This window comes from Kitasatospora sp. NPDC051702, assembly GCF_040681575.1.
In the GTDB taxonomy this organism is placed as follows: domain Bacteria; phylum Actinomycetota; class Actinomycetes; order Streptomycetales; family Streptomycetaceae; genus Kitasatospora.
Genome location: NZ_JBFAZB010000028.1, coordinates 1 through 57671, shown reverse-complemented (window position 1 = coordinate 57671; position 57671 = coordinate 1). Strand labels below are relative to the sequence as shown.

The 57671-nt window shown below is 72.9% G+C and carries 48 protein-coding genes, 1 rRNA gene and 1 riboswitch; of the genes, 28 read left to right on the top strand and 21 right to left on the bottom strand.

From position 1 onward, the window contains the following. Positions 1-234: 234 nt before the first annotated feature. Complete coding sequence (fabG, locus tag AB0N04_RS22945) at positions 235-1002, bottom strand: 3-oxoacyl-ACP reductase FabG (protein WP_360210732.1); 768 nt, start codon at positions 1000-1002, stop codon at positions 235-237. Between the two features lie 404 nt (positions 1003-1406). Between fabG and AB0N04_RS22940 the strand changes: the two genes are divergently transcribed. Beyond that, positions 1407-2273, top strand: a complete 867-nt coding sequence (locus AB0N04_RS22940; RefSeq protein WP_360210734.1) for a MarR family winged helix-turn-helix transcriptional regulator — start codon at positions 1407-1409, stop codon at positions 2271-2273. A gap of 378 nt (positions 2274-2651) precedes the next feature. Here the strand turns inward: AB0N04_RS22940 and AB0N04_RS22935 are convergent, their stop codons facing one another. After that, the gene (locus AB0N04_RS22935; protein WP_360210736.1) at positions 2652-3515 is read right to left on the bottom strand and encodes an aldo/keto reductase; all 864 of its coding nucleotides are present in this window, start codon (positions 3513-3515) and stop codon (positions 2652-2654) included. Between the two features lie 483 nt (positions 3516-3998). On the opposite strand from AB0N04_RS22935, the gene AB0N04_RS22930 reads away from it, so the two are divergent. From AB0N04_RS22930 to AB0N04_RS22880, 11 genes are all read left to right on the top strand, one after another. Next, positions 3999-5888: an ABC transporter ATP-binding protein gene (locus AB0N04_RS22930; protein WP_360210738.1), complete on the top strand. Its 1890-nt coding sequence runs from the start codon at positions 3999-4001 to the stop codon at positions 5886-5888. A 163-nt stretch (positions 5889-6051) separates the two neighbouring features. After that, positions 6052-7824, top strand: coding sequence for an ABC transporter ATP-binding protein (locus AB0N04_RS22925; protein ID WP_360210740.1), 1773 nt, complete (start codon positions 6052-6054; stop codon positions 7822-7824). A 110-nt stretch (positions 7825-7934) separates the two neighbouring features. Beyond that, a complete protein-coding gene (locus AB0N04_RS22920) occupies positions 7935-8177 on the top strand; it encodes a LapA family protein (RefSeq protein WP_360210742.1) in 243 nt (80 codons plus the stop codon). Between the two features lie 47 nt (positions 8178-8224). After that, complete coding sequence (locus AB0N04_RS22915; protein WP_360210788.1) at positions 8225-8953, top strand: amino acid ABC transporter ATP-binding protein; 729 nt, start codon at positions 8225-8227, stop codon at positions 8951-8953. A 9-nt stretch (positions 8954-8962) separates the two neighbouring features. Beyond that, positions 8963-9868 (top strand): glutamate ABC transporter substrate-binding protein, encoded by a 906-nt coding sequence (locus AB0N04_RS22910; protein WP_360210744.1) that lies wholly within the window; start codon positions 8963-8965, stop codon positions 9866-9868. A gap of 12 nt (positions 9869-9880) precedes the next feature. Beyond that, on the top strand, positions 9881-10525 hold the full coding sequence (locus AB0N04_RS22905; protein ID WP_360210746.1) for an amino acid ABC transporter permease: 645 nt from the start codon (positions 9881-9883) through the stop codon (positions 10523-10525). Beyond that, a complete protein-coding gene (locus AB0N04_RS22900; RefSeq protein WP_360210748.1) occupies positions 10522-11391 on the top strand; it encodes an amino acid ABC transporter permease in 870 nt (289 codons plus the stop codon). Before AB0N04_RS22905 ends, AB0N04_RS22900 begins: the two co-directional genes overlap by 4 nt. Before the next feature lie 115 nt (positions 11392-11506). Next, positions 11507-12412: a LysR family transcriptional regulator gene (locus AB0N04_RS22895; protein WP_360210790.1), complete on the top strand. Its 906-nt coding sequence runs from the start codon at positions 11507-11509 to the stop codon at positions 12410-12412. Between the two features lie 87 nt (positions 12413-12499). Next, positions 12500-13081 (top strand): cysteine dioxygenase family protein, encoded by a 582-nt coding sequence (locus AB0N04_RS22890; RefSeq protein WP_360210750.1) that lies wholly within the window; start codon positions 12500-12502, stop codon positions 13079-13081. A 13-nt stretch (positions 13082-13094) separates the two neighbouring features. Continuing rightward, positions 13095-14213: a putative sulfate exporter family transporter gene (locus AB0N04_RS22885; protein WP_360210792.1), complete on the top strand. Its 1119-nt coding sequence runs from the start codon at positions 13095-13097 to the stop codon at positions 14211-14213. 85 nt (positions 14214-14298) lie between these two features. Then, positions 14299-15015, top strand: a complete 717-nt coding sequence (locus AB0N04_RS22880) for a spermidine synthase (RefSeq protein ID WP_360210752.1) — start codon at positions 14299-14301, stop codon at positions 15013-15015. A gap of 24 nt (positions 15016-15039) precedes the next feature. Here the strand turns inward: AB0N04_RS22880 and AB0N04_RS22875 are convergent, their stop codons facing one another. Next, positions 15040-17310: a glycoside hydrolase family 18 chitinase gene (locus tag AB0N04_RS22875; RefSeq protein WP_360210754.1), complete on the bottom strand. Its 2271-nt coding sequence runs from the start codon at positions 17308-17310 to the stop codon at positions 15040-15042. Positions 17311-17657: 347 nt separating this feature from the next. Between AB0N04_RS22875 and AB0N04_RS22870 the strand changes: the two genes are divergently transcribed. Then, the gene (locus AB0N04_RS22870; RefSeq protein ID WP_360210794.1) at positions 17658-18701 is read left to right on the top strand and encodes a TetR/AcrR family transcriptional regulator C-terminal domain-containing protein; all 1044 of its coding nucleotides are present in this window, start codon (positions 17658-17660) and stop codon (positions 18699-18701) included. Positions 18702-18840: 139 nt separating this feature from the next. Here AB0N04_RS22870 and AB0N04_RS22865 read toward each other — a convergent pair whose 3' ends face one another. The 3 genes from AB0N04_RS22865 to AB0N04_RS22855 all read right to left on the bottom strand — a co-directional run bounded on the left by AB0N04_RS22865 (position 18841) and on the right by AB0N04_RS22855 (position 22269). Next, the gene (locus tag AB0N04_RS22865) at positions 18841-20604 is read right to left on the bottom strand and encodes a hypothetical protein (protein WP_360210756.1); all 1764 of its coding nucleotides are present in this window, start codon (positions 20602-20604) and stop codon (positions 18841-18843) included. Positions 20605-20733: 129 nt separating this feature from the next. Further along, the gene (locus AB0N04_RS22860) at positions 20734-21498 is read right to left on the bottom strand and encodes a TetR/AcrR family transcriptional regulator (protein WP_360210796.1); all 765 of its coding nucleotides are present in this window, start codon (positions 21496-21498) and stop codon (positions 20734-20736) included. 252 nt (positions 21499-21750) lie between these two features. Beyond that, on the bottom strand, positions 21751-22269 hold the full coding sequence (locus AB0N04_RS22855; protein ID WP_360210758.1) for an NUDIX domain-containing protein: 519 nt from the start codon (positions 22267-22269) through the stop codon (positions 21751-21753). A 101-nt stretch (positions 22270-22370) separates the two neighbouring features. Between AB0N04_RS22855 and AB0N04_RS22850 the strand changes: the two genes are divergently transcribed. Then, a complete protein-coding gene (locus AB0N04_RS22850; RefSeq protein ID WP_360210760.1) occupies positions 22371-23591 on the top strand; it encodes a serine hydrolase in 1221 nt (406 codons plus the stop codon). Positions 23592-23730: 139 nt separating this feature from the next. Here the strand turns inward: AB0N04_RS22850 and AB0N04_RS22845 are convergent, their stop codons facing one another. The 3 genes from AB0N04_RS22845 to AB0N04_RS22835 form a co-directional block, all read right to left on the bottom strand. After that, complete coding sequence (locus AB0N04_RS22845) at positions 23731-24054, bottom strand: nuclear transport factor 2 family protein (RefSeq protein ID WP_360210762.1); 324 nt, start codon at positions 24052-24054, stop codon at positions 23731-23733. 328 nt (positions 24055-24382) lie between these two features. Next, a complete protein-coding gene (locus AB0N04_RS22840) occupies positions 24383-25906 on the bottom strand; it encodes an aldehyde dehydrogenase family protein (RefSeq protein WP_360210764.1) in 1524 nt (507 codons plus the stop codon). Between the two features lie 381 nt (positions 25907-26287). Beyond that, positions 26288-27235: a terpene cyclase gene (locus tag AB0N04_RS22835; RefSeq protein ID WP_360210766.1), complete on the bottom strand. Its 948-nt coding sequence runs from the start codon at positions 27233-27235 to the stop codon at positions 26288-26290. Between the two features lie 332 nt (positions 27236-27567). Here AB0N04_RS22835 and AB0N04_RS22830 point away from each other — a divergent pair, with 332 nt between their 5' ends. Further along, a complete protein-coding gene (locus AB0N04_RS22830) occupies positions 27568-30603 on the top strand; it encodes an AAA family ATPase (protein WP_360210768.1) in 3036 nt (1011 codons plus the stop codon). 384 nt (positions 30604-30987) lie between these two features. Further along, on the top strand, positions 30988-32052 hold the full coding sequence (locus tag AB0N04_RS22825; RefSeq protein ID WP_360210770.1) for an aldose epimerase family protein: 1065 nt from the start codon (positions 30988-30990) through the stop codon (positions 32050-32052). 67 nt (positions 32053-32119) lie between these two features. On the opposite strand, the gene AB0N04_RS22820 is transcribed toward AB0N04_RS22825, so the two are convergent. Continuing rightward, positions 32120-32638 (bottom strand): GNAT family N-acetyltransferase, encoded by a 519-nt coding sequence (locus tag AB0N04_RS22820; RefSeq protein ID WP_360210772.1) that lies wholly within the window; start codon positions 32636-32638, stop codon positions 32120-32122. A gap of 310 nt (positions 32639-32948) precedes the next feature. Here AB0N04_RS22820 and AB0N04_RS22815 point away from each other — a divergent pair, with 310 nt between their 5' ends. The 5 genes from AB0N04_RS22815 to AB0N04_RS22795 all read left to right on the top strand — a co-directional run bounded on the left by AB0N04_RS22815 (position 32949) and on the right by AB0N04_RS22795 (position 39071). Beyond that, a complete protein-coding gene (locus tag AB0N04_RS22815) occupies positions 32949-34226 on the top strand; it encodes an extracellular solute-binding protein (protein ID WP_360210774.1) in 1278 nt (425 codons plus the stop codon). A 93-nt stretch (positions 34227-34319) separates the two neighbouring features. Next, entirely contained in the window at positions 34320-35324 is a 1005-nt protein-coding gene (locus AB0N04_RS22810; RefSeq protein ID WP_363365159.1) for a sugar ABC transporter permease, read from the top strand. Positions 35325-35364: 40 nt separating this feature from the next. After that, positions 35365-36270, top strand: a complete 906-nt coding sequence (locus AB0N04_RS22805; protein ID WP_360221946.1) for a carbohydrate ABC transporter permease — start codon at positions 35365-35367, stop codon at positions 36268-36270. Between the two features lie 37 nt (positions 36271-36307). After that, entirely contained in the window at positions 36308-38026 is a 1719-nt protein-coding gene (locus AB0N04_RS22800) for a glycoside hydrolase family 13 protein (RefSeq protein ID WP_360221943.1), read from the top strand. Positions 38027-38051: 25 nt separating this feature from the next. Next, positions 38052-39071, top strand: coding sequence for a LacI family DNA-binding transcriptional regulator (locus tag AB0N04_RS22795; RefSeq protein ID WP_360221940.1), 1020 nt, complete (start codon positions 38052-38054; stop codon positions 39069-39071). A 124-nt stretch (positions 39072-39195) separates the two neighbouring features. Here AB0N04_RS22795 and AB0N04_RS22790 read toward each other — a convergent pair whose 3' ends face one another. From AB0N04_RS22790 to AB0N04_RS22780, 3 genes are all read right to left on the bottom strand, one after another. After that, positions 39196-39396: a hypothetical protein gene (locus tag AB0N04_RS22790; RefSeq protein ID WP_360221937.1), complete on the bottom strand. Its 201-nt coding sequence runs from the start codon at positions 39394-39396 to the stop codon at positions 39196-39198. Positions 39397-39678: 282 nt separating this feature from the next. Beyond that, a complete protein-coding gene (locus AB0N04_RS22785) occupies positions 39679-40965 on the bottom strand; it encodes a transglycosylase family protein (RefSeq protein ID WP_360221934.1) in 1287 nt (428 codons plus the stop codon). After that, positions 40952-41153, bottom strand: a riboswitch (cyclic di-AMP (ydaO/yuaA leader). It overlaps the preceding gene by 14 nt. Before the next feature lie 394 nt (positions 41154-41547). Further along, the gene (locus AB0N04_RS22780; protein WP_360221931.1) at positions 41548-42489 is read right to left on the bottom strand and encodes a hypothetical protein; all 942 of its coding nucleotides are present in this window, start codon (positions 42487-42489) and stop codon (positions 41548-41550) included. A 570-nt stretch (positions 42490-43059) separates the two neighbouring features. Here AB0N04_RS22780 and AB0N04_RS22775 point away from each other — a divergent pair. Beyond that, positions 43060-43323, top strand: coding sequence for a DUF397 domain-containing protein (locus AB0N04_RS22775; protein ID WP_280679710.1), 264 nt, complete (start codon positions 43060-43062; stop codon positions 43321-43323). 343 nt (positions 43324-43666) lie between these two features. Here AB0N04_RS22775 and AB0N04_RS22770 read toward each other — a convergent pair whose 3' ends face one another. Beyond that, positions 43667-44188, bottom strand: a complete 522-nt coding sequence (locus AB0N04_RS22770; protein WP_360221927.1) for an ATP-binding protein — start codon at positions 44186-44188, stop codon at positions 43667-43669. A 417-nt stretch (positions 44189-44605) separates the two neighbouring features. Between AB0N04_RS22770 and AB0N04_RS22765 the strand changes: the two genes are divergently transcribed. After that, on the top strand, positions 44606-45472 hold the full coding sequence (locus AB0N04_RS22765; protein WP_360221925.1) for a helix-turn-helix transcriptional regulator: 867 nt from the start codon (positions 44606-44608) through the stop codon (positions 45470-45472). Positions 45473-45587: 115 nt separating this feature from the next. Here AB0N04_RS22765 and AB0N04_RS22760 read toward each other — a convergent pair whose 3' ends face one another. Both AB0N04_RS22760 and AB0N04_RS22755 read right to left on the bottom strand, forming a co-directional pair. Continuing rightward, positions 45588-46193, bottom strand: coding sequence for a TetR/AcrR family transcriptional regulator (locus AB0N04_RS22760; RefSeq protein ID WP_360221922.1), 606 nt, complete (start codon positions 46191-46193; stop codon positions 45588-45590). A gap of 240 nt (positions 46194-46433) precedes the next feature. Further along, positions 46434-47948, bottom strand: a complete 1515-nt coding sequence (locus AB0N04_RS22755; protein WP_360221919.1) for an MFS transporter — start codon at positions 47946-47948, stop codon at positions 46434-46436. Between the two features lie 87 nt (positions 47949-48035). Between AB0N04_RS22755 and AB0N04_RS22750 the strand changes: the two genes are divergently transcribed. Then, positions 48036-48566 carry a MarR family transcriptional regulator gene (locus AB0N04_RS22750; RefSeq protein ID WP_360221916.1) on the top strand — a complete coding sequence of 177 codons (531 nt, stop codon included), beginning with the start codon at positions 48036-48038 and terminating at the stop codon, positions 48564-48566. Positions 48567-48662: 96 nt separating this feature from the next. Here AB0N04_RS22750 and AB0N04_RS22745 read toward each other — a convergent pair whose 3' ends face one another. The 5 genes from AB0N04_RS22745 to AB0N04_RS22725 all read right to left on the bottom strand — a co-directional run bounded on the left by AB0N04_RS22745 (position 48663) and on the right by AB0N04_RS22725 (position 53255). After that, positions 48663-49610 (bottom strand): M56 family metallopeptidase, encoded by a 948-nt coding sequence (locus AB0N04_RS22745; protein ID WP_360221913.1) that lies wholly within the window; start codon positions 49608-49610, stop codon positions 48663-48665. Between the two features lie 256 nt (positions 49611-49866). Beyond that, the gene (locus tag AB0N04_RS22740) at positions 49867-50430 is read right to left on the bottom strand and encodes a DUF5134 domain-containing protein (protein WP_360221910.1); all 564 of its coding nucleotides are present in this window, start codon (positions 50428-50430) and stop codon (positions 49867-49869) included. Positions 50431-50585: 155 nt separating this feature from the next. Further along, positions 50586-51344, bottom strand: coding sequence for an amino acid ABC transporter ATP-binding protein (locus AB0N04_RS22735; protein WP_360221907.1), 759 nt, complete (start codon positions 51342-51344; stop codon positions 50586-50588). 118 nt (positions 51345-51462) lie between these two features. Next, positions 51463-52335: an amino acid ABC transporter permease gene (locus AB0N04_RS22730; protein ID WP_360221949.1), complete on the bottom strand. Its 873-nt coding sequence runs from the start codon at positions 52333-52335 to the stop codon at positions 51463-51465. A 26-nt stretch (positions 52336-52361) separates the two neighbouring features. Further along, positions 52362-53255: an ABC transporter substrate-binding protein gene (locus tag AB0N04_RS22725; protein ID WP_360221904.1), complete on the bottom strand. Its 894-nt coding sequence runs from the start codon at positions 53253-53255 to the stop codon at positions 52362-52364. Between the two features lie 671 nt (positions 53256-53926). On the opposite strand from AB0N04_RS22725, the gene AB0N04_RS22720 reads away from it, so the two are divergent. From AB0N04_RS22720 to AB0N04_RS22705, 4 genes are all read left to right on the top strand, one after another. After that, positions 53927-55327: a DUF6421 family protein gene (locus AB0N04_RS22720; RefSeq protein WP_360221901.1), complete on the top strand. Its 1401-nt coding sequence runs from the start codon at positions 53927-53929 to the stop codon at positions 55325-55327. Further along, positions 55324-56082: an SDR family NAD(P)-dependent oxidoreductase gene (locus AB0N04_RS22715; protein WP_360221898.1), complete on the top strand. Its 759-nt coding sequence runs from the start codon at positions 55324-55326 to the stop codon at positions 56080-56082. Before AB0N04_RS22720 ends, AB0N04_RS22715 begins: the two co-directional genes overlap by 4 nt. Continuing rightward, entirely contained in the window at positions 56079-57155 is a 1077-nt protein-coding gene (locus tag AB0N04_RS22710) for a low specificity L-threonine aldolase (RefSeq protein WP_360221895.1), read from the top strand. Before AB0N04_RS22715 ends, AB0N04_RS22710 begins: the two co-directional genes overlap by 4 nt. A 426-nt stretch (positions 57156-57581) precedes the next feature. Then, positions 57582-57671 (top strand): 16S ribosomal RNA (locus tag AB0N04_RS22705); the annotation flags it as partial.

The window sequence follows — 57671 nt, the reverse complement described above, 5'->3', positions numbered from 1 at the left end:
CGGGGGTGACCTTACCCAGCCGGCCGAGCCCATTCCGGGGGTTATTGTCATTTACCCGAGAAATCGACAATCAGAGGTCCGTGATCGCACCCGGGGAGTGATTTCAATGATTCTCATATCGAATGTCCGTGTGGTGTTCGAATGATTCAGCAAAAGCCCCGGTAAAGAAAAGCGGAGCGGGAGGCCGGTCGGTCCGGCTTCCCACTCCGTGGTAACCCTGTGTAGGTTCAGTGCTCAGTCGAGGGGGCCGCCGGCGACGTAGACGACCTGGCCGGAGACGAAGCCGGCGCCCTCGCTCGCCAGGAACGAGATGGTGTGGGCCACGTCCTCAGGCAGACCGACCCGCTGGACCGGGATCTGCGAGGCCGCGGCCCGCTTGAAGTCCTCGAAGTCCATGCCGACCCGGGCCGCGGTGGCCGCGGTCATGTCAGTGGCGATGAAGCCGGGGGCGACGGCGTTGGCGGTGATGCCGAACTTCCCGAGCTCGATGGCCAAAGTCTTGGTGAAGCCCTGCAGCCCCGCCTTGGCGGCCGAGTAGTTCGCCTGGCCGCGGTTGCCCTGTGCGGAAGAGGAGGACAGGTTGACGATCCGGCCGAAACCGGCGTCCACCATGTGCTTCTGCACCGCGCGGGTCATCAGGAAGGCGCCGCGGAGGTGGACGTTCATGACCGTGTCCCAGTCGGACTCGGACATCTTGAAGAGCAGGTTGTCGCGGAGTACGCCCGCGTTGTTGACCAGGACGACCGGGGCGCCGAGCTCGGCGACCACGCGGTCGACGGCGGCCTGCACCTGCGCGGCGTCCGAGACGTCGGCGCCGACGGCCAGGGCCCGGCCGCCGGCCGCGGTGATCCGGTCGACGGTGTCCTTGCCGGCGGCCTCGTCCAGGTCGAGGACGGCCACGGCGTAGCCGTCGGCGGCCAGGCGCTCGGCGGTGGCGGCGCCCAGGCCGCGCGCGGCGCCGGTGACGACGGCGACCCGGGTGGCGGTGCTCTGCTCGGTCATGCTCGCTCTCGTCTCTCTCGGGAAGGCCTCCGCGGGGAGCGCCCCGGGAGGGTGGCCACACCCTACCGGTGAGTAGGGAGGGCGGCCAGGGCCGGAGAGCCGCAGGTGACGGTCGGTAAGGACCGACCGGTCGGCTTTCTACTGAGAACGGGTTACCGAGAGGGCGTGGCGGGCGCGTAAATATGCCAATGTTGCCGAACCTGCGTCTACTATCCGCCCCTGCCTGCCAGCAAGGGCCCGCCGTTTGTATAGTGTCCGCCAGCAGCCACCGGCTGCACGGCTGGAGCGCCCTCCCTCATAGCTGGACGCCCACTCGCCGTTACTGCCCCACCCGGGTGTCCCACACACACCGGGTGTGACATCGGGACGGATACATGGTGCTGGGGGAGATCCCGACGACCCGCGTGTCCGCGCGACTGCAGCAGTCGCCCGGGCACCTGATTCGCGTTGCACAGCAGGTTCACACCCGGCTGTGGTCGGAGCATGTCGGAGCCGATCTCACGGCTCCGCAGTTCGCGGTCCTGCTGGTCCTGGCCCTCGAGCCGGGCGCCGACCAGCGCACGGTCGGCGAGCGGGCCTCGTTGGACAAGGCCACGATGGCCGAGATGGTCGCGCGGCTGGTCCGCCGCGGCCTGGTGCTGAGGAGGCGAGACCCGGCCGACGGCCGGCGCAAGCTGCTGGCCCTCTCGCAGGGCGGCGCCCAGGCGGTGCGCGAGGCCACCGGTGGTGTGGTCCGCGTGCAGCGCACCCTGTTCGAGCCGCTGACGGCGGAGGAGCAGGTCGAGATCGTGCGGGTGATGGCCAAGATAGCCAGGCTGGAGCCCGCCGCGGTCGCCGTCTTCTCGGACGCGCGGCCGATACTGGACGCCCAGCGGGCGATCGGCTACCTGATCAGGGTGAGCCAGCAGGTGCACACCAAGCTCTGGTCGGAGCACGTCGGAGCGGAGCTGACGGCGCCGCAGTACGCGGTGCTGGACGCGCTGGAGCTGGAGCCGGGCGCCGACCAGCGCACGGTCGGCGAGCTGGCCTCGCTCGACAAGGCCACGATGGCCGAGATGGTGAGCCGACTGGTGCGCCGCGGCCTGGTGCAGCGTCGGCGCGACCCCTCGGACGGCCGCCGCAACCTGCTGTCGCTCTCGCCGGCCGGTCAGGACCTGCTGCACCGTTCGGCGGCCGGCGTCGGCGAGGTGCAGCGACTGCTGCTGGCCCCGCTGGACGAGGGCGAGCACGCGCCGGCCCTGGCGCTCATCGCCAAGGCGGCCAGGCTCTAGCCGTCCTTCTTCGAGCTCCAGCCAAAACGATTCGCCAACGTACTGAGCGGCTCACGTACCGCGGAACGCGGTCGCCGAAGAGCGCGGTCGCCGGAGAACGGTGACCGGGCAGGACGGTGACCGGGGAACGCGGTGACCGCGGAGCACGGGGAAACGAGGGACCCGGATCGCCGGGTGCCGAGTGACCCGCGACCGCACGGCCGATCGCAGGACCACCTGCACGACCGATCGCACGACGGACCGCACGACCGGCCTGCCGAGGGGACCCAGGCGGCCGGATCCGGCGGACCGTGACACGACGAGGACCGCCCGCCCCTGCCGGGGAGGGCGGTCTTTCGACGTGGCGGGCCCGTCGTAGTGGTCGGACGGCGGGTGCCGTCAGTTCCAGTCGAACTCCTGCGGGTCCGGACCGATCCGCTTGCCGGTGGCGACGGCGGCGATCGCGGCGAGGTCGGCGGCGTCCAGCTCGAAGCCGGCCACGTCCAGGTTCTCCCGGATCCGGGAGGGGGTGACCGACTTCGGGATCGCGATCACGCCGCTCTGCAGGTGCCAGCGGAGCACCACCTGGGCGACCGTGCGGCCGTGCTTCCCGGCGATCTCCACCAGCGCCGGCTCGGCGAGCAGCTCCTTGCCCTGGCCCAGCGGGCTCCAGGCCTCGGTGGCGATGCCGTGCTTCGCGTGGAACTCCCGCAGCTCGGTCTGCGGGAAGTACGGGTGCAGCTCGACCTGGTTGAGCACCGGCACGACCGGGCTCTCGTCCAGCAGGCGGGTGAGCTGCTCGGTGCCGAAGTTGGAGACGCCGACCGACCGGACCCGGCCGTCCGCCTTCAGCTGCTCGAGGGCCTTCCAGACGTTGGCGTAGCTGCCGTGCATCGGCCGCGGCCAGTGGATCAGGTAGAGGTCGAGGTAGTCGAGGCCGAGCTTGGCCAGCGAGGCGTCGAACTCGCGCAGGACGGCGTCGCGGCCCTGCTCGCCGGACCAGTCCCGGGTGCCCGAGTTCCAGAGCTTGGTGGTGATGTAGAGGTCCTCGCGGGCGACGCCGCCGGCCAGCGCCTCGGCGATCGCCTTGCCGGTGCCGTCCTCGTTCTCGTAGATGGCGGCGGTGTCGATGGAGCGGTAGCCCGCCTCGATCGCACTGCGGACGGCGGCGGTGGCCTCGCCGTCCGGGACCTGCCACACGCCGAAGCCGAGCTGCGGGATCTGGGCGCCGTCGTTCAGGGTGACGCTGGGGATGTTGCTCACGGGAAGGGGTGCCCTCCTGGTCGTCCGTGTGTTTCCAGAAGGGGGCAACTGGCGTTCGGACGGGATTGTTCCCGCCAATCGGGCGAATCCTGCGCCGGCCCGCGGCCGCCGGGGCCCGGAACCGGGGGCCGACGGGCGGAAAACCTGTTGCGCGGATCACATCGCGGTTGGCACGCTCGCTGACATGGCCTCCTGAGATCCGGGCCCTTCGTGCCCCCACCCCGTCCGTCCGCTCCGCCGGTTCGACCGGTCGGTACGCGTGACCCGTGCTCCCCGCCCGCGGTGCCCGCTCCGGGCGCGGTGACGTCGCCGTCCCCGGCGCCTCCCGGCGGGCCGGTCCGGCTCCCGGTGCTGTGCGTCCCGCGCCCGGTCCGTCGGCCGCGCCCGTCCGCCCGTATCCGTCCGCACCCGCCCTCGCAGGGCGCATCGCCCTGCCCGCGCGCCCTCCCGCACCTCGCTCGCACCCTCCCGCATCGGAGCGTCATGCTGCTCACCCCCCTGCCGCTGGCCGACCCCGGCAGTCCCGACCTCTCCTCACCCCTGGCCTTCCTGCGCTGGCTCCAGCGCGGCCAGCGGCGCGGGCAGGTGCTCTCCACCTGCTGGGCGCTGCTGGAGATGGGCGGCCAGGCCGCGCTGCCGGTGCCGCTCGGGTGGGGCGTGCAGGCCGCCGTCGACGCCGACGCCGCCGGGATCTGGCGGGCCGGCGCGCTCGCCGTGCTGCTCTCCGTCGTCTCCGTGCTCGGCACCGTGCTGCTGCACCGCCAGGCGGTCTGGAACTGGATCCACGCCGCCTGCCAGGTGCGGCAGCTGGTGGCCCGGCAGGCCTCGCACCTCGGGGCCGGGCTGTCCCGCCGGATCGCCACCGGCGAGGTCGTCGCGGTCGGCAGCGGGGACGTCGAGCGGATCGGCTGGTACGTCGAGCTCGTCGCCCGGGTGCGGGCCGCGGTGATCGTCTGGCTGGCCGTCAGCACGGCCGTGCTGGTCGCCGAACCGGTGCTCGGCCTCGGGGTGCTGCTCGGGGTCCCGGTGCTCGCGGCCGCCGTCTGGCCGCTGATCGGCCCCTTCGAGCGGCGGTACGAGCAGCAGCGCACGCTGGGCGGCAAGGCCACCGAGCTGGCCGCCGACACGGTGGCGGGGCTGCGGGTGCTGCGCGGCATCGGCGGCGAGGAACTGTTCCTCGAACGGTACCGGGCGGCCTCCCAGAAGGTCCGGGCCGCGGCCGTCCGCTCGGCCCGGCTGTGGTCGTTGATGCAGGCGCAGCAGGTGCTGCTCCCCGGCCTGTTCGTGGTCGGGGTCACCTGGTACGGCGCCCGGCAGGCGGCCGCCGGCGAACTCGCCGTCGGCACCCTGATCGCGGTGTACGGGGCCACCGCCTTCCTGGCCGCGCCGCTGCGCATCCTGGGCGAGGCCGCGCACGCCTGGAGCGTCGCCCGGGTCTCCGCCGGGAGGGCCGTCCGGGTGCTCTCGCTCAGCCGCACCACCGGCACGGCCGAGGCGGCGTTGGACCGGCCCGGGGACTGCGACCTGTTCGACCCGGAGACCGGTCTGAGCGCGCGGGCCGGTGAGCTGACCGCCGTCGTCTGCGGGGACCCGGACTTCGCCGGGGCGCTCGCAGAACGGCTCGGCGGGCACGTCCCGGTGGCCGAGGGCGAGCCGCAGCCGCCCTCCGTCCGGCTCGGCGGGACGGACCTGGACGCGGTGCCGCTGGCCGAGGCCAGGGCCGCGGTGCTGGTCCACGACAAGGAGCCGGTGCTGCTCTCCGGCACACTGGCCGGGCTGTTCGACATCCCGTCGTCCGGCCGGGTCCCGGTGGCCGAGGCGCTCGCGGCCACCCGCTCGGACGACGTGCTGGACGCCCTGGTGGACGGCTCGCCGGACTGCGCGGGGGACCCGCTGCGGGCCCGGATCACCGAGCGCGGGCGCTCGCTGTCGGGAGGCCAGCGCCAGCGGCTGGCGCTGGCCCGCGCCCTGCTGGCCGACCCGCCGGTCCTCGTCCTGGACGAGCCCACCAGCGCGGTGGACGCCCACACCGAGTCCAGGATCGCCAGCGGACTGCGGGAGACCCGGGCGGGCCGCACCACCGTGGTGTTCGCGACCAGCCCGCTGCTGCTCGACCAGGCGGACCGGGTGGTGCTGGTCCTGGACGGCCGGGCCGTCGCGGCCGGGCGGCACCGCGAACTGATGCGCACCGAGCCGGCCTACCGCGCCGTGGTCACCCGCGACGAGGAACCGGTGCGGGCCCCGGCCGGGGCCGCCGGGGCGGGGCGGGCCGCGGAGGCCGTGCGGGCGGCGGAGGGCACCCGGGGCGGGGAGGGCGGCCGGGCCGCGACGGGCGGCCGGGTCGCGACGGCGGAGCTGGAGGAGCCGGTATGAGCCGCCCGGGCGCCGGGCCGTCCGGCTCTTCGGGGCGGCCCGCCCGTGCCCGCCGTCCTGCCTGCCCTGCCCGTTCCGCCCGTTCCGCCGGCGGGGACCGTGGTCACCGGGCCGACCGTGTCGAGCCGTCCGTTCGATCGGACCAACCGTTGAGGAGCACGTCATGAAGCCCCCCGTCCAGCAGGAGCAGGGGCCGGCCACCACGCTGCCGGTCGGCTCCCCGGCCGCCGTCCGCGAGTACCTGCGGCTGCTCGCCCGGCGCCACCGCCGCGGCTTCTCCGCGGTGGTCGGCCTGCACTCGGTGGCCACCCTGGCCGGGCTGGTCGGGCCCTGGGTGCTCGGCGCCCTGGTCGAGTCGCTGGCCACCGACACCGCCGGGGCCGCCGTCGCCACCGCGGTCGCCTGGTACCTGCTGGCGCTGGTGGTGCAGTCCGCCTTCACCGGCTGGTCCCGGCTGCGCGGCGCGGTCCTCGGCGAGCGGGTGCTGGCCGACCTGCGCGAGGACTTCCTGGTCCGTTCCGTCGCGCTGCCCACCGGCGTGCTGGAGCGGGCCGGCACGGGTGACCTGGTCTCCCGCGGCACCACCGACGTCGACCGGCTGGACAAGTCGGTGCGCGAGGCCGTGCCCGAGCTCGCCGTCGCCGTCGTCTCGCTGCTCCTGGTGCTCGGGGCCCTGCTGGTCACCTCCCCGCTGCTGGCCCTCACCTCCCTGGTCGGGCTGCCGCTGCTGCTGGCCAGCTCCCGCTGGTACTTCCGGCGCGCACCGCAGTCCTACCGCAACGAGTCGGCCGGGTACGCCGCGGTGAACACCGTGCTGGCCGAGACGGTGGACGCCGGGCGGACGGTGGAGGCGCTGCGCCTGGGGGAGCAGCGGATCGCCCTGACGGACCGCAAGCTGCGCGAGTGGCTGGCCTGGGAGCGCTACACGCTGTGGCTGCGGACGCTCTGGTTCCCGACCATCGACGCGGTGTACGCCTCGGCGGTGCTGGCGACCCTGGTGCTCGGCGGCCTGTTCACCCTCCAGGGCTGGATCACCGTCGGCCAGTTGACCACCGGGGTGCTCTACGCGCAGATGCTGACCGGCCCGGTCGACCTGATCCTGCGCTGGTACGACGAGCTGCAGATCGGGCAGGCCTCGCTGGCCCGGCTGGTCGGCGTCCGCGAAGTGCAGCCGCACGAGGGCGACGAGTCGGCCCGTCCGGACGGGCGCCGGGTGGAGGCCCGGGACGTCCGCTTCGGTTACCGCGAGGGCGCCGACGTCCTGCACGGCATCAGCCTGGACGTGGCCCCCGGCAGCCGGGTCGCGCTGGTCGGGCCGTCCGGCGCCGGCAAGTCCACCCTCGGGCGGCTGCTGGCCGGGATCTACGCCCCCGGGCGCGGCAGTGTGACGCTGGGCGGGGCCGCGCTGTCGCGGATGCCCGCCGAGCGGGTCCGGGCGGAGGTCGCCCTGGTGAACCAGGAGCACCACGTCTTCGTCGGCACCCTGCGGGACAACCTGCAGTTGGCCGCGCCGCGGGCGAGGGACACCGAGCTGCGGGCCGCGCTGGACGCGGTGGACGCCGGCGCCTGGGTGGACGCGCTGCCCGAGGGCCTGGACACCGAGGTCGGCTCCGGAGGCACCGCGCTGACCCCGCCGCAGGCGCAGCAGCTGGCCCTGGCCCGGCTGGTGCTGGCCGATCCGCACACCCTGGTGCTGGACGAGGCCACCTCGCTGCTGGACCCGCGGGCCGCCCGGCACCTGGAGCGCTCGCTCGCCCGGGTGCTGGAGGGCCGCACGGTGATCGCCATCGCGCACCGGCTGCACACCGCGCACGACGCGGACGTGATCGCGGTGGTCGAGGGCGGCCGGATCAGCGAGTACGGCAGCCATCCGGAGCTGGTGGCGGCCGGCGGCCCGTACGCGGCGCTGTGGCGCTCCTGGCGGGACGAACGGTAGCGGCGGCGCGGTAAACCCGTACGGGGCGGGATTGCCCCGTACGGGTTACTCGCCGACCCGCAAGGGCGCGTAACCGGGCAAATCGGCACCGGCGCCCGCAGACTGCTCCGGTGACCAAGATTTCGGACGGATCGTCCTCCAAGCGCAGCGAGATCGGTGGGGTCCCCACCCGCTACATCGGGATCGGCGTCATCGTCGTCCTCGCGGTGTGGTTCCTGTTCGCCAACCTCGACCGGGTGCAGATCCAGTTCTGGGTCTTCACCGTCACCGCACCGCTGTGGATCGCGCTCCTGGCCACCCTGGTCGCCGGTGCGGCGCTGGGCTGGCTGCTGAAGGGGCGTCGCGACCGGTGATCACCGGACCCGGTCCGGACCCGGCGGGACCCGCGGGCTTCGCACCGCTGATCGAGGTGCGCGGCGTCAACAAGCACTTCGGGGACCTGCACGTGCTGCAGGACATCGAGCTGACCGTCGGCCGCGGCGAGGTCGTGGTGGTCATCGGGCCGTCCGGCTCCGGCAAGTCCACGCTCTGCCGGGCGATCAACCGCCTGGAGCCGATCGAGGCGGGCACCATCCTGATCGACGGCGAGCCGCTGCCCGAGGAGGGCAAGGGCCTCGCCCGGCTGCGGGCCGAGGTCGGCATGGTGTTCCAGTCCTTCAACCTGTTCGCGCACAAGACGGTGCTGCAGAACGTCTCGCTCGCCCAGGTCAAGGTGCGCGGGCGGTCCAGGACGGAGGCGGACACGAGGTCCCGCGCGCTGTTGGAGCGGGTCGGACTGGAGGCGCAGGCCGCCAAGTACCCGGCCCAGCTGTCCGGCGGCCAGCAGCAGCGGGTGGCGATCGCCCGGGCCCTGGCGATGGACCCGAAGGCGCTGCTCTTCGACGAGCCGACCTCCGCGCTCGACCCCGAGATGATCAACGAGGTGCTGGACGTCATGCGCCAGCTCGCCCACGAGGGCATGACGATGGTCGTGGTCACCCACGAGATGGGCTTCGCCCGGGCCTCCGCCAACCGGGTGGTCTTCATGGCCGACGGGCGGATCGTCGAGGACCGCACCCCGGAGGACTTCTTCGGCGCTCCGGAGAGCGAGCGCGCCCGGGACTTCCTGTCCAAGATCCTCAAGCACTGAGGCGGCGCCGTGACGAGGAAGACCAGGCTCGCCGCCGCCCTCCTGACCGCCCTCCTGACCGCCGCCGCGGCCGGCTGCGGCAAGCCCGGGACCCCGCCGCCCAAGGGCCCGCAGGCCAGTGCGCTGCCCGGCTACCCCGTGCAGGACGCCGCCGCCGTCACCGGTTCGCCGACGCTGGACGCCGCCCGCGCCCGCGGCCACCTGGTGGTCGGCGCCAAGGAGGACCAGCCGTACCTGGGCTCGAAGAACCCGGCCACCGGCGAGTACTCCGGCTTCGACATCGAGATCGCCAAGATGGTCGGCGCCGACCTCGGCTTCGCGCCGGACCGGATCCAGTTCCGGACCATCGCCTCCGCCAACCGCGAGACCGCGCTGCAGAACGGGCAGGTCGACTACTACGTCGGCACCTACACCATCAACGACAACCGGAAGAAGCTGGTCGGCTTCGCCGGGCCCTACTACCTGGCCGGGCAGTCGCTGCTGGTGCGCCGGAACGACGACAGGATCCACGGCCCGGAGGACCTGAACGGCCGGAAGGTCTGCTCGGCGGCCGGCTCGACGCCGTACCAGCGGATCCAGTCGCAGTACCCGCAGGCGCGGCTGATCGGCTACGACACCTACTCGGCCTGCGTGGACAACCTGATCACCGGCCAGGTCGACGCCGTCACCACCGACGACACGATCCTGATGGGCTACGCCGCCAAGGTGCCGGACGAGCTCAAGGTCGTCGGCCAGCCGTTCTCCCGGGAGCCGTACGGGATCGGCACGCCGAAGGGCGACACCGCGCTGCGGTACGCGCTCGACGACGCGCTGGCCCGCCACGAGCAGAACGGCGACTGGCGGAAGGCCTACGACGCCACCCTGGGCCTGTCCGGGGTGCCGGCGCCGACCCCGCCGCCGATCGACCGGTACTGAGAGGGCCGCGCCGTGAAAACGCTGATCGACAACTGGTCGACCTACTGGGAGGGCTTCCTCGGCACGCTGCAGCTCTTCCTCGTGAGCGCCGCGGTGTCGCTGGTGCTGGGCGTGCTGATCGCGGGCTTCCGGGTCTCGCCGGTCAGGCCGCTGCGGGTGTTCGGGGCGGTGTGGGTGACGCTGCTGCGCAACACGCCGCTCACCCTGCTCTTCTTCATCGTGGTGCTGGGTCTGCCGCGCTTCGACATCACGCTGCCGTTCTTCACCTTCGCGGTGGCCGCGCTCGGCTGCTACACCTCGGCCTTCGTCTGCGAGGCGATGCGCGCGGGCATCAACACGGTGCCGACCGGGCAGGGGGAGGCGGCGCGCAGCCTGGGGATGGGCTTCGGGCAGACCATGGGCCTGGTGGTGCTCCCGCAGGCGTACCGGTCGGTGGTCGCCCCGATCGGCAGTGTGATGATCGCGCTCGCGAAGAACACGGCGATCGCCGGTTCGTTCAGCGTCACCGAGCTGCTCGGCACCTACCGGACCATCAACGAGCTCGGCTACGGCATCGTCTGGACCTTCGTCTGGATCGCCGTCGGCTACCTGATCATCACGCTGGCCGTCAGCCTCGTCTTCAACCTGCTGGAACGACGGGTGGCGGTGTCGCGATGACGGTCGAATCCTCCGCGCTGTACGACGTTCCCGGCCCCAGGGCGCTCGCCCGGCACCGGCTGTACGGGGGGATCGCGCTGCTGCTGATCGCGGCGCTGATCGGCTGGATCGTCTACATGCTCTTCCACACGCAGCAGTTCACGTACGAGAAGTGGACGGCCTTCCAGTACCGGGGTGTCCAGGAGCTGCTGCTGCGCGGCCTCGGCAACACCCTCAAGGCCTTCGGCTGGACGGTGCTCCTGGCACTGCCCTTCGGCGCGCTGTTCGCCGCCGGCCGGCTGTCCGACCACCGGCCGGTGCGCTGGGTCTGCACGCTGGTGGTGGAGTTCTTCCGGGCCATGCCGCTGCTGGTGATGATCTTCTTCGTCTTCGTGGCGCTCAAGGCCCCGCCGCTGTGGGCGCTGGTGACCGGGCTGGTGCTGTACAACGGCTCGGTGCTGGCCGAGGTGCTCCGGGCCGGGGTGCTCGCCGTGCCAAGGGGGCAGCGGGAGGCGGCCTTCGCGCTCGGCATGCGCAAGACCCAGGTGATGGCCTACGTGCTGGTGCCCCAGGCCAACCGGGCGATGCTGCCGGCCATCATCAGCCAGCTGGTGGTCGCGCTCAAGGACACCTCGCTGGGCTTCCTGATCACCTACGAGGAGTTCCTGCACGCCGGCAAGCTGATCGCCACCAACCTCGACTACGACCTGCCGTTCATCCCGGTGGTGATGGTGATCGCACCGGTCTACATCGGCATGTGCCTGCTGCTCTCCTGGTTCGCCCGCTGGGTCGAGCGCCGCAGCCGGCGCAGCCCGAGCGCCCGGGGCGGCGCACCGGTGGCCAAGGCCGAGGTGGCGATGGGTCTGCCGCCCTCCGTGCAGCAGTGAGGGCCCTGGTTCTCCGCGGAACCATAGGTGCGGGTGGGGATCGGCCGGGCGTCTCCAATTTCCTCTTATGATTGCGGAGGCTGGACGACGACCCGACGGAGGGCCCATGGAGCCGGTGTTCGACTCACGGCACATCAGGACGTTCCACGAGGTCGTCAGAGCGGGCTCCTACTCGGCCGCCGCGCGCGAGCTCGGCTACACCCAGCCCGCCATCACCCAGCAGATGAAGGCGCTCGAACGCACCGTCGGCGTCCCGCTGTTCACCCGGGCCGGGCGCGGCCTGCGGCTCACCGAGGCCGGTGAGGCGCTGTCCCGGCACTCCGAACTGATCCTCGGCAGCCTCTCCGCCGCCCAGCAGCAGCTCGCCGCCCTCGCCCGGCTGCGCGCCGGCCGGGTGCGGGTCTGCGCCTTCCCCAGCGCGAACGCCACCCTGATACCGGAGGCGATGGCCCGGCTGCTCGCCGAGCACCCCGGAGTCCGGGTCGAACTGCTGGAGGCCGAGCCGCCGGAGTCCGTCCAGCGCCTGCTGCGCGGGGAGTGCGACATCGCCCTGGCCTTCCGCTACCCGGGCGCCGCGACCGAGGTGCCGGACGGGGTCGACGAGATCCCGCTGATGGAGGACCTGCTCACCGTGCTGCTGCCGGTCGGGCACCCGCTCGGCCGCCGGCACGCCGTCCGGCTCTCCGACCTCGACGGCGAGCGCTGGATCGCCGGGTGCCCGCGCTGCCGGGCCAACCTGCTGCACGTCTGCGCGGAGGAGGGCTTCGCACCGGACATCGTCTTCTCGACGGACGACAACCTGGCGGTGCAGAGCCTGGTCGCCGCGGGCGTCGGCATCGCGCTGATGCCGGCGCTGGTGCTCTCCTTCATGTGCCACCGCAAGGTCACCGGGCGGGCCGTCGAGCCGCACCTGCGGCGGCAGGTGAGCGCGTACGTGCTGCGCGAGCACCGGCGGATCCCGGCCACCGGGCTGGTGCTCGACCACCTGCGGCAGGCGGCGGCGAGCCGGGTGGGGTGCTGAGGGCGACCGATTCCATAAGCTGTAGTTGGGGGAGAGCTTAAGAACCCTCGTTGGACGTGATAGGTGGGTTCGGTCGAACCTGCTGCCATGACACCCTCAGCCACGGTCGGCAGCGACCACCTCACCGAGCGGATGACCGCCCTGATCGGCGAGATCCGTGCCGTCGTCGACCGCGGCCTGCCTCCGGAGCTCACCGCCTACCTGGTCGGTGAACGCCTCGCCCCGCACCTGCACGCCGACCCCCACGGGCCCGACGCGCTGCTGACCCCGGAGCAGACCGAGGGCGACCCCGAGCGCTACCGCCAGCACGTCCTGCACGCCGAGGAGGACGGCAGCTTCTCCGTCGTCGCCCTGGTCTGGCTGCCCGGCCAGCAGACCCCGATCCACGACCACGTCTCCTGGTGCGTGGCCGGCGTCCACCGCGGCCAGGAGAGCGAGACCCGCTACCGGCTGGTCTCCGACGGCCGCACCGCCCGGCTCGTCGAGACCGAGCACGTCGCCGGCCCGGCCGGCACCGTCGCCGCCTTCGCCCCGCCCGGCGACATCCACCTGGTCCGCAACGCCTGTAGCACCACCGCCATCTCCATCCACGTGTACGGCGCGGACGTCTCGCGGCTCGGCACCAGCATCCGGCGCGTCTACCGGCTGCCCGCCGACGAGCAGCAGTGAGGCCGGCGTGGCGCTGACCATCAGGGAGCGGGCCACCCGCACCCGCTCGCTCCCCCCGCTCGGCGGCGACGCCCCCGGGCTGCTGCTCGCCGCCGCCGGAGTGGCCGCCGCGCTGGCCGTCCACGCGGCCGTGCCCGCGGTGCCCAAGCTCACCGCCGCCGTCGTGCTCGGCATGGCCGCCGCACACCTGCCCGGGCTGCGCCCGGTGGTGCGCGGGGTGGCCCGGCCCGGACTGTCCACGGCCGGGAAGCGGCTGATGCGGCTCGGCATCGTGCTGCTCGGACTCAAGCTCAGCCTCGACGACGTGCTCGGCCTCGGCTGGGCCACCGTCGCGATGGTGCTCGCGGTGGTCGCGGCCACCTTCGCCGGCACGATGTGGCTGGGCCGCCGCCTCGGACTGCCCGGCGACCAGCCGTTGCTCGTCGCCACCGGGTACTCGATCTGCGGGGCCTCGGCGATCGGCGCGGTCAGCCAGGCGGCCGGCAGCGAGGAGGAGGACGTCGCCGCCTCGGTGGCCCTGGTCACCCTGTGCGGGACGCTGGCGATCGCCGTGCTACCGCTGCTCCAGCAGCCGCTCGGGCTCGGGGAGCTGGAGTTCGGGCGGTGGGTCGGCGCGAGCGTCCACGACGTCGGGCAGGTCGTCGCGACCGCCCAGACCGGCGGGGCGGGCGCCCTGCGGGAGGCCGTCCTGGTCAAGCTGATGCGCGTGGTGCTGCTGGCGCCGCTCGTGGCCGGGGTGGCCGTCGCGGTGCGGCGCCGGTCCCGCTGGGGCTCGCCGGCGGCCGGGCGGGACGGGCAGGACGAACCGTCCGGGCGGGACGAGGCGGGCATCGGTGGACATGCCGGTAACAAAACGGCCATGGGTGCGAAGCGCCCGCCGATCGTCCCGCTGTTCGTGGCCGGCTTCCTCGCGATGATCGTCCTGCGGACCACCGGGGTGCTGCCGGAGCACGCCCTCACCCTGGCCGGGGACGCCCAGGAGCTGCTGCTGGCCGCCGCGTTGTTCGGTCTCGGCAGCGCCGTGCACCTGCCGACGATGGCCCGCACCGGCGGCCGGATCGCCCTGCTCGGGCTCGGCTCCTGGGTGGTCGTCGCCGGCGTCTCGTACGCGGGGGTGCTGATCACGACCTGACGGGTGGGGCGGCGGACTCGGCTATTGTCGGGCGGGTACTCGTCCGCCGGGACGCTCCTGCACCCGAGTCCGCTGAGGAAGACGTATGTCCACCGCACTGCCCGAACGGGACGCTCGCGAGGCCGTCAGCACCGTCGACCGGCGGGAGGGCCCGTTCGGAGAGGTGGTGCTGCGCCGCCGCGGACGGCACTTCGAGATCATCGCCAACGGGTGCTTCCTGATGGACACCGCCGACGGCCGCTCCGAGCGGCTGCTGATCCAGGCGGCGCTGGACGAACTGGACCGCACCGCCGACGGCGCCACCGCCGGGCGGCCGTCCGTCCTGATCGGCGGCCTCGGGGTCGGCTTCTCGCTGGCCCACGCGGCGGCCGAACCGCGCTGGGGGCGGATCGCCGTCGTCGAGCGCGAGAACGCCGTCATCGACTGGCACCGGAGCGGGCCCCTCGGCGCCTTCTCCGCCGGCGCGCTGCAGGACGAGCGGGTCCGGGTGCTCCACGCCGACCTGCTGGAGTACCTGGCCGCGGCCGACGGCGAGCGCTACGACGCGCTCTGCCTGGACATCGACAACGGCCCGGACTGGACCGTCACCGACTCCAACGCCGGACTGTACGGCGCGGACGGCCTCGCGGTGCTCTGGCACCGGCTGCAGCCGGGCGGGGTCCTGGCGGTGTGGAGCGCGCAGCCCTCCGCGGCGTTCGAGGAGGCGCTGCGCGCGGCCGGCTTCTCCGGCGTCGCGACCCTGGAGATCCCGGTCAGCCGGGGCGTGCCGGACGTCGTCCACCTGGCGCGGCGCGCGGGCTGACCGCGCGCCGCGCCGCGGCGGGCGCTATTTGAGGCCGTTGTCCACCGCGGCCATCAGCTCCCCGCCGGCGGTGTCGCCGTCGAAGGACCACACCATGGCGCCGGCCAGCCCCTGCGCCTTGATCCAGGCGGTCTTGCGGGCGATCTCGGTCGGGTCGTCGTAGGTGTAGAGCACGGTGCCGTTGTAGATGTAGGCGAAGCCGGCCACCGGATCCCGGTAGAGGGTGTAACCGCCGCTCGTGGCCATGTCCTTGAGCTTGTGGTAGTCCTCGAAGCCGTTCTCGTAGCTGCCCGGTGCGGGGCCGGTCGCGCTCTGGAACAGGCCGTTGGTGCTGCCGCGCGGCACGCCCGTCCAGCCGCGGCCGTAGAACGGGATACCCAGTGTCAGCTTGCTCTTCGGGGCGCCCCCGTTGACGTAGGCGTTGATGGCGATCTCGGAGCTGAAGCGGCGGTCCGGGGTGCTCGGGTCGCCGGCCGCGACCTTCAGCGCGGACTGCTGATTGGTCGTCATCTCCCAGGCGCCGTGGTAGTCGTAGCCCTGGATGGTGGCGAAGTCGAACGCGCCGAACAGGCCCGGGACGTCGATGCCGGCGGAGATCTTCGCCGGGTCGGCGGGGAGGAAGGCGCTCAGCGTGTAGTGCTTGCCGGTGGTCGCGCCCAGCGCGTCCAGCTGGCGGCGGAACTCCTGGGCCAGCAGCGTGTAGTCGGCCTTGTCCTCGGGCCGGAAGATGTTGCCGGTGTGCCCGTCGGAGTTCGGCCACTCCCAGTCGAGGTCGATGCCGTCGAAGATGCCGGCCGCGCTGCCCGGACCGCCGCGGCCGTCGATCACCGGCAGGTTGCCCTTGAGGTACATGTCGATGCAGGAGCTGACCAGCGCCTTGCGGGAGGCGTCGGAACTCGCCGCGTCCGAGAACCACTTGCTGTAGGACCAGCCGCCCAGCGAGATCTGGATCTTCAGGTTCGGGTACTTCGCCTTGAGCTGCTTGAGCTGGTTGAAGTTGCCGGCCAGCTTCTGGTCCCAGGTGTCGGTCGTCCCGGCCACCGAGTTGCCCGCGTCCCAGCCCTTGCCGAAGTCGGCCCAGGCGTCACCGGCGCCGTCGCCCGCGTTCGGGTCGGAGTCGTTGCCGGCCGCCTTGTTGGTGATGAAGCACTGCTTGGTGGTCGGGTGGATGTTGGCGAAGGCGTAGTTCAGCGTGGTGAGCCGGCCCGCCGAGCCGGAGGTGTCCAACTGCTTCACGCTGTAGCCGCGGGCGTAGATGCTCCACTGGCTGAAGTAGCCGATCTTCAGCGCGCCGCCCGGGGTGCCGCCGCCCGGCTTGGTCGCGGCGGTGACCGGGCCGGAGGCGGGTGAGACGTTGCCGGCCGCGTCGCGGGCCTTCACCGTGAAGGTGTACGAGGTGTTCGGCGCCAGGTTGCCCACCGTCGCGCTGGTGCCGGTGACGGTCACGGCGAGGGCGGTGCCGGCGTAGACGTCGTACGCCACCACGCCCACGTTGTCGGTGCTCGCCGCCCAGCTCAGCGAGATGCTGCTGGAGTCGGAGCCGGTGACGGTCGGGGTGCCGGGGGTGGTCGGCGGCTGGTTGTCCGGTGTGGTCGGCTGGGTCGTGACGCTGACCGGGCCGGCGGCCGCCGAACGGTTGCCGGCGGCGTCGAAGGCCTGCACGGTGAACTGGTAAGCGGTGTTGGCGGTCAGGCCGTTGACGGTGACGGCGGTGGTGGACCCGTCGGTGGTGGCCACCCTGGCGCCGTTCTGGAAGACGTCGTAGCCGGTGACGCCCACGTCGTCGGTGCTGGCCGCCCAGGCCAGCCCGACCGAGGTCTGCGTCACGGAGGTCGAGCGGAGGCCGCCCGGAGTGCTCGGCGGGGTCTGGTCGTTTCCGCCGCCGTCGCACGGCTTGCCGTTCAACTTGCAGTTCAGCAGGGGCTGGTAGCTGCCCGAGTAGGCGATGTTGAAGCCCAGGCCGTAGGTGCCGCCGGGCTGGATCGGGCTCGCCCAGCCGGGGTTCTTCACCGTCACGTGCGAGGCCGCGGTGGTGTACGTCGCGTTCCAGAGCGAGGCCACGGTGTTGTTCGCGGGCAGGTCGAACTCCAGCGTCCAGCCGTTCAGCGGGGCGCTGGTGCCGTTGGTGATCGTGTACGAGCCCTCGTAGCCGCTGCCCCAGTCGCTGCCCTTGGTGAGGGTGGCGGTGGCCGAGCCGGCGGCGCTCGCGGACGCCTGGGGGAGGGCGACGGCGAGCATCGGGACGAGCAGGGTTCCGGCCGCGAGCAGCGGCAGTCTGATCCGACGTCTGCGCATGGAGTGGCTCCTGTCCCGGGGCGGCCGGAGGGGCCCGGATGCCCCGATACCTGTGGGGAGGTGGCAGGTGCGTGCGGGAGCCCGGCCTGGGGGCGGCCGGGACGGAGCCTCGGGCCGTCGGGGTGCGCGGAGGGTCCTGTGCTCCCGAGGGTAGGGAGCCGGTCGCCAACTCGCAATAGGTCTGTACCAGTTGGGTGGGGTGGGTGGGTGCTAGCCTCGGACGGGCTGGTGCACTAGTGCGGTGTGCGGTGTGCGGTGTGCGGTGTGCGGTGTGCGGCGTCAGGTGTCGGATGTGCGGTGCGGCGTGGAGCCGGGCCGGGTGGTAGGGCGGAGGAGTGGTGGGCGTGGTGGAGGGCGGGACGCCGTCGGAGCGGATCGCGGCGGAACTGCGGCGGCGGATCGCCTGCGGGGAGCTGGCGCCCGGGGCGCGGGTGCCCTCGACCCGGCGGATCACCCGGGAGTGGGGCGTGGCGATGGCCACCGCGACCAGGGTGCTCACCCGGTTGCGGGAGGAGGGCCTGGTCCGGGCCGTTCCCGGGGTGGGGACGGTGGTGGTCGGGCCGGGTGGTGCTTCGTCCACGTCGCGGGCGGCAGGGCGGCAGTCCGAGGGGGCCGAGGGGGCCGAGGGGGTCGAGGGGGAGGCCGGGCGGGGCGCCGCCGGCAGCGGTGCGGGCGTCGGGGTGCGGCGGGCCCGGGGTGGTGGCGAGCGGGACCTCACCCGGGCGCGGATCGTCGCGGCGGCCGTCCGGGTGGCCGACGCGGAGGGCCTCGCGGCGCTGTCGATGCGCCGGGTCGCGACGGAACTCGGCGCCGCGACGATGTCGCTCTACCGTCATGTGCCCCGCAAGGACGACCTGTTGCGGCTGATGATGGACGAGGCCTTCCGCGAGCAGCCGCTGCCGGACCGGCTGCCCGGAGGCTGGCGGGAGGGGTTGGAGGAGGTCGCGCGGCTGCAGTGGAGCATCTACCGGCGCCACCCCTGGCTGGCCTCGACGATGTCGTTCACCCGGCCGGTGCTGGCGCCCGACGCGGCCGTGCACACCGAGCGGTCGCTGGCCGCCCTGGCGGGGCTCGGACTGAGTGTCGAGGAGGCGGCCCAGGCTTCCGTCGCGCTGGCGGCCTTCGTCTGTGGGCTCGCCGTCCACTTCGAGCGGGAGGCGCAGGCCGAGCAGGACAGCGGGATGTCGGCGGACGAGTGGATGGACCGGCTGGAGGGGGAGGACCACGATCAGCTGTTGGCGGACCCGGAGCGCTTCCCGATGTTCGACGAGCTCACCCGGGGGCCGGAGGTCGACCTGGGGCTGGATGCGCTCTTCGAGTTCGGGATGGCGCGGATGCTCGACGGGATCGGCGTGGTGATCGAGCGCCGGGCCGGGGCGGCGAACGGCTGAGGGGCGGCAGGTGGCCGTCGACAGCCGGCTGCGAACAGATGACAGCCGACAGATGACAGCGAACAGATAACAGATTTCGAAATCTGTTATCTGTTCGCTGTCATCTGTTATCTGTTCGCCGCTCCCCGGATGCTCGGGCTCAGCCGAAGGGGCTGGTCTCCGGGGTGCTCGCCGAGGGGTCGGCTGCCGGGGTGTCGTTCAGCAGGGAGGCGACGGCTTCGGGGGAGAAGGGGTCGAAGTCCGGCGGCGGGATCATCACCGGGGTCCCCTTGCGGGGCGCCTCCGCCGCCGGGGCCGCAGGGGCCGCCGGGGCGGGCACGGTCGGTGGCGCGGAGGGCGGCGGCGGGACGGCCGGGCCCTGCGGCGCGAGCGTCGTCCCGAACGGGTCCGAGCGTTCCGCCGTCACGGTGCCGAACGGGTCGGTGGCCGGGGCGGCCGCGACCGGGGCCGGGGTGTCGTTCAGCAGGGAGGCGACGGCTTCGGGGGAGAAGGGGTCGAAGTCCGGCGGCGGGATCATGACCGGCGTGCCCTTCCGCGGAGCCCGCTCCTGCGGTTCGGCGTCGGCCACCGGTGCGTCCGCGACCGGCGCGAAGGGGTCGAAGTCCGCGGGCGGGACCAGCACCGGCGTGCCGCGCCCGCCCACCGGCGCCTGCTCGGGTTCCGTCACGACGGGGTCGGCGGCGGCAGCCGCAACCGCAGCGGCGGCGTCGGGGGCGGCCGCGGGGGTGCCGGCGGAGGTCCGGGCCGGTTCCCCGTCCCAGCCGAACTGCACGCTCTTCAGCAGCTCCGCGAACGCCTCCGTGTACAGCTCCCAGTCCTCCGGCTGCGCGGTGGACAGCTGGACGCACAGCACGGTGCCGCCGTCCGGCAGCGGGACGAAGGCCTCCACCGCCGAGGTGACCACCCAGCGCCGCTGCCCGTCGCCGGCCAGCGGCCCGGGCACCGGCGCGGTCCGCCCCTCGACCAGGACGGCGGCCGGTCCGGCCGGCAGCAGGACGGTCCACACCTCGGCGTGCCGACGGACGGTGGCCAGTTCGGTGGCGAGCGCGGTGATCGGCTGAGGGTGCCGGGCGAGCGAGACGACGAGGGCGGCCTCGGAGGCGCGGTCTTCGACCTCCAGGGCGCAGACGCCCGCGTAGACGGCGCCCGCGTCGTGGACGAGGTCGGCGAGGGTGGCCGCGATGACCGCGAAGTCGCGGCGCGGCTGCGCGCCGCCACCGCTGAACAGCTCCTCGGCGACCTCGGCCAGGTGCGCCGTCAGCTCCTCGGCCGCCGCGACGGTGGCCGGGTCGTCGCCGGCCGCCGCACCCGTCGGCGCGGGCACCGTACGGGCCGAGACCCCGGCGGGGCCGCCCGGGGAGGTCAGGGGGTGAAAGCCGGGCGGGACCACCAGGCGCACCTCGGCGCCGGCGCCGGTGGCCAGTTCGACCGGTTGGCGGGTCTGCTGCCCGGCCGCGAGCGCGGCCAGGGCCGGGGCGAACGGCGGCCGCAGCTTGGGGTCGGCGAACTCGCCGGTGACGGGCAGTTGGAAGAGCGCGGCCGAGGTGGTGCCGCGGTCGGCGATCGCTCCGCGCACGGCGCCGCCGCCGTAGCGGTGGTGCAGCGCGGTGGTCACCCGCTCGGCGACCCGGGCGCCCGTGCCGGGGCGGCCGGTGCCCGCGGTGATCACCGTGCCGAGCCCGTCCAGGGCCGCGTGCACCGGGCCGTTGGGGGCCAGCGGGAGCCCGAACAGTGCCTCGGCGGCGGGGTGTTCGGCCGGGCGCAGGGCGCTCAGGGAGCCCGCCGGGTGGCGGGTGGTGTGCTCGTCGAAGAGGGCGTCGGTGAGTGTGCCGAGGGTCGCGCAGACCTGCTCCGCCGCCGCGAAGGGGTTGGCCTCCGCGCTGAACTGGACGTCCTGGGTCAACTGGTGAGCCCCCCGCTCTGCTCCGTCTGCGGTCGCTGGTTAGGGTCGGTCCTGGCCCGCCCGCAGTGGCGTGCCGCCGGATCCCCGCCCATTCCTATCAGAGCCCGCTGTCGGTGCCGAACCCGCGGATCACCCGACGGGGCCCGCGGCGGATCCCTCCGTGGCCTGCGGTGACGTTTCGCCCGCCGGGGCGGCGGCGAGGGCGGTGACCGCCTCGGTCATCCCGGGGACGGTGAACAGCGCGGCGAGCTCGCGCACCAGGCGCCCGGTCGGGCCGTCGGGCCGCTCGGTGGCCAGGAACCCGGCGAGTTCGGCGGCGAGCGCCGGCTCCCGCGCGGCGGTGAGGACGAGGGCGGCGACGAACTCCTGGACCAGGTGAAGCTGCAGCTCCTCCAGCGGCACCGAGCGGTCGGCCAGCCACTCGAGCGAGGTGATCTCGGCATTGGCGATCCAGGCCCGGACGGTCAGCCGCAGCCCGGGGCTGGGGGCGGCGATGGCGAGGTGGGAGAGGATCTGGTCGTGGGCCGCCCGCCGGACCTCGTCGATCACCGCCGAGGTGTCCGGGCTGGCCGCGACCGAGCCGCCGCGCAGCAGTGCGGCGAAGCCCGGGCCGTGGCTCTGCACGAAGTCCAGGTAGCGGCCCATCACCCGGTGCAGCCGCTCGGACAGCGGCCCGTCGGAGGGCTCCTCGAAGCGCGCCGAGAGCTCGCGCCCGGCCCGCCGCAGCGACTCCTCGTACAGGGCCTGCTTGCCGGGGAAGTAGTGGTAGACCAGCGGCCGGGAGGCGCCCGCGGCGGCGGCGATGTCGTCGATGGACACGTCCTCCGGCGGGCGCCGGCTGAACAGTTCCAGGGCGACGGCGATCAGCTGCTCGCGCCGCTCGTCCACGCTCAGCCGCCGGCGGGGCCGCTCGCCCGCCGCGGTCCGGTCCGGGTTCCGGTCCGCGGTCCGGCCGGGGGAGCGGTCCGGGGCGGGGGTCCGTTCGGCGCGGGCGGTCGTGGGAGACGGCGTGCGGGAGGCCATGCGGCCACCCTATCCGTCGGGCCGGTCGGGGCCCATGGCGCCGGGGGCGGGGGTGGGCCGGCACGGTGGCGGGCGCCTCCCGGGCGTGGCGACCGCGACCGTGCCCGCCTCCCCCCTCGGGCCCTAGCCGCGGAGCTCCAGGTAGCGGCGGTAGGCCTCGCGGCCGTCGGGGACGAAGTCGTCGCGGGTGAGGCGGTCGGCGAGTTCGGCGGGGGTGAGCCAGCCGTACCAGGCGACCTCGGACTCCTGCGGCGAGACCGGGCCGTCCCACTCGGCCTCGTAGGTGTCGCACCACCAGGAGAGGTCGTCCTCCCGGAACAGGAACCTGAACAGCGGGCGCGGCTCGATCCCGTGCACGCCGAGCTCCTCCTCGGCCTCGCGGACGGCGGCGTCGGCGTACGTCTCGCCGGAGCCGACCACGCCGCCCACGAACATGTCGTAGGCGCCCGGGGCGAACAGCTTGGTGTCGGTGCGGCGGTGGACGAAGATCCGCCCGGCCCGGTCGCGGACCAGGACGAAGACGGACCGGTGGGTGAGCCCCAGCCGGTACACCTCCCCGCGCACCGCGGTCCCGATCACCCGGTCGTGCTCGTCGACGACGTCCAGCAGTTCTTCGGCAGGGTCTTCGGCAGGGTTGGTCATGACGGACAGGTTAGGGTTTCGGGGCCCGTCTCGAACGCTCCTGCGGCAGGTCGAACGCGGGTGGCAGGCGGAGCAACCGGACAGTCTGAGGATGGCGCGCGGTGGAGATCTGGGGCGAGACGGCCGAGGGGTTCGAGCCCGTACGGGAGGCCTTCGCGCGGAACTTCCACGCGTACGGCGAACTGGGGGCGGCCTTCGCGTTGTACGTGCGCGGCCGCAAGGTGGTCGACCTGTGGGGCGGTGACGCCCGGCCGGAGGTCGGCGGGCGGCCCGCTCCCGCGGTGCCCTGGACGGCGGACACCGCGCAGGTGCTGCGCTCGGTCACCAAGGGCCTGACCGCGACCACCGCGCTGCTGCTGGCCGAGCGCGGCCTGCTCGACCTGGACGCTCCGGTGTCCTCGTACTGGCCCGAGTTCGCGGCGGCCGGCAAGGGCGGGGTGCCGGTGCGCTGGCTGCTGTCGCACCAGGCGGGGGTGCCGGCGCTGGACGTGCCGCTGCGGCTGGAGGACGTGCTCACCTGGGAGCGGGCGGCCGCCGCCGTCGCCGCTCAGGCACCGGCCTGGGAGCCCGGCACCGCGCACGGCTACCACCCGTACACCTTCGGCTGGCTGGTCGGGGAGGTGGTGCGGCAGGTGAGCGGGCGGACGGTCGGCCGGTACTTCGCCGACGAGGTGGCCCGGCCGCTCGGGCTGGACCTGTGGATCGGGCTGCCGGCCGGGGCCGCGCCCCGGGTCGGCCGGCTGGTCGACCTGCCCGCCCCGGAGGAGGCCAGGACGGGGCCGAGCGGGCTGCGGCTGCGGCCCAAGCAGTCGGTCCGGGACGCCTACCAGGACCCGGCCTCGCTGACCGCGCGGTCCTTCGCCTCGGTGCTCCCCGGGGTGGACCTCAACGACCCGGCGGTGCAGGCCGCCGAGATCCCGGGGGCCGGCGGCATCGGCACGGCCCGTTCGCTGGCCCGCTTCTACGCGGCGCTGATCGGCGCCGCGGACCGCCCGGACGGCTCCGGCGCGCTGCTGCCGCCGCTGCTCGGCCCCGAGGTGCTGACCCGTGCCGTCGGGCCGGCGGTGAGCGGGCCGGACCGGGTGCTGATCGTCAACTCCACCTTCGGCCTGGGGTTCTGGCGGCACGGCCCGACGGCGCCGATGGCCTCCCCGGCGAGCTTCGGCCACCCGGGCCGGGGCGGTTCGCTGGGCTTCGCCGATCCGGAGCTCGGGCTGGGCTTCGGCTACGTGACCAACGGCATGCAGCCCGGTGTCACAGGGGACATCCGCTCGCGCAACCTGATCCGCGCGGTGCGGGGCTGCCTGGGGCTGCCGGTCTGACACCCGGACCGGACGGGCCCCGGGCCGCGGGCCGCTCAGGGCCGGGGCCCGGGCCGGCGGGGCGGGTGGCCAGGGGCCGGTGGGGCAGCGGCAGGGCCGGGGCCCGGGCCGTGCCCGGGCCGGCGGGTGGGCGGACGGCTCAGGCCTGGCCGGTCTCGAAGCGGCTGATCCGGCCGTCGGCGACGGTGAAGCGCCAGGCGGTGCGCATCTCGCCCCAGGTCTCGTTGGTGAAGGCGGCGACCAGCGCGTGCCCGCCGTCCGACTCGGACTGGACGTCCATCCGGCCGCGGACGGTGAAGATCTCCTTGTCGATCCACTGGTCGAGATCACGGTCCGAGCCGTCGTCGGACATGGTCGCGTCCGGGGTGAGCGTGGCCAGGAAGGCGGCCCGGTCCCCGGCGTTGACCGCGGTGACGAAGGCGCGCACGATCGGGTCGGAGAGCTTGGCGGGGGCGATGGTCATGGGGGGCTCCTGGGCTCCTGGAAGTCGGGTGCGGGACTCCTGTCTAAGGCGTTCGCCGGGCGCGTCCGGGCATGTCGGCGGCGCGTCACGAAAATCGAGGATTCATGTGCTTAGATCCCGAAAAGGGTGATTTGCCGGGCGGTGCGCTTCCTGACCGGGGGAGTCCGGGCCGCGGGTCGCCCGATCGAGGGGGTTGCACGGCGTCGGCGTCCGGACGGGCGCCCGGCGCGGGCCACGGGGAGTGGCGCGACGGAGCGGGAGGCCGGGAGCGGCCTCCCGCTCCGCCGATCCCGGGGGAGCGGGAGGAGCGGGGAGCGCGCGCTGCGCCCTAGAAGAGGCCGACCGCGTCGGGGGAGTAGCTGACCAGCAGGTTCTTGGTCTGCTGGTAGTGCTCCAGCAGCGCCTTGTGGTTCTCCCGGCCGATGCCGGAGTTCTTGTAGCCGCCGAAGGCCGCGTGTGCGGGGTAGGCGTGGTAGCAGTTCGTCCACACGCGGCCCGCCTGGATGGCGCGCCCGGCGCGGTGGGCGGTGTTGAGGTTTCGGGTCCAGACGCCGGCGCCGAGCCCGTACTGGGTGTCGTTGGCGAGGCCGATCGCCTCGGCGAAGTCCTCGAAGCGGGTGACCGAGACGACCGGCCCGAAGATCTCCTCCTGGAAGACCCGCATGCTGTTGACGCCCTCGAAGACCGTCGGGGTCACGTAGTACCCGCCGGCCAGGGCCCCGCCGAGGTCGGCCCGCTCGCCGCCGGCCAGCACCTTCGCGCCCTCGGCCTGGCCGATCTCGAAGTAGGAGAGGATCTTCTTCAGCTGCTCGGCGCTGGCCTGCGCGCCGACCTGGGTCTCGGTGTCCAGCGGGTCGCCCTGGCGCATCGCGCGCACCCGCTCCAGGCCGTCGGCGAGCAGCCGGTCGTAGACCGAGGACTGGATCAGCGCGCGGCTGGGGCAGGTGCACACCTCGCCCTGGTTGAGGGCGAACATCGCGAAGCCCTCGACGGCCTTGTCGTAGAAGGCGTCGGAGGCGTCGGCGACGTCCCCGAAGAACAGGTTGGGACTCTTGCCGCCGAGCTCCAGCGAGACCGGTATCAGGTTGTCGCTGGCGTAGCGCGCGATCAGCCGGCCGGTGGTGGTCTCCCCGGTGAAGGCGATCTTGCGGACGCGGCTGCTGGAGGCCAGCGGGGCGCCGGCCTCCTCGCCGAACCCGGTGACGATGTTGAGCACGCCGGGCGGCAGCAGGTCGGCGGTGAGCTCGGCCCACAGCAGCACCGACGCCGGGGTCTGCTCGGCGGGCTTGAGCACCACGGCGTTGCCGGCCGCGAGCGCGGGCGCGAGCTTCCAGACCGCCATCAGGATCGGGAAGTTCCACGGGATGATCTGGCCGACCACGCCGAGCGGCTCGTGGAAGTGGTACGCGACGGTGTCCTCGTCGAGCTGGGAGAGGCCGCCCTCCTGGGCGCGCAGCGCGCCGGCGAAGTAGCGCAGGTGGTCGACCGCGAGGGGGAGGTCGGCGGCCAGCGTCTCGCGCACCGGCTTTCCGTTCTCCCAGCTCTCCGCGACGGCCAGTTGCTCCAGGTTGGCCTCCATCCGGTCGGCGATCCGCAGCAGGGCCAGGGCCCGTTCGGCGGGCGGGGTGCGGCCCCAGGCGGGGGCGGCGGCGTGGGCGGCGTCCAGCGCGGCCTCGACGTCCTCGGCGGTGCCGCGGGCGACCTCGGTGAAGACCTCGCCGGTGACGGGCGTCGGGTCGCCGAAGTACTCGCCGCGCACCGGCGGCGTCCATCCGCCGCCGATCCAGTGCTCGTACCGGGAGCGGTAGGCGACGATGCTTCCGGGGCTGCCGGGGGGCTGGTAGACCGTCATGCTCGGGTGTCTCCTCGCGACGTCGGGCGCCGCCCGGAGCGCGCGGCGCGGGCGGCTCGCCGGAACGCCCCGGCTGGGGGCGTTCCGGCGGGAGGGGTCGGACACGCACTTCGGGGCGGCGCCCGCCGGGGCGTCCGCCGCCGAGCACGATAGCCGCCGGACGCGGGTGCGGCTACGGTCCGTGCGGGAGCCCCGTACGGAGGGTGTGCGTTCCGGCCGTTGTGGGCCCCGGTCGTTGCGGTCGCAGACCGTGCAGTGCCACACGGTGCGGCGCCGCGCGGTGCGGTGCCACGCGGCGGGCCGTGCGCGGTGCGGCGCCGACGCGCGCGGAGCGGGGTGTGTGGCCCGCCGCCCCCGGGTCGGCGGGATCGCCCGGTGCGGTCAGACCTCGTGGTAGCGCCCGGTGCGGGACTCCCAGCTCAGGTAGCCGGCGAGCCAGGTGAGCAGCCCGTCGGCGTACCGCTGCGCTATCCGCTGCTCGACCCGGGACAGGCCCAGTTCGCGGTAGACGTCGGGCAGCCGGCCGTGCAGCTCGTGGCAGCGTCCGACCATCAGCTGGGCCTCCTCCAGCACGACCGCGCAGGCCTCCTCGGCCGAGCAGCGGCGCTCGCGCTGGACGATCATCACCAGGTTGTTGACGTCGCCGCGCGGGGCCTCCAGCGGGAGGGACCGGACGTCGTTGCTGAGCGAGGGGATGTCGGCCGCCAGTTGCCGGATCTGGCGCAGCACCGGGTGGTGCAGGACGGCGGCGGGCACCTCGAACTGGCCGAGGCGCTCGACCATGTCGAAGATGGTCTCCATCGCCGCGGTGCCCCGTCTGAGCACGAGGTAGCCGTCGCGGTCGGGCGGTCGGGTGGAGATCCGTCCGGCGGCCTCGGCCGGATGACTGGCCAGGTACCACTCCCAGTTGTAGGCCGCCCGCGCCTGCCAGCGGGCGGGCATGCCGCGGACGCTGCGGTCCCAGAGGTCGGCGAAGGCGGTCTCGACGGGCGAGCCCTGGTCGGGGCGGGCGCCGTGGAGGACGGCGATCAGTCGTTCGCAGATGGGGGCGACCTCGGTGGGGCGGCGGCCGAGCGGGCCGTCGAACTGGTCGTCGAAGAGGAAGTAGAACCCCATCAGGTCGGCGGCGAGGGCGAGTTCCTCCGGGCCGGAGTCGGGGTAGCCGAGGGCGGCGAGGTCGACCACGTCCCAGTGCGCGTAGCCGGGGTGGTCGACGTCGGGGAGCAGCGGGTGGCGGGTCAGCCAGGCGCGGTGCAGCGCGGTGGCCTTCGGGCCGTGCGGGCTGCGGCGGTGCGGGAACGGAATCTGAAGTGAGGTGTCGTCAGACATCGGACTCCCGGTGCAGCGGAGGGTGGGGGCGCTTGTGGTTCGGGCGTTGATCGGGTGGGGATGTGGGGGGAGTTGACGCGGCGAGGCTCCGGGGACGAAGGTGAATTCGCAAGATCATCTGCGCCTCGCGGGCCGTAGGGTATCTGATGTAATGATCCGACGTTAGGGGTATAGGGCAATTGCCCTTGGCAAGCCGTCCGAACCCTCACCGTCCGCCCCAGCCTGCGCGAATGCCCCACGGTGAGCGCCACGCAGCGCTAACCTCGGCTCCACGAGCAGTGAGCGAACGGTGACGCGAGCTGTGACGCGAACGGCGAGGCGGAGGCGCGACGGTGACCGATCAGTACAACGAGTCTCGGGCGGGAGCCGGTTCAGTCCGGGACGGCGAGAACGCCGCACCGCGGACCAGGCTCCGCGACCGCGACGCCGAACTGCGCTCCGTCGAGGCGGCCGTCGACAAACTCTGCCGCGACTTCGCGGCCGGCGGCACCGAGATCGGCGAACTGCTCGCCTTCTCCGGCCGGCCCGGCATCGGCAAGACCAGCCTGCTGCACGAGGTGCGCCGCATCGCCAAGCTCCGCGAGGGCGCCACCGTGCTGTTCGCCCGCGGCGGCGAACGCCAGTTCAAAGAGCCCTACCACGTGCTGCGCCAGCTCCTCCAACCCGCCCTCACCAGCCTGGAGGCCGACGAGTTCCGCCAGGTCATGGGCACCTGGGAGGAGGTCGTCGGACCGGCCATGGGCCTCAAGCAGCCCAAGGCGGGCGCGCGCCGCCTCGACCCGCAGGGCGTCCGCGACGGCCTCGACTACGTCCTCACCCAGCTCGCCCCGCGCCGGGCCCCGCTGGTGATGATCGTCGACGACCTGCACTGGGCCGACGCCGAGTCGCTGTCCTGGCTCACCCAGTTCGCCGTCCGCTCCCGGGAACTGCCCGTCCTGCTGGTCTTCGCCTTCCGCGAGGACGAGAACGACTGGCCGGCCGGGATCCTGGACCACCGCAAGGACGTCCTCGGCCGCGCCACCCGCAAGCACGAGCTCAACCGGCTCTCCCTGGTCTCCGTCACCGACATGATCCGCGCCGAACTCGGGGACAAGGCCGAGGACGCCTTCTGCTACGAGTTCTGGAACGTCGTCAACGGCAACCCCTTCGAGGCCGTCGTCCTGCTCGACCAGGTGCGCGACCAGGACCTCGAACCCGTCGAGGAGAACTCCCAGCAGCTGCGCGAACTCGCCGTCGACGCCACCGGGATGACCCTCAAGAGCTGGCTCGACCGGCTCGGCGCCTCCACCCTGCGCTTCGCCTGGGCCTGCGCGATGCTCGGCACCGACATCCGGGTCGACCTCGCCACCCGGATCTCCACCCAGAGCGCCGAGGGCGCCCGCGACTCCATCAAACAGCTGCGCAAGCAGCGCGTGCTCACCCAGACCCCCAACGGCAACCTCGAGTTCGTCCACCCGCTGATCGGCAGCTCGATCTACAACACCATGCCGGAGGCCACCCGCACCGGCATGCACGGCGTCGCCGCCGCCGAGATCGAGAACGCCGGACTCGGCCTGCTCGCCGCCTCCCGCCACCTCGTCGAGACCTTCTCCGGCGAGGGCGACGACCGGACGGTGCGCAAACTGCGCCGCGCCGCCACCGAACACCTGCTCATCGGCGCCCCCGAGGCCGCCCAGCGCTGCCTCCACCGCGCGCTCAACGAGCCGCCCGCCGACGACCTCAAGGCCGAGGTGCTCTACGAACTCGGCTGCTCCGCGCTGCTCACCGACCCGGTCGCCACCGTCAACCAGCTCAAGCTCGCCCTCGACCCCGACGAGGTGCCGCTGCGCCCCGCCCTGCGGGTCGACGCCACCTTCCGGCTCTCCGAGGTGCTCGCGCACAGTGGCGAACTGCGGCAGGCCGCGCTGGTCTGCCAGGAGGAGGCCGAACACACCGTCGACCCGGACGGCAGGCGCCGCCTCCAGGCCGCCTCGTTCATGTGGCACGCCTTCCGCAAGTCCGAGGAGGACGGCCCCGGCCGCTCGGCCCGGCTCGGCGAGATGTGCGAAGGACTCGCCGGCCGCGAAGCCGCCGGCCGCGACGCCGCCGACCGCGCCGTCCTCGCGATGCGCGCCTGGGACCTCACCCTGCGCGGCAAGCCCTCCGTCGACGCCCTGGCGCACGCCGACGCCGTCCTCGACGCCGGCCGGCTGCCCAAGGGCCTCGGCTGGACCGACAGCACCTGGGGCTTCGAACTGCCCTCCATGCTCGGCCTCACCTACACCTACAACGACCGCATCGCCCAGGCCGAGCGGCTGTTCGCCGACGCCATCATCCAGTTCGAGGTGGCCGGGTGGAGCGGCGCCCACCGCGGGTTCGCCTACTTCCTGATGGGGCTGGCCCGCTTCCGGCGCGGCCTGCTCGCCGAGGCCGAGGACTTCCTGCGCCGCGCGCTGCGGCTCTCCGAGCGCATCGGCCCCAAGCTGCCGCTCGCCTGGGACGCCGTCGGCGTCCTGGCGGACACCCTGCTCGCCCGCGGCCGGGTCGAGGAGGCCTGGGAGCTCGCCAGCTCGTTCGGCTTCCAGCCGCCGTACCACGCCACCGCGATGGTGCTGCCCGACGCGGCCTCGCTGTACGGCAAGCTGCTGATCGCCATGAAGCGCCACGCCGGTGCGGCCGCCGCGCTCACCGAGGCCGGCGCCCAGCTGGAGGCCCGCGGCTGGCACAACACGGTCTGGGCGCCCTGGGCCGGCCACCTCGCCATCGCGATCGCGGCCGACGAGCCCGACCGGGCCCGCGAGTACGCCCAGAAGGCCGTTCACGACGCCCGCACCTTCGGCACCGCCTCCGCGATCGGCACCGCACTGCGGTTGCACGCCCAGATCGAGGACGGCCAGCAGGCGGTCGAGCTGCTGGAGGAGGCCGTGATGCACCTCGGGCAGTCGCCGGCCGGGTACGAGCACGCCGTCGCGCTGGTCGACCTCGGTGCCGCGCTGCGCCGGGTCGGGCGGCTGGAGGACGCCCAGGAGTACCTGTACCAGGGCATCGAGCTGGCGCAGCACTGCTCGGCGGAGGGGCTCGTCGAGCAGGCCCGGCGGGAGCTGGCCAACTACGGCCTGCGGCCCAACCGGCTGGGGCTCGCCGACTTCCGGGAGACCCTCAGCAAGCCCGAGTGGGACGTCGCCACCCGGGCCGTGCAGGGCCTGCCGCCGCAGCGGATCGCCGAGGAGCTCGGCGTCCACCTCAGCCTGGTGAACCGGCGGCTGGCCGCGGTCTACCGCAAGGCCGGCAGCGGGCCGGACGGCCTCGCCTCCGCCCTCGGGCTGCCGGTGCAGCCGCGGCAGACCGCCCGGCCGGAGGGGGAGCCCGAGGACGGGGCCGGGGCGTAGGCCGAGTCGGGGCGACGGACGTGGCGGGGCCCCGTCGGGTGCGCGGGGCCGGTGCCCGTGGCGGGTGCCCCCGTCAGGCGTTCGCGGCAGGCCTTCACACGGGGCCTTCACGCGGGGCCTTCACACCGGGCCTCGCGCCGGGCCTTGCGGAACCGCCGAACGGTGGCGTTCGGTGACGGCGGTCGGCTACCGAACGTGACGTACGACGGACGTCCCGCGGCGGCGGGCGGGGGCGTCCGGGCGGCGCGCGGGGGCGCAGGAGCGCCCCCGCGGGGGCGGCCGTCGCTAGGCTGACGCACACGGGGGCGCCGCGCCGCTGCGGCCCCGGACGGACCCGGAACCGGGCGACCGCGCCGCGCCGCGGTCGCCAGTGAGGAGCAGGCCATGGCGAGCGAGGCCACCAGCGTGCGGCACCACCCCCTGGAGCCCTCGGGCGCGGGTGCCGCGATCGAACGCTGGACGCTCTCCGCCGGCCCGTACGAGGCGAGCGTGCTCACCCTCGGTGCCACCCTGCACACCCTCACCGCGCCCGACCGGGCCGGCCGGCCCGCCCAACTGCTCCTCGCCGCCGACCAGCTGGCCCAGCTGCTCGGACCGGCCCGGCACTACGGCGCCGTGGTCGGCCGGTACGCCAACCGGATCGACGGATCCAGGGTCACCATCGACGGCGAGGAGCACCCGCTCGCCCCGACCGGCGGCGGCGTCACCATCCACGGCGGCCCGGACGGCTTCGCGCACCGCATGTGGGAGGCCGAGGAGACCGAGGGCGGCGTCCGGCTGCGGCTGCACAGCCCGGACGGCGACCAGGGCTTCCCCGGCGCGCTCGACGTCACCGTCTCCTACACCCTGGACGCGGCCGGGGAACTGGTGATCGCCTACCACGCCGTCACCACCAAGCCGACCGTGGTCAACCTGACCAACCACGCGTACGTCAACCTCGCGGGGGAGGGCAGCGGCGACGTCCTCGGCCACCTGCTCACCCTGGACGCCGACGAGTACACCCCCGCCGACGAGCGGCAGATCCCGTACGGGCGCACCGAACCCGTGGCGGGCACCCCGTTCGACTTCACCGTGGCCACGCCGATCGGCAAGTCGGTCCACGACGACCACCCGCAGCTGGTCGGTCCCGGCGGCTACGACCACAACTGGGTGCTGCGCCCCCGCCCCGCGGACGGTCCCCCGGTCCGGGCGGCGCTGCTGGAGGAGCCGGTCGGCGGCCGCACCCTGGAGGTGCTGACCACCGAGCCGGGCGTCCAGGTCTACACGGCCAACAAGTTCCAGGGCGCGGTCACCGGGGCGAGCGGCGTCCCGTACGGGCCGTTCGCCGGGATCGCGCTGGAGACCCAGCACTTCCCGGACTCCCCGCACCACCCGGCCTTCCCGAGCACCGTGCTGCGGCCGGGGGAGGAGTTCCGCTCGACCACCGTGCTGCGCTTCGGGACCAACTAGCACCCCGCGCACCGCGGGCCCCGTGCGCCCGGCGTGCGGGGTGCGCGCCGGGCACGTGCTGCCAGGGCTAGGCGTGCGGACGCCCGTCGAGCTCGCGGCGCATGCAGAGCCGGGGCCAGCGGTCCAGGCCGTGCTCGGCCTCCCTGCGGCGGATCTCCCGCAGGCCCGGGGTGAGCTCCTGGTCGGCGAGCGGGTGGAAGCCCAGGCGCGCGTAGTAGGGGGCGTTCCAGGGGACGTCGGCGAAGGTGGTGAGGGTGAGCGCCGGGGCGTCGGTGCCCGCGGCGAGGTGCTCGATCAGCGCCCGGCCGATGCCGCGGCGGGCCCGGTCGGGGTGGACGGACACCTGCTCGATGTGCAGGGCGCCGTCCACCGGCTCGGCCAGCAGGTAGCCGACGACGGGGCCGTCGGGCGCTGCCAGGGCCACCAGGGCGGTGCCCGCGTCGAGGAAGTGCGCCAGTTCGTCCGGGGTCGGGGGTTCGTCCTCGGCGATCTCCGGCATGCCGATGGCGGCGAACGGGGCTCCGGCGGCCCGTTCCAGTGCGCACAGCAGGGGGAGTTCGTCCTTCGAGGCGGCTCTGATCTGCATGCACCCAGTCTGCTGCAAGCATTTTTCAGCCACGCAGGGTGGTGTCCTCGGCCATGCCGTACCGGGCGCTTTGCTGCCAAGTCGGACATCCGGCCGCGCCGTCCACTACCGTGCGGCTACGTCCAGGACACGCGGGCGTAACGATCGCTATTTCTTGCAGAAACTTGCTGCAAGGACTTTCCGTCGCTATTGCGCCGCTGTTAACTTCCTTCCCGAGCCCGACGGCAGCAACGGTGCGGTCGGCACGAGGCAGCCATTATGCGCCTGTCTCCGAACATCTCGGGCACCCCCACCCTCCCAAGGAGTTCTCATGCGGCGTGGCATCGCGGCCTCTGCCCTCGTTGTGGCCCTCGCGGTCTCGATGGCTGCCTGTGGCAGCAGCGGCTCCAGCTCGGACGGCAAGGCCGACGGGCCGGTCACCCTCACGTACTGGGACACCTCGAACGCCACCAACGAGGCGCCGAACTACCAGGAGCTCGTCAAGAAGTTCGAGGCCGCCAACCCGAACGTCAAGGTCGACTTCGTCAACGTCCCGTTCGACCAGGCGCAGAACAAGCTGCAGACCGCCATGGGGGCCAAGGGCGCTCCGGACGTGTTCCGCTCCGAGGTCGGCTGGACCGCCGCCTTCGCCAAGGCCGGCTACCTGGAGCCGCTGGACGGCACCCCGGCCGCCGCCGACACCTCCGCCTTCCAGCCCAGCCTGATCCAGCAGGCCAAGTACGACGGCAAGCTCTACGGCGTGCCGCTGGTCACCGACACCCTGGGCCTGCTCTACAACAAGGACCTGTTCGCCAAGGCCGGCATCACCGACGCCCCCAAGACCTGGGACGAGCTGAAGACCGACGCCGCCGCGCTCAAGGACAAGGCGGGCGTCGACGGCTTCTGGCTGAAGGCCGCGGACGGCTACTACGCCATGCCGTTCCTGTTCGGCGAGGGCACCGACACCGTCGACGCCGCCGGCAAGAAGATCACCGTCGCCTCGCCGGAGGCCGTCAAGGCCGTCGAGACGTACAAGACGATGTTCACCGCGCCGGGCATGGCCAAGGCCGACGTCACCACCGACGCCTACGCGCACATGATGGACGCCTTCAACAGCGGCAAGGTCGCGGCGATCATCCAGGGCCCGTGGGAGATCACCAACATCTACAAGGGCGCCGCGTTCGCCGACAAGAAGAACCTCGGCATCGCGCCCGTCCCGGCCGGCTCCGCGGGCAAGGGCGGCGCCCCCACCGGCGGCCACAACATCTCCGTCTACGCCGGTGCCGACCAGGCCCACAAGGCCGCCGCCGAGAAGTTCGCCGCCTTCATGACCTCGGCGGAGAGCCAGGCCTTCATCGCGCAGAAGAACTCCACCCTGCCGACCCGCTCCGACGCCTTCACGGCCGACGTCAAGGCCGACCCGGGCATCGCCGGCTTCCAGGCCGTCCTCCCCAGCGCCAAGCCGCGCCCCGAGCTGCCCGAGTACAGCTCGCTGTTCGCCTCGCTCGGCACCAACCTGGGCAAGGCCGTCCAGGGCACCGGCACCCAGGACGCCCTGAGCACCATCGCGACCGACTACGCCAAGCTCCTGCCGGGCTTCGCCAAGTAGTCCCCCCCCCGGCCGTCGGGCCCGCCGCGTGCACGGCGGGCCCGACGGCCGGACCCGCTCTCCCCGAGACCTCACCCCGAGAAGGTGCAATCGATGTCAGTCGCCGTGCAGGGCGCCACCGGCAAGGGCAGCCGGGAGCGCGAGCAGCGTCCGGGCCTGCTGGAACGCCTCAAGCGCTCCTACGCCAAGCACTGGTACGCCTACGCGATGATCGCCCCCGTGGTGCTGGTGCTCGGCGTGCTGGTGATCTACCCGCTGGTCGAGGGCGTCTGGCTCACGCTCACCGACGCCAACAGCCTCAACTCCGCCCGCACGATCGGCGTCAACCACATCCCGGCGTCCTACAAGTTCGTCGGCCTCGACAACTACGCCGACATCCTCTGGGGCCCCGGCTCCTACGACCGCTTCTGGTCGCACTTCGTCTGGACCATCACCTGGACGGCGCTCTGCGTCGTCCTGCACTACACCATCGGCCTGGGCCTCGCCCTGCTGCTGAACCAGAAGCTGCGCGGACGCGCCGTCTACCGGATGCTGCTCATCCTGCCCTGGGCCGTCCCCACCTTCGTCACCGTCTTCTCCTGGCGCCTGATGCTCGCCGACGGCGGCGCCGTCAACGGCCTGCTCTCCGCCCTGCACCTGCCCCAACCCGGCTGGCTGGACGACCCGTTGGCGCAGAAGGCGGCCGCGATCCTGGTCAACACCTGGGTCGGCGTGCCGTTCATGATGATCTCCCTCCTCGGCGGCCTGCAGTCGATCCCGGCCGAGCTGTACGAGGCGGCCGAGATGGACGGCGCCACCGCCTGGCAGCGCTTCCGGCACGTCACCCTGCCCGGGCTGCGCACCGTCTCCTCGACCGTCGTCCTGCTCGGCGTGATCTGGACGTTCAACCAGTTCGCCGTCATCTTCCTGCTGTTCGGCACCAGCGGCGGCTCCGACGCCCAGCTGCTGGTCACCTGGGCCTACCGGCTCGGCTTCGGCCAGCAGCCCCGGGACTACGCGCAGTCCGCCGCGTACGGCGTGATCCTGCTGTCCATCCTCATCGTCTTCACCGCCTTCTACCGGCGCTGGCTCGCCCGCAACGAGCAGGCCAACGGCTGAGGCCCCGGACCCAGTTGACCCACGAAGGCAGGTAACCCCGATGAGCACCACCACCGAACGCCCCGCCGCGGCGCCGACGGCGACCCCCGCCGCCCGGCCCACCAGGGTCCGCCGCCGCGGCCGGAGCAGCCCGCTGGCCACCGCGCTGTCCCACGGCGCCCTGATCCTGGCGAGCCTGGTCGCCCTCTTCCCGGTCCTGTGGATCCTCTACATCTCCCTCGGACCGGACAAGACCGACTACCTGCACCCCGGCGGGATCCTCGACAAGCTGACCCTGTCGAACTACCACCACGTGCTGTTCGACACCGACTTCTTCACCTGGTTCGGCAACGCCTTCCTGGTCTCCGGCGTCACCACGGTGTTCGGCGTCATGGTCGCCGCCACCACCGGCTACGCCGTCTCCCGGATGAAGTTCCCCGGCCACAAGCCGCTGATGTGGTCGCTGCTGGTCACCCAGATGTTCCCGATCGCGGTGCTGATCGTGCCGATGTACACGATCCTCTCCGAGCTCGGCCTGCTGGACAGCTACACCGGCCTGATCCTGGTGTACTCGACGACCACCGTGCCGTACTGCGCCTGGCTGCTGAAGGGCTACTTCGACACCATCCCGGTGGAGATCGACGAGGCCGGCCGGGTCGACGGCCTCACCCCGATCGGCACCTTCTGGCGGCTCGTCCTGCCGCTCGCCCGCCCGGGCCTGGCGGTGGCCGCGTTCTACTCCTTCCTGACCGCGTGGGCCGAGGTCGCCTTCGCCTCCACCTTCATGCTCAGCTCCGACAAGTACACGCTGGCCGTGGGCCTGCAGACCTTCGTCAGCGAGCACGACGCGCAGTGGAACTTCATGGCGGCGACCGCCGTGCTGATCGCCATCCCGTCCTCGGTCTTCTTCTACCTGGTGCAGCGCCACCTGGTCACCGGCCTGACCGCCGGTGCCTCCAAGTCGTAACGCTCCTCGCTCCTCTAGTCCCCAAGGGATACCGTCCATGACCCAGAACCTGGCCGACACCTCCCGGCCTGCCGCCGACGCCACCGCCCACGAGGCGGCCACCCCGGCTCCTGCGACTGGCGGCGCCTCCAGAGACTGGTGGCGGGACGCGGTCATCTACCAGGTGTACCCGCGCAGCTTCGCCGACTCCAACGGCGACGGCATGGGCGACCTGCCCGGCGTCCGCAGCCGCCTGCCGTACCTGCGCGACCTCGGCGTGGACGCGGTCTGGCTCTCGCCGTTCTACGCCTCGCCGCAGGCGGACGCCGGCTACGACGTCGCCGACTACCGCGCCGTGGACCCGATGTTCGGCACCCTGCTGGACGCCGACGCCCTCATCCGGGACGCCCACGAGCTGGGACTGCGGATCATCGTCGACCTCGTCCCCAACCACTCCTCGGACCAGCACGAGTGGTTCCAGCGCGCCCTGCGCGAGGGTCCTGCGTCCCCGCTGCGCGAGCGCTACCACTTCCTTCCCGGCAAGGGCGAGAACGGCGAACTGCCGCCCAACGACTGGGAGTCCATCTTCGGCGGCCCGGCCTGGACCCGGACCGAGAACCCCGACGGCACCCCGGGCGACTGGTACCTGCATCTGTTCGCGCCCGAGCAGCCCGACTTCAACTGGGAGAACCGGGCCGTCGGCGACGAGTTCCGCTCGATCCTGCGGTTCTGGCTCGACATGGGCGTGGACGGCTTCCGCATCGACGTCGCCCACGGCCTGGTCAAGGCCCCCGGCCTGCCCGACCTCGGCGGCTCCGACCAGCTCAAGCTGCTGGGCAACGACGTCATGCCCTTCTTCGACCAGGACGGCGTTCACGAGATCTACCGCAGCTGGCGCAAGATCCTCGACGAGTACCCGGGCCAGCGGATCGGCGTCGCCGAGGCCTGGACGCCGACCGTCCAGCGCACCGCCAACTACGTGCGCCCCGACGAGCTCCACCAGGCCTTCAACTTCCAGTACCTGGGCACCGACTGGGACGCCGCCGCGCTGCGCGAGGTGATCGACGTCTCGCTCGACTCGATGCGCCCGGTCGACGCCCCCACCACCTGGGTGCTCTCCAACCACGACGTCACCCGGCACGCCACCCGCTTCGCCAACGAGCCGGGCCTCGGCACCCAGATCCGCACCGCCGGCGACCGCGCGCTCGGCCTGCGCCGCGCCCGCGCCGCCACCCTGCTGATGCTCGCGCTCCCCGGCTCGGCGTACGTCTACCAGGGCGAGGAGCTCGGCCTGCCCGACGTCACCGACCTGCCGGACGAGGTGCGCCAGGACCCGTCCTTCTTCCGCCAGGCCGGGCAGGACGGCTACCGCGACGGCTGCCGCGTCCCGATCCCGTGGTCCGGCACCGAGGCCCCGTACGGCTTCGGCCCGGTCGCCGGCGGGCCCTCCTGGCTGCCGCAGCCGGCGCAGTGGGCCGAGCTCAGCGTCGAGGCGCAGACCGGCGACCCGACGTCCACCCTGGAGCTTTACCGCAGCGCGCTCGCCGTCCGCCGCTCCCAGGCCGACCTGGGCGCCGGGACGGAGGTCGAGTGGCTGGAGGGCCCCGAGGGCACCCTGGCGTTCCGCCGCGGCGCCTTCGTCTGCACGGTGAACACCACCGGCGAGCCGGTCCGGATACCCGTGCCCGGGCGGCTCCTGCTCTCCTCGGCGGACCCGGTGGTGGACGGCGGCGAGACGGTGCTCGCACCGGACAGCACCGGCTGGTGGGCGGTCTGACGTGGTTGCAATAGGCTCTGGGACCGTGACTACGGCGCGACTCTCAGACATCGCGGCGCAGGCGGGGGTCAGCGAAGCCACCGTCTCCCGCGTACTCAACGGCAAGGCGAACGTCTCGGCCGCCACCCGGCAGACCGTGCTGGCCGCGCTCGACGTGCTCGGTTACGAGCGGCCGACCCGGCTGCGCCAGCGCAGTGCGGGCCTGATCGGGCTGATCACGCCGGAGTTGAGCAACCCGATCTTCCCCGCGCTGGCCCAGGTGATCGAGCAGGTGCTCAGCCGGCACGGGTACACCCCGGTGCTGTGCACCCAGACGCCGGGCGGATCCACCGAGGACGAACTGGTGGAGATGCTGGTCGACCGGGGCGTGGCGGGCATCGTCTTCGTCTCCGGGCTGCACGCCGACTCCACCGCCGACCACGACCGGTACGCCCGGCTGGCCGGCCGCGGGGTGCCCTTCGTCCTGATCAACGGCTACAGCGAGCGGATCGCCGCCCCGTTCATCTCGCCGGACGACCGCGCCGCGATGTGGATGGCCGTCCAGCACCTGGCCGAACTCGGCCACGAGCGGATCGGGTTGGCCGTGGGGCAGCGCCGGTACGTGCCGGTGCTGCGCAAGATCGAGGGCTTCACGGCGGCGATGCGCGAGGTGCTCGGGCGCAGCGCGGAGGAGGCCGAGGACCTCGTCCACCACACCCTGTTCAGCGTCGAGGGCGGGCACGCGGCCGCCGGGGCGCTGCTCGACAAGGGCTGCACGGCGATCGTGTGCGGCAGCGACATGATGGCCCTCGGGGCGATCCGGGCGGTGCGCCAGCGCGGGCTGTCGGTGCCGCAGGACGTGTCGGTGGTCGGCTTCGACGACTCGCCGCTGATCGCCTTCACCGAGCCGCCGTTGACGACGATCCGCCAGCCGGTCGAGGCGATGGCCACGGCGGCGGTGGACGCGCTGCTGGAGGAGGTCGGCGGCAACGCGGCCCAGCGGGGGGAGTTCATGTTCCAGCCGGAGCTGGTCATGCGGGGCTCGACGGGGGCCTGCGCGCGCTGAGCGACGGGCCGTGGACGGCCGACGGGCCCCGGGGAGCGACCGCTCCCCGGGGCCCGTTTCGCATGGGTGCCGTGTGCCGTGTGCCGTGTGCGGGGGTGGCGCGGACGGCGGCGGGTGGGGCGGGTCAGCCCTGCTGGTCGGTGGGGCGGCTGCGGGTGAGCCGCCGGTCGCCGGCGGGGTCGCCGGTCCGGGTCCCGGTGCGGCGGCCGCGGGCCAGGTAGTCCCGCAGGACCAGTTCGACGGCGTCCTGCGGGTTCTTGGTGCCGGAGAGCAGCATCGCGTCGATCGCGAGGTTGGCGTCGAGTGTGACGGTGACCTGGGCCATGGTGGCTCCTCCTCGGGTGCAGAGCAGCAGCATGCCCGTTGTGGCCGGCTTTGACCATGACCTTCGGCCGGCGGAGGGCGGGTACGCCGGAACCCCCGGGGGAGAGCGATCGGGCTCTCCCCCGGGGGTTCCGTGTGGCGGGCAACGGGGGCGGGTGACAGATGACGGGTTTCAGATGATGAAATCTGTCGGCTGAAATCTGAAATCTGTCAGCTGTTCGCCGTCAGCTGTTCGCCGTCAGCCGTCGGCTGTGCCGTGCCGCCCGTGGCCCGCCGGTGTGCCTCAGACCCGGCCGGCGAAGTCCGGGGCCCAGTTGGCGACGGTCTGCTCGCGCACGCCCGAGCTCGGGTTGGCGGCCTCGACGTACTTGCCGCCGCCGACGTAGATCGCGACGTGGTAGACGCCGGAGTCCTGGCCGTTGTTGGACCAGAACAGCAGGTCGCCCGGCTGCAGGTTGTCCAGCGAGACGTGGGTGCTGGCGGCGGCCTGGTCCGCGGCCACGCGCGGGATGGAGACGCCCGCGGCGCGCAGCGCGGCCTGGGTCAGGCCGGAGCAGTCCCAGCCGCCGTTGCCGGTGCCGCCGTAGACGTAGGCCTGGCCGACCTTCGACTCGGCGAAGGAGACCGCGGCGGCCATGCTGCCGGTGGCGGCCTGGGCCGGGGCCTGGGCGGCCGGGGCCTGGGTCTGCGCGGCCGGCTTGGCGTTCACGGCACCGCCGTCGGTGGTCTGGCCGGACTTCTTCGAACGGTCGAACCAGCTGAAGTCGGAGCCGGACTTGGTCGCGGTGGCCGCCTGCCGGCCGTGGCCGGCGTCCTTGAAGGACAGGTGCTGGCCCGGGTAGATGGTGTTCGGGCCGTCGGTCAGGGTGCCGCGGTTGAGCTCGTAGAGCCGCTGCCAGCCGCCGTCGATGTTGTGCTTGTCGGCGATGGAGGACAGCCAGTCGCCGGCCACGACGGTGTAGTCGTCGCTCTCGGCCTGGGCGCCGCCCTGGGTCTGCTCCTGGTGCTTCTGGGTCCAGGTGCTCTTGGCGGAGTCGCCGGAGGTCTGCTCCTGGGCCGGCGCGGCCGGCTTGGTGGCCGGGGCGGGGGTCTGCGCGGGCTTGGCGGCCGGGGCGGGCTTGGCGGCCGTAGCACCGGCGGTGGAGCCCGCGGAGGTGTCGACGGCGGCCGGGGCGCCGCCCTTGGTCAGGCCGGCCTGGACCGAGCAGACCGGCCAGGCGCCGGGGCCCTGCGAGGCGAGGACCTTCTCGGCGACGGCGATCTGCTGGTCCTTGGTGGCCAGGTTGGCCTGCGGGGCGTACGCGGTGCCGCCGAAGGCGGCCCAGGTGCTGGAGGTGAACTGCAGGCCGCCGTAGAAGCCGTTGCCGGTGTTGATGCTCCAGTTGCCGCTGCTCTCGCACTGGGCGACCTTGTCCCAGGTCGCGACGGAGGCGGCGGAGGCGGTGCCGGTGGTGAGGCAGGGGATCGTGAGGCCGACGCCCGCGACGCCGATGGCGGCGATGACGCGGCGGGTGCGGCTGGACAGACGGGTGCCGTTGGTGGGCAGCATGAAGACGTGGTCCTCTCCCACGCCTGCGAGGTGAGCTGTCGGATTCGGGCTGGAGTTGCCCGGCCGCGCTGTGGACGCGGCTTCACCCCTAGCCCTGAACCGTTCCTGGGAACGGTCCGGGGCGACTTACCTGTGGGTCCCCCGCTCCTGCCGTGGTGCGTTTTCGCGCTGCCAGGGCATCCGACGGCAGGACTCGGCGTTGCGGATGAACTGGGTCCGTGTGGTCACGAACGGGGAGCACGTTAAGCAGACTTAAGTTCAAACCGCAAACACTGTGATGCGCATCACGGTTTGGCGAGAATGATCGTTTCCGCTGTCCGTCATGATCCGAAATGATCGTTTTCCCGCAACGGCGCCACGGGTGCGCACAACTGGCCGTTCCTCAGGAAACGGCTGACGACGCGTCGGGGTGCGATCGGGCGCGTCCGCGATGCGGGAGGCGCGGCCGATTCCCGGCCGCCGGCCCGCGCCCCGGGCAGAACCGATCAAACATCAACAGAACGGACATCACGCCTATTCACGCCTTAACTCCCGTACGGGGCAAGCCGGAAGGGCCCGGAACGAAGCCGTTCCGGGCCCTTCGGTGCGCGTGGTGTCCCGCTACTACTCCTCGGGCCCCCCGGCGGCGGCGTGGGCGCCGTGGGTGCCCTCAGCGGCCTCCGCGGCGGCCTCCGCCTCGGCCTGGGCCAGCTCCTCCGGGGAGGGCGCCGGCAGCGCGGCCAGGTAGGTCGAGGCGATCAGCTGGCCGACCGTCGGGTAGGCGCCCAGCGGAGCGGCGGACGGGCAGCCCGTCTCCTCGGCGGCCGTCGCGAGCAGCTCGGAGTCGGCCTCCGGGCCGATCACCAGCGGGGCCAGCGCGGGGCGCAGGGAGCCGGTCTCCTTGAGGTGGTTGACGGCCGCGGCCACCGAGCCGGGCACGTCGAGCGCGGCGGGGATGACCGGGACGGCCAGCCGGGCCGCCAGCAGTACGCCGGTGATGCCGGCCGCCGCGGCGGCCTCCTCGCCGCCGACGGTGGTCAGGACCACGCCGTCCGCGGCGGTCGCGATGGCGAACAGCCTGGCCCGGTCGGCGCGGGCCAGCCCGGCCTCGGACAGGCGCACGTGGACGGCCTCGGCGAGCAGCGGGTGCGGGCCGAGCACGTCGGTGACGGACGCGCCGTACTCCGCTGCGAGGGCGTGGAGTTCGGTCAGGAAGCCGTGCGGGCCGGGGACCAGCGGGACCACGACGGGCACCGGCAGGCCGGCCTCGGCGGCCATGGCCAGGAGCTCGGCGACGGTGCGGTCCTCGCTGTCGTCGGCCTCGGTGTTCCCACCGGGGAGGTAGCCGACCGCGGTGCGGACGCCGGCCTGCTCGCTGCGGACGATCGACAGCAGTTCCTCGACGACCGAGCGGGACTCGGGCCCTGCGGTCGCGGGCACGGCCAGCACCAGGGCCGGGGCGCCGGTCGGAATCTCGGGGCGCTCGGGACGGCGGTGGCGCCCCCGCGCACGGGAGCCTGGAGTGCGGACGGGCAGTGGCGCGCCCGGGATGGCTGCGGTGCTCATGCCGGAGATCGTAGGACATCGGCCGGTCGGGCCTGCAGTCGGCTGCCGTTCGGGTTCCGCGCGGCCGCGGTGCGCGCGCGGTGCGCGACGTGTGCCGATCCGGGCGGATCCACAGCAATGCGGACATATCTCACCCAACCCCCGGAAGGGCTCCGGTGGTTGCCGTGACGTCCCGGACGGGGCTGCGCGTTGCACGTGCGGTGCGTGAGATGTCTCACAGCGCGGAGGTGCTGTCCGATGCGTCTGACGGAGGGTCACAGGAGTGCGACTCCCGGCATTCGAAGATCAACATTCAGCGGGGGTCCGCTCACGGCCGGTTATCGGGACTTCGTCGATTCAGTCGGCTATGTCCGTTTACGTACCGTCAGGAAAAGGGTCCGTGAAGAGTTCGGGGCCGCCGGTGAAAAGCATCGTGCACCTGCAACGTCCCGTGCTGATGCACGTGCACTGCAGCTATCATCGCGTCAAGTGAGGCGTTGTTCCGGGCCGGTACGGGGCCGGTCCGTTCGTTCGGCGGGTGCCGGGGGCGCCGCGCTGGACGACCACTCCGGAGCTCTTCGGGAGATTTCTATGCACGACTCGCAGGACACGCACGGCTCGTACGACACCTACAACGGGATGGCGGCCGCCGACCTCAAGGGGGTGGTCTGGCAGAAGAGCCTGCACAGCAACTCCCAGGGGAACTGCGTCGAGTTCGCGGCCCTGCCGGGGGGCGATGTGGCGATGCGCAACTCGCGTTTCCCGGAAGGTCCGGCGCTCATCTACACCCGTGCCGAGATCGCCGCCCTGCTGCTGGGGGCCAAGGACGGGGAGTTCGACCACCTGGCGGTCTGACCGGCCGCCGCATCGCCATCGGGGGGCCGTCGTGGGTGCTGACACCACGACGGCCTTTGTCTTTTCCGGTGCGCTTTCCGGTAATGGCGCGGGGGTGCCCGCCCGGATTCCGCCGCGAGCGGTGTTCCACCGGAATTCCGTCGTGCCGCCGGCGCCGGAACACGCGGCCCGAACTGCACGGGAATGTGTCGCACGGCCTCTTCGGCGGATCGCCGCGGCCGATCGGCCCGCGGGGCGTGCCGGGGCCGGTAAGGAGGTCGCGCCCGGTTCGTCGCACCGGTCCGCGCGGCCCGGGGTGCCGTCCTCCCGGTGCCGTCGGCGGCCGGCCGCGCGCCGCCCGGCCCTAGGCCGAGCGCCGGTGCCGTCCACCGAGTTCGGAGCCGACGAGCGGCTCCGCCTCGAACAGGGCCCAGACGACCTTGCCGCTGCCCAGCGGGTGCCAGCCCCAGGACTGGCTGAACGACTCCACCAGGTGGAGTCCGCGGCCGGACTCGGCGACGAAGTCCGCCTCGCGGGCGACCGGGCCGATGCTGCTCGGGTCGCTCACCGCACAGACCACCTGGGGGGAGCGGTGGACGAGGCTTATTCGGATCGGCAGCCGGCCGTCCGCGGTGGGCTGTGTGGGAAAGTCGTACTCGCCCGGGGCGCCGCCCGTCGGGTCGGGCCGTGCGCCGACCGCATGCCGCAGCGCGTTGGTCACCAGTTCCGAGGCCACCAGTGCGACGTCGTCGAACAGCTCCATCAGGCCCCAGCGCTGAAGCGAGGTTCTGGCGAAGTCGCGTGCGGTTCTGACGGCTTCGAAGCGAGGAGCGAGCGTACAGGTGACCACATGGGGGTCAACCGCCAAAGCCGTACCGGTGCTCATGAAGAGCTCCTCCCATAAGGGGGCGGACACGGCTGGACCCGCCGGGGTCATGCCGGTCACCTCCGACTCGCTCGGCCGCTCGGCCGCCCCCTCGACCAGGCGCGCGCGCACTCGAACGCCCGGTGGCGCGGGGACGCTGCCGAGTCGGTGCACGGAGTCGCGCGTGGGGTCGACGCGGAGCCCGCGGGATTGCCAGGGATGTGCAGGTGCACGTGCACCATGGTGGTGTGCGCTCACTGCAGATGCAAGAGTCGATTCACGTGCAGTCGCACTATTGGCATATGCAAGCGCCGTCTGCACGTGCATCCTGGTACATGGAGTGCGGAACTGATAGGAACATCCGTCAGTATCGGCACCGTGAGCGCTCAACTGATGGCAGACTGTGCGCTGTTTGCCCTAGGTGGAGGTTTCGACCGCATGACCACAGTTCAGCCGGGCGGCGGCTCGATGGTCCGCCGGATCCTCCTCGGCTCCCAGTTGCGCCGACTGCGCGAGACGCGCGGCATCACGCGCGAGGATGCCGGCTACGCGATCCGCGCCTCCGAGTCCAAGATCAGTCGGATGGAACTCGGCCGCGTCAGCTTCAAGGAGCGCGACGTCGCCGACCTGCTCAGCCTGTACGGGGTGGACGACGGCATCGAGCGGGAGGCCCTGCTCGGCCTGGTCCGCGAGGCGAACAAGTCCGGTTGGTGGCACAGCTTCAACGACGTGCTGCCGGGATGGTTCCAGACCTACGTCGGCCTGGAGGAGGCCGCCCAGCTGATCCGCACCTACGAGGTGCAGTTCATCCCCGGACTGCTGCAGTCCGAGGAGTACGCACGGGCGGTTTTCGGCCAGAGTCGGCCGGTCATCAGCGAGGAGGAGGTCGAGCGGCGGGTCAGCCTCCGCCTGCGCCGCCAGAAGCTGCTGACCGAGGGCGCCAATCCGCGCCTGTGGGCGGTGATCGACGAGGCCGCCCTGCGCCGTCCGGTCGGCGGGCCCAAGGTGATGCGCGGTCAGGTGCAGTACCTGATCGACGTCGCCGAGCAGGCCAACGTCGTCATCCAGGTCATGCCCTTCCGCTTCGGTGCGCACGCGGGCGAGTCCGGGGCGTTCACGATCCTGCGCTTCCCGGAGCAGGACCTCGCGGACGTGGTCTACCTGGAGCAGCTCACCAGTGCGCTGTACCTGGACAAGCGGGACGACGTCGACGCCTACATCCAGGTCATGGAGCGGCTCTGCGTGGACAGCCTCACGCCCGAGCGCACCATAGACCTGCTGGCCTCGATCCTGAAGGAGCGCTGAGCCGCCGCCCGGCGGGGCCGCCCGACGGCCCCTCCGTGACCGGTGCTCCGCGCTCCGCCCCCGCCCCGGTTCCAGCTCCCGTCCGGCCCCGTGCCGTCGAGCCGCCCTCCCGCCGTCAACCGCGGGCCGGCGGCCGTTCGCGTTCCGGCGGCGCCGCCTGCGGGGGGCGGCCCAGCTCCCAGGGCAGTTCGTAGCGGCGGAACAGGTCGGCCCGGATCGGCGCGAGCGGGAGCTCGGCGCCCGGCAGCAGCACGCCTATGCAGCCGCCCATCAGCGCGCTGCGCAGGACGGCGTGTTCGGCGGTCGGATCGGGGGCGCCCCAGTCCGCGAGCAGGCCCTGAAGGATCGCGCCGAGCTGCTGCTGCTCCGGATCCTGGACGAAGGCCCCGGTGTCCGGGTCCAGGATCAGCGCGAGGTGCGAGCGCATGACCCGCGGGTGCTCCATCGCTAGGGCCAGGACGGCGTCTATCGCGCGGGCGAGCCGGGCCTCCGGCGAGGCGCCCGGAGCCAGTTCGGCCAGGGCGCCGGAAAGGGCCTGGTGCATCATCCGGTGGGTGGCGGACTGCATCAGCAGCCGTTTGCCGTCGAAGTAGTACGAGAGTAGCCCGCGGGCGAGTCCGGCCCGCTCGGCGATGTCGGTCAGCGTGGTGCCCGCGTATCCGCGCTGGTCGACGAGTTCGACGGTGGCCCGCATGATGCGCCGCCGGGAGCGCTGCCGCATCTCCTCATTGACCGAATCCCCCCGAGGTGCCATCGTGTCTGCTCCGAACGTTCGTTGGCTGCGAGCCAATATACTTGCGGAGCCGAGGGTCGCACCGTGTGGTCGCGTGCTGGTCGGGCGCCGCTCGGCGCCGGTCCCGCGACCGGTACGAAGACGGCCGGCTCCACCAAGACGGGGGTTTGGTGGAGCCGGCGACATCGCCGATGGCCGCCGGGGGGCGGCCAGGGTGGCGACCGAGGCTCAGCCGGTGGTCAGCACTTCCTCCCGGGTCTCCTTCGAACCGGCTGACGAGTCATCATAGTCGGCCGAGGTCAGGGGGGTTGAATTCCTGCGCCGGTCCGTCAGGGCGCCCGCCGCGGCGATCAGCAGTCCGAGCAGCGCGACCGCGGTGACGAACGCCAGGGCCGGCCGGTAGCCGTCCAGCTGGGCCTGCGGGCTGTCGCCGCCGGCGCTGCCGGCCGTGATCATCGCGGTCGCCCCGGCCAGGACCACGGCGGTGCCGACCTGGATCGCCGTGTTGACCAGTCCTGAGGCCAGGCCCTGCTCCTCGTCGTCCACCCCGTCGGTGGCGGCGATGTTCACCGAGGGGAAGGCCAGCGCGAAGCCGACGCCGAGCAGCAGCATCGAGGGCAGCACCAGGCCGAGGTACGAGCTGTGCTCGTCCAGCCGCAGGAACAGCGCGAACGCCCCGACCAGGGCGACCAGGCCGATCGGCAGCAGCCGGCCGGTGCCGAAGCGGTCCACGATCGGGCCCATGAACGGTGCCGAGAGCGCGATGAAGGCGCCGGCCGGCAGCAGTCCGAGCGCCATCTGCAGTGCCGACCAGCCGAGCAGGTGCTGCAGGTAGAGGGTGACGACGAACTGGAACCCGCCGTACGCACCGGTCATCGCGAAGGCGATCACGTTGGCCCGGGCGACCGAGCCGTTGCGGAAGATGCCGAGCCGGACGAGCGGGTGGGCGGTACGGCTCTCGATCAGCAGGAAGGCGGCGGCCAGCGCGAGGACCACGACCAGGGAGCCCAGCGTGCGGGCGCTCAGCCAGCCGGCGCCCTGCGCCTCGGTGACGGTGAAGACCAGTAGCAGGACGGTCGCGGTGCCGGTGATCGCGCCGAGCACGTCGTAGCCGCCCTTGGCCTTCTCCTCGACGGGGCGGGGGAGCAGGCGGACCGCGAAGAGCAGGGCGAGCAGTGCGACCGGCACGGGCATCAGGAAGGTCCAGCGCCAGCCGACGGAGGTGAGCAGGCCGCTGAGCACGAGGCCGAGTGAGAAGCCGCTGGCGCCGCAGGTGGTGTAGATGGACAGGGCCCGGTTGCGGGCGGGGCCCTCGGCGAAGGTCGTGGTGATGATCGACAGGCCGGCGGGGGCGGTGAATGCGGCGCTGACGCCCTTGAGGAAGCGGGCCGCGATCAGCAGGCCGCCGTCGTCGACCAGGCCGCCGACGAGGGAGGCGGCGGCGAAGACGCCCAGCGCGACGAGGAAGACCCGGCGACGGCCGAGCAGGTCGGCGGCGCGGCCGCCGAGCAGCAGCAGGCCTCCGTAGCCGAGCACGTAACCGGAGACCACCCACTGCAGGGCGGAGGTGGAGAGGTGCAGCTCGGAGCCGATGGAGGGGAGGGCGACGCCCACCATGGAGACGTCCAGGGCGTCCAGGAACATGGCGGCGCAGAGCACGATGAGGGTGCCCCAGAGGCGGGGGGTCCAGTTCAGCCCGCTGGTTGACGGGGCGTCGGGTGGCGTGGCGGTCGCGGTGGTCATGGGGAGGACAGTACATGCGTGTGCATTCAATGCAAATGAATAAGATGTGAACACATATGTTGCCGATGCATGTGCTACCGTGGCGGCGTGGCTGAACTCGACTCCCCGGCGGAGGCCGGTCTCGTCGCGCAGTGGCGCGACCTGCTGGCCCGGCACGCCGCCACGGCCTGCATGCTCGACCGCGAGCTGGGCGAGAAGTGCGGGCTGGGCATGAGCGAGTTCGAGGTGCTGGAACGCCTGGCCGAAGCGTGCTCGGGAGAGGGCCGGCCCACCGTGCGGGTCCAGGAGCTGGGCCACACCGTCCACCTCAGCCAGAGCGCGCTCTCCCGGCTGATCGCCCGACTGGAGAAGGCCGGACTGGTCACCCGGGCGATGTGCGAGAGCGACCGGCGCGGCATCATGCTCACCCTGACCGAGGCCGGCAAGGAGCGGTACCTGCAGGCCAGGCCGCTGCACCGCGAGGTGCTCGAACTGACCCTGGGCGGGCCGATCGGACCGTCCGGGTCGAGTGCGTCGTCCGGGCCGAGTGCGTCGTCCGGGCCGAGTGCGTCGTCCGGGCCGAGTGGGTCGACCGCTTCGGGCGGGACGGTCGAGGGGTGGCCCGGACCGGCCGCCTGACGTTCCGTCAACCGTGCTGCCGGTACTGCCTTTTCGATCGACCGGGGCGACGCTTCCGCGCGCCCGGCGGGCCCGGCGGGCCGGTGGTGGCCGCCCTCAAAACTGCGAGACCAGCCCCGGAGCGACCGCCAGCAGCACGGCGGCGGCGGGCGCGGCGAGGGCCACCAGGGTGAGCCGGAGCCGGTGCGGGACGGAGAGCCGCGGCCGGCCGGCGAGCAGCCGGTCGACCCGGCGGGGGGACTGCGCCAGCCCCGGCGGGCAGGAGCCGAACACCCCGCGGTCCAGGTTGATCTCGGCCAGCGCGAGGGCGGTGGTGTGCCGACCGTGCCGCCGTGCCGCCCGGTCGTCGGCCGCCAGCTCGACCAGCTCCGCCACCTGGTCCCGGAAGGCGCTGAACACGCCGACGCCCGGGAAGCCCGAGGCCAGCGCCTGCGACGCCTGCTGCAGCCAGTGGTGCCGGGCCCGGACGTGCCCGCGCTCGTGGCTCAGGACGGCGGCCAGCTCCCGATCGGTCAACTGTTGGAGCGCGCCGGTGGTCACCACCAGGCGGGAGTCGGGGCCCGGCAGCGACCAGGCCTCCGGGCGGACGCTCTCCAGGACCACCAGCCGCTCCCGGCGGCTCCGGGCGGCAGCGATGGCCTCGGGCAACTCCGGAGCCCGGCTGGTCAGTTGGGCGTGCCGACGATCGCGCACCGCCTTGGCCGTCCGGACCTCCCGGGTGAGCGCGAAAGCCGTCTGCAACCCGCCCGCCGCCAGCACCGCGGCGCACAGCCGGCCCCAGCCCTCGGCGTCCTGCAGACCGTACGCGGCCTCGACGCCGTGCGGGGCCCCCGCGAAGACCAGGGCGCGCAGCTCGGGCAGGGCGGCGGACGCGGCCAGCAGCAGGCTCAGGACGCAGCACAGCAGCACGGCGACGACGAGGCACTGCCACACCAGCAGCGCCAGTACCGGTTCTCGCTCCACCCAGCGGGCCCGGGCCAGCAGCCGGGGCGCGACGGTCGAGAGCAGCAGTCCGAGCAGCAGCAGACCGATCAGGGCAGGCATCGCATGGGCTCCCCGAGTACGCACGGAACGCGACGAGGCGCTCCCTGCCAACCTATGCGCTGGCGACGCCCGGAGGAACGGCTTTCGACCGGCCAGTGACCAACGCCACGCGAGGGGCGGGGCCTTGGCTCCGAGCGGCACCCCTCCGGCGGGCGCGGGCGCGGGCACGGGCGCAGGAGCGGGCTCGGGCGTTGGTTCGGGCACGGATACGGGCACGGCCGCGGCCGCGGTTCCGCGTCTGCGGGGAGGGATCGGCTCACATCGTCAGCAGCATGGCGAACATGCCGATCCCCATGGTGAGGCGGCAGGCCCGCGGCAGTCCGGCGGCGCCCACCACCAGGGTTCCGGCGGAGGTGCGCAGGAGCCGGGCGCCGGCCCAGAGCGAGTACCCGCCGAAGTAGAGCAGCAGAGCGCCGGTCACCAGCGGCGTTCCGGCGCCGCTTCCGTGGTGGTGACCGGTGCCGGCGGCCATCGCGAGGGCCATGTAGGTCATGGCGAGGGCGCCCACCGCGTGGTGCAGCCGGTGCGCCCGGCGGGCCGGGGCGTGTGCGGCGGCGAGCAGGAAGACCGCGGCCGGGAGCCCGAACAGCGAGGCCCAGACGGCGGCCGGGACGGCTCCACCGGTGACGGCCATCGCCGCCATGCCCAGCCCCATCAGGGCCTCGGCGGCGTCCGACTCGCGGGCGATCAGTCGGCGGGTGCCGGCGCGGGGCGGGGCGCCCGCGGTGCAGGGGGAGCGGCGGAGCCGGGTGAGGCAGTAGGCCCCGGCGGCCGCGGTGAGCAGGGCCAGCAGCCAGCTGATCAGGACGGGTCCGTGCAACGGCGGCCTCCCCCGCGATCGGTGACGGGTGGCCCCGTCCCGTCCACGATCACCGTTGCCGCCGGGGCGCGGCCAGGGCGCGCACCGGGGCGCACGGTGGTGTCGGCCGGGGTGCGTCCTCGGGCGCGCACCCCGCCGTACCCGCTCCGGCAGGATCAGCCCTGCAGCCGGCCCGAGGCGACGACCCGGCTGAGGAACTGCCGCGTCCGTTCCTCCCTCGGGTCGCCGAGGACCTGCTCCGGCGGTCCCTGTTCGAGGACCACGCCGTCGTCCAGGAAGCAGACCTGGTCGGCCACCTCGCGGGCGAACCCCATCTCGTGGGTCGAGAGGACCATCGTCATCCCCTGTTCCTTGAGGTCGCGCACCACCGAGAGCACCTCGCCGACCAGGACCGGGTCGAGGGCCGCGGTGATCTCGTCGAGCAGCAGCAGCCGCGGCCCGGTGGCGAGCGCCCGCACGATGGCGACGCGCTGCTGCTGGCCGCCCGAGAGCCGGTCCGGGTACTCCCGGGCCTTCGCCGCCAGGCCGAGCCGCTCCAGCAGTTCCAGCGCCTTCGCCTCCGCCTGGGCCCGCGCGAGCCGGTGCACCCGGCGCGGGGCCAGCGTGATGTTCTCCAGCACGGTCAGGTGCGGGAACAGGTTGTAGGACTGGAAGACCACCCCGATCCGCCGCCGGACGGCGTCCTCGTCGGTCCGGGGGTCGGTGATCTCCTCGCCGTCCAGGAAGATCGCCCCGTCGTCGGTCCCCTCCAGCAGGTTGACGCACCGCATCAGGGTGGACTTGCCCGAGCCGGACGCGCCGATCAGCGCCGTCACCGAGTGCTCGGGCACGGTGAGGTCCACGTCGCGCAGCACGACCTGGCCGCCGTAGGTCTTGCGCACCGACTCCAGCCGGAGCACGTCGGCCGTGCTCATCCGCTCACCTCACCCGTTCGGCCGCACCGCTCGGCCGGCCACCCCGTCTCGTACCCGCCGGTCCGGCGCCCTCCGTGCCGGCCCCGCCCGCGGTGCTGCCCGCGCCCGCCGCGCGCGTTCACACCGCACCGCCCTGGAACCGCCGGCGGTTCGTCCTGGCCGTCAGCCAGTCCGCGAACCGGGTCAGCGGAATGGTCAGCACGATGAACACCAGACCCGCCACGAGGTAGGGCGTGAAGTTGAACGACCGGGCCGCGATGATCTTCGCCGCGTACACGGCGTCGATCGCCCCGCCGATCGAGACGAGTCCGGTGTCCTTCTGCAGGCTCACCAGGTTGTTCAGCAGCGGCGGCACCACCCGTCGGACGGCCTGCGGCAGCACCACGTACCGCATGGCCTGCGCGTTGGTGAGCCCCAGCGAACGGGCCGCGGCGCGCTGGCTCGGGTGCACCGACTCGATCCCGGAGCGGAACACCTCCGACACGTACGCCGAGTACGTCAGCACCAGGGCCGCCCCGCCGAGCAGCAACGGGTCGGTGGTCACGCCGGTGAGCCGGAGCGCCGGCACCCCGGTGATCATCACCAGCAGGCAGATGATCATCGGCAGTCCGAGGAAGAAGTCCACGTACGCGGTGGCCAGCAGCCGGACCGGCAGGAACACCGGCCCGCGCAGCGTCCGCAGCACCGCCAGCAGCAGCCCGAACACCAGGATGAGGGCCCCGCAGCCGAGCATCAGCTCCAGGTTCAGCCGCAGGCCCTTCAGCACCTCGGGCAGCGCCTGGCGGGCGTAGTCGGCGCTGAGGAACGTCCGGCGGGTCACCTCCCAACCGGGCGAGTTGACCACCAGCAGGTAGAGCACGAGCGCCGTCGCCAGGGTGGACGCGGTGGCGATCAGCGCCGACCGCCGGGCCCGGCCGCGCCGGTACGCCTCGTGCGCCAGTCGCCGTTCGGACGGGCGGTAGTCGTCGCCCCCGTCCTTCGCCGGTGCCACCGCCCCGGTGGCCGTCGCCTCGCCGCTCACTTGAGCACCGGTGCCGAGACGGCGTCCGAGAGCCACTGCTTCTCCAGCTTGGCCAGGGTGCCGTCGGAGCGCAGCGCGTCGACCGCCCGGGAGACGCAGCCGGTCAGCTGCGAGCCCTTGTCCAGGACCAGGCCGAACTGCTCGCCCTGCGAGGCGCCCTCGAACTGCCCGACCACCTGTGCCTCCGGCACCTCGGCGCCGGTGATGTAGAAGGCGGTGGGCAGGTCCACCACGAGTGCCTCGACCTGGCCGTTCTTGAGCGCGGCCTTGGCGAGGTCGTTGGAGTCGAACACGGCCGGCTGGACGCTCGGCTTGATGGTGCCGGTGATGGTGTCGAGGCTGGTGGTGCCGACCTGTGCGCCCAGCTTGGCGCCCTTGAGGTCGGCGATGCTCTTCGCCCCCGCGGCCTTGGAGTTCTTCAGGGCGATGACCGCCTGGCGCACGTCGTAGTAGCCGGAGGAGAAGTCGACGGCCTGCTTGCGCTCGCTGCTGACGGACACCTGGTTGATGTCGAAGTCGAAGTCCTTGGCCCCCGGCGAGGTGGCCTTGCCGAAGGGCGCGACCACCCAGGTGACCTTGTCCTTGGGGTACCCGAGCCGGTCCGCGACGGCGTAGGCGACGGCGGACTCGAAGCCCTTGCCGTTCTCCGGCTTGTCCTCGGCGAACCAAGGGTCGTAGGCGGGCTTGTCCGTGCCGACGGTCAGCGTGCCGGCCGTCCGGGTCGCCAGCGCCCCCGGTGCGCAGCCCGCCGCCGTTCCGGCGCTCCCGGACGCGCCCGCGGCGGCCCCGTCGGACTTGGCGTCCTGCGGCGCGCACGCGGTCAGCGCGGCGGCCGCGGCCAGCAGGACGGCGAGGGGCAGGGCGGTGGCGGACGGCTTGCGGAGGGTCATGGCGGGGCTCCAGGGAGAAGGACCGGGCGGGACGGCGGGGGCGGCGGCGCGGGCCGCGAGCCCGGCGGGTCACTTCCCCCCGGTGGCGGCGCCGGAACACACGCGGCATGGTCGGCGTACGGGCCCGCGTCCGCGGCGCCCTTCGAGCCGGATCAGCGACAGCGGCGGCAGCGGCCGCACGCGCGACAGCAGTCGCGACAACGAGAGGGCACCCGGAACAGGTCGGTGTGGCGCTCGGCCACCGTGATCACCGCCGGGAGCATGGCGGGAGGTTCGCATCCCGACGGCGCATCTGTCCAGAACATCCAGAAGCTTGTCCACATTCCGGACAACCGGCCGCGGGCCCAGGTCGCGGCCGCGGTGCCGCGGGGCCCCGACGGACCGTCGGGGGGCGTGCCGCGAGGCCGCGTTGACGCCCGGCCGGCAGTCGGCCCCGGACTCGGCCCCGACCCGCGGCCGGCCCGCCGCCGTCTCGACCTCCGAACCGGCGCGGGATGCGGCGCGGCCCGCCCGGAGCCGACGTGCGGCCGACCCGGGGTCGACGCCGCGCCGAAGCGGAGACGAACCCGGGGCGCCGCCGGAGGTTCGGCGGTCGAGACCCCCTTGAACAGGAGAACCTTTCGTACTTATGGTGTCCCCGTTGAAATAACTCCTGTCGAAGTGAGTCCACGATGCAGAATCTTTCGCCACGGCTCGCTGCGGCGGCCGACGCTCCGGTCTCGACCCTCGCCGGCCACCCGGCCTGGCTGCGCCTGAAGGAGGCCGTCGAGACGCTGCGCCCGCTGCAGTCCAAGGACGGCTCCATCGACCTCGCCGCTGTGCAGCGGCACACCGTCGACCCGCTGGTGGCCACCGTGCGTGCCGCCGTCGAGGAGCTCGCCCCGCACTTCCCGCACGACGCCGCCTACCTGTCCGCCGTCGACGCCGACCTCGCCAAGTGGGCCGACACCGGCTACCGCGAGCCCGACTTCCTGGACTCGCTGCTGGCCTTCCAGCCCGCGGAGCAGCGCGAGGACGGCCTCGAGCACCTGGTCGTCTTCCCGATGTACACCCAGAACGGCAACCCGGACCGCAACCTGGAAGCCGTCCTGCTGAGCGTCGTGTGGCCCGACTGGCTGGCCGAGCTGGAGCGCACCCGCTTCGACAACCCGATGTTCGTGCCGATCACCTTCACCGACTTCACGGCCGGCTACGACACCAACTCCGCCGTCCTCTTCCCCGAGACGGTCTCCGTGCGCAAGGCGCCGGAACGTTTCACCTGGGGCGGCATCTTCTGTGACCGCGAGGCCGCCCGCTTCCGCGCCGTCACCACCAGCGCCGTCCAGCAGCTCGGCCTGGAGATCCCGGCCGACGCCGAGGGCCTGCTCCAGGACCAGCAGCGCGCGCAGGAGACCTTCGTCCTGTGGGACCTCGTGCACGACCGTACCCACAGCCACGGCGACCTGCCGTTCGACCCCTTCATGATCAAGCAGCGCAGCCCGTTCTGGATGTACGGCCTGGAGGAGCTCCGCTGCGACCTCACCACCTTCAAGGAGGCGGTGAAGCTGGAGGCCGAGGGCAACGCCCACGCCCGCGACGTCCAGTACGCGATCCTCTTCGACCGGATGTTCCGCTTCCCGGTCAGCGGTGACCGCGTGCGCAACTACGACGGCCTCGGCGGTCAGCTGCTCTTCGCCTACCTGCACAAGAACGGCGCGCTGAGCTGGCGCGACAACCGCCTCAGCATCGACTGGGAGCGGGCCCCGCAGGTCACCAACGAGCTGTGCGCCGAGATCGAGACCCTCTACCGCGACGGCATCGACCGGCCCAAGCCGGCCCACTGGATCGCCGCCTACGAGCTGGTCTCCCGCTACCTCACCCCGCACCCCGCCTCCACCTGGGCGAAGGGCTCCGAGGCGCTGCCGCTCGACATCACCGACGGCAAGGCCCTCAACAAGGCGCTGTGCGACGCCGTGCTCCCGGACGAGTTCCCGCTGAGCATGTTCTACGAGGCCCTGTCCAAGAAGCTCGGCGGCGTCATCGCCGCCACCGCCGGCATCACCGGCGCCGGTATCCAGGGAGTCGCCGCGTGACCACGACCGCCAACGCCCCGCTGGCCGGCAAGGTCATCGCCGTCGCCGGAGCCAGCGGCCCGGCCGGTCAGGCCGTGCTGCGCCGCCTGACCGCCGACGGTGCCACCGTGATCGGCGCCGACATCGACGCCCAGCGCCTCGAGTCCGCCCTGGACGCCACCCGGATCGCCGTGCGCGGCGCCAAGGTCAGCGGACAGGTGATCGACCTGCTCGACCCGCAGGAGGTCCACGACTGGGCCGACCACCTGGAGGCCGAGCACGGCCACGTCGACGGCCTGTTCCACCTGGTCGGCGGCTGGCGCGGCAGCAAGACCTTCTTCGACAGCCGGCTGGACGACTGGGACTTCCTGCACGACACCGTCGTGCGGACCCTCCAGCACACCTCGCTGGCCTTCCAGCCCGCGCTGGTCCGCAGCCCCGCCGGCCGGTACGCGATGATCTCCGCCGCGGCCGCCCACAAGCCCACCGCCGGCGGCGCCGCCTACGCGGCCGCCAAGGCGGCCACCGAGGCCTGGACCCTCGCCATGGCGGACTCCTTCAAGAAGGAGACCACCGACCCCGACGGCGAGCCCACCGCCGCTGCTGCGATCCTGGTCATCAAGGCGCTGGTCAGCCCCGAGATGCGGGCCGAGAAGCCGGACGCGAAGTTCGCGGGCTTCACCGACACGGCCGACCTCGCCGGACACCTCGCGGGCCTCTGGGACCGCCCCGCAGCAGAACTGAACGGACAGCACCTGTGGCTGACAGCCCGATGACCGACCCCACCGGCACGGACGCGGTACGGCGGCACGACCCCGCCGTCCGCGGCTTCGCCAGCGACAACTACGCCGGCATCCACCCGGAGGTCCTCGCCGCGATCGCCCTCGCCAACGACGGCCACCAGGTCGCCTACGGCGAGGACGACTACACGACGCACCTCCAGGACGTCTTCCGCCGCCACTTCGGGGACAAGGCCGAGGCCTATCCCGTCTTCAACGGCACCGGCGCCAACGTGGTCGCGCTCCAGGCCCTGCTCCCGCGCTGGGGCGCCGTGGTCGCCGCCGAGACCGCCCACATCAACGTGGACGAGGGCGGCGCCCCGGAGAAGATGGGCGGCATCAAGCTGCTCACCGTCCCCACCCCGGACGGCAAGCTCACCCCCGAGCTGCTCGACCAGCAGGCCTGGGGCTTCGGCGACGAGCACCGCGCGCAGCCGCTCGCGGTCTCGATCACCCAGAGCACCGAGCTCGGCACCCTCTACACCGCCGACGAGATCCGCGCGATCACCGAGCACGCCCACCAGCTCGGCATGCTCGTCCACGTCGACGGCTCCCGCCTGGCCAACGCCGCCGCCTCGCTTGGCCTGCCGCTGCGCGCCTTCACCACGGACGTGGGCGTCGACGTGCTGTCCTTCGGCGGGACGAAGAACGGGCTGATGCTCGGCGAGGTCGTGGTGGTGCTCAACCCCGAGCGGGTGCGCAACATCAAGTACCTGCGCAAGACCTCGATGCAGCTCGCCTCGAAGATGCGCTTCGTCTCCGTGCAGTTCGAGGCGCTGCTCTCCGGCGACCTCTACCTGCGCAACGCCGGCCACGCCAACGCGATGGCCAGCCGCCTGGAGGCCGCCGTCCGCAAGATCGACGGCGTCGAGGTCGTCCGCCCGGTCCAGGCGAACGCGGTGTTCGCGATCCTCCCGCGCGAGGTGAGCGAGCGGCTGCAGAAGCGCTACCGCTTCTACTTCTGGAACGAGCACACCGGCGAGGTGCGCTGGATGTGCGCCTTCGACACCACGGAGGCCGACATCGACGCCTTCGCCGCGGCCATCGCCGAGGAGATGGGCCGCGCCTGACGGTGCCCGAACGACGGATCGTCCCGCCCTGCAGCCGCAGGGCGGGACGATTTGCTTGTGGCGGGCCCGGCCCCGTACAGTTCCGGAGTCGCCGCGAGAGAGCGGGGACAAGCGGAAAGCGAATCCGATGAAATGAAACTCCGGGAAAACGGAGCGGAAAACATCTGATAAGCTGGAAACACGAAAGAACGAAGCGCCCGGAGGGCCTGCTGGAAGGCAGACCGAAGGAAGTGTCCGTTCCTTGAGAACTCAACAGCGTGCCAAAAGTCAACGCCAGATATGTTGACATCCCCGGCCTCGATCGTCTGATCGGGGTTGGAGATTCCTTTTGAAATAAAACACAGCGAGGACGCAGTGCGCGGGATCACCCTATTCCGGTGGTTGCCGTGCCGCTCAACGCGAGTGTGGCCCGATTACGGGCAGACATTCACGGAGAGTTTGATCCTGGCTCAGGACGAACGCTGGCGGCGTGCTTAACACATGCAAGTCGAACGGTGAAGCCCTTCGGGGTGGATC

What these genes read in the sequence shown, in the direction of transcription:
- AB0N04_RS22825 (WP_360210770.1), top strand. Translation starts at nt 30,988, where the DNA reads ATGGCGAGCGAGGCCACCAGCGTGCGGCACCACCCCCTGGAGCCCTCG.
- AB0N04_RS22735 (WP_360221907.1), bottom strand. Translation starts at nt 51,344, where the DNA reads ATGAGCACGGCCGACGTGCTCCGGCTGGAGTCGGTGCGCAAGACCTAC.
- AB0N04_RS22725 (WP_360221904.1), bottom strand. Translation starts at nt 53,255, where the DNA reads ATGACCCTCCGCAAGCCGTCCGCCACCGCCCTGCCCCTCGCCGTCCTG.
- AB0N04_RS22810 (WP_363365159.1), top strand. Translation starts at nt 34,320, where the DNA reads ATGTCAGTCGCCGTGCAGGGCGCCACCGGCAAGGGCAGCCGGGAGCGC.
- AB0N04_RS22775 (WP_280679710.1), top strand. Translation starts at nt 43,060, where the DNA reads ATGCACGACTCGCAGGACACGCACGGCTCGTACGACACCTACAACGGG.
- AB0N04_RS22925 (WP_360210740.1), top strand. Translation starts at nt 6,052, where the DNA reads ATGAAGCCCCCCGTCCAGCAGGAGCAGGGGCCGGCCACCACGCTGCCG.
- AB0N04_RS22710 (WP_360221895.1), top strand. Translation starts at nt 56,079, where the DNA reads ATGACCGACCCCACCGGCACGGACGCGGTACGGCGGCACGACCCCGCC.
- AB0N04_RS22900 (WP_360210748.1), top strand. Translation starts at nt 10,522, where the DNA reads ATGACGGTCGAATCCTCCGCGCTGTACGACGTTCCCGGCCCCAGGGCG.
- AB0N04_RS22805 (WP_360221946.1), top strand. Translation starts at nt 35,365, where the DNA reads ATGAGCACCACCACCGAACGCCCCGCCGCGGCGCCGACGGCGACCCCC.
- AB0N04_RS22890 (WP_360210750.1), top strand. Translation starts at nt 12,500, where the DNA reads ATGACACCCTCAGCCACGGTCGGCAGCGACCACCTCACCGAGCGGATG.
- AB0N04_RS22765 (WP_360221925.1), top strand. Translation starts at nt 44,606, where the DNA reads ATGACCACAGTTCAGCCGGGCGGCGGCTCGATGGTCCGCCGGATCCTC.
- AB0N04_RS22760 (WP_360221922.1), bottom strand. Translation starts at nt 46,193, where the DNA reads ATGCGGCAGCGCTCCCGGCGGCGCATCATGCGGGCCACCGTCGAACTC.
- AB0N04_RS22845 (WP_360210762.1), bottom strand. Translation starts at nt 24,054, where the DNA reads ATGACCATCGCCCCCGCCAAGCTCTCCGACCCGATCGTGCGCGCCTTC.
- AB0N04_RS22930 (WP_360210738.1), top strand. Translation starts at nt 3,999, where the DNA reads ATGCTGCTCACCCCCCTGCCGCTGGCCGACCCCGGCAGTCCCGACCTC.
- AB0N04_RS22745 (WP_360221913.1), bottom strand. Translation starts at nt 49,610, where the DNA reads ATGCCTGCCCTGATCGGTCTGCTGCTGCTCGGACTGCTGCTCTCGACC.
- AB0N04_RS22840 (WP_360210764.1), bottom strand. Translation starts at nt 25,906, where the DNA reads ATGACGGTCTACCAGCCCCCCGGCAGCCCCGGAAGCATCGTCGCCTAC.
- fabG (WP_360210732.1), bottom strand. Translation starts at nt 1,002, where the DNA reads ATGACCGAGCAGAGCACCGCCACCCGGGTCGCCGTCGTCACCGGCGCC.
- AB0N04_RS22835 (WP_360210766.1), bottom strand. Translation starts at nt 27,235, where the DNA reads ATGTCTGACGACACCTCACTTCAGATTCCGTTCCCGCACCGCCGCAGC.
- AB0N04_RS22800 (WP_360221943.1), top strand. Translation starts at nt 36,308, where the DNA reads ATGACCCAGAACCTGGCCGACACCTCCCGGCCTGCCGCCGACGCCACC.
- AB0N04_RS22770 (WP_360221927.1), bottom strand. Translation starts at nt 44,188, where the DNA reads ATGAGCACCGGTACGGCTTTGGCGGTTGACCCCCATGTGGTCACCTGT.
- AB0N04_RS22755 (WP_360221919.1), bottom strand. Translation starts at nt 47,948, where the DNA reads ATGACCACCGCGACCGCCACGCCACCCGACGCCCCGTCAACCAGCGGG.
- AB0N04_RS22720 (WP_360221901.1), top strand. Translation starts at nt 53,927, where the DNA reads ATGCAGAATCTTTCGCCACGGCTCGCTGCGGCGGCCGACGCTCCGGTC.
- AB0N04_RS22855 (WP_360210758.1), bottom strand. Translation starts at nt 22,269, where the DNA reads ATGACCAACCCTGCCGAAGACCCTGCCGAAGAACTGCTGGACGTCGTC.
- AB0N04_RS22790 (WP_360221937.1), bottom strand. Translation starts at nt 39,396, where the DNA reads ATGGCCCAGGTCACCGTCACACTCGACGCCAACCTCGCGATCGACGCG.
- AB0N04_RS22780 (WP_360221931.1), bottom strand. Translation starts at nt 42,489, where the DNA reads ATGAGCACCGCAGCCATCCCGGGCGCGCCACTGCCCGTCCGCACTCCA.
- AB0N04_RS22875 (WP_360210754.1), bottom strand. Translation starts at nt 17,310, where the DNA reads ATGCGCAGACGTCGGATCAGACTGCCGCTGCTCGCGGCCGGAACCCTG.
- AB0N04_RS22815 (WP_360210774.1), top strand. Translation starts at nt 32,949, where the DNA reads ATGCGGCGTGGCATCGCGGCCTCTGCCCTCGTTGTGGCCCTCGCGGTC.
- AB0N04_RS22880 (WP_360210752.1), top strand. Translation starts at nt 14,299, where the DNA reads ATGTCCACCGCACTGCCCGAACGGGACGCTCGCGAGGCCGTCAGCACC.
- AB0N04_RS22820 (WP_360210772.1), bottom strand. Translation starts at nt 32,638, where the DNA reads ATGCAGATCAGAGCCGCCTCGAAGGACGAACTCCCCCTGCTGTGCGCA.